This window comes from Achromobacter sp. D10 (assembly GCF_035282245.1).
GTDB lineage: Bacteria > Pseudomonadota > Gammaproteobacteria > Burkholderiales > Burkholderiaceae_B > Achromobacter > Achromobacter insolitus.
In genome coordinates this window covers 566,851-624,107 of sequence record NZ_JAYJLE010000002.1, presented here as the reverse complement: position 1 = coordinate 624,107, position 57,257 = coordinate 566,851, and the positions used below count along the sequence as shown (strand labels likewise).

50 protein-coding genes (2 of these 50 only partly in view) are annotated in these 57,257 nt (G+C 64.8%); 15 read left to right on the top strand and 35 right to left on the bottom strand.

The annotated features are described in order from the left end of the window. From VCS63_RS09705 to VCS63_RS09695, 3 genes are all read left to right on the top strand, one after another. On the top strand, positions 1 to 743 hold the 3' portion of the coding sequence (locus VCS63_RS09705; RefSeq protein WP_063642021.1) for a branched-chain amino acid aminotransferase. Its footprint begins 103 nt before the window's first position; the window shows 743 of its 846 coding nt (coding positions 104-846); its start codon lies beyond the left edge, outside the window; it ends in the stop codon at positions 741 to 743. Between the two features lie 74 nt (positions 744 to 817). After that, positions 818 to 2,962, top strand: coding sequence for a phosphocholine-specific phospholipase C (locus tag VCS63_RS09700; protein WP_149065038.1), 2,145 nt, complete (start codon positions 818 to 820; stop codon positions 2,960 to 2,962). Then, the gene (locus tag VCS63_RS09695; protein WP_164793287.1) at positions 2,959 to 3,357 is read left to right on the top strand and encodes an ASCH domain-containing protein; all 399 of its coding nucleotides are present in this window, start codon (positions 2,959 to 2,961) and stop codon (positions 3,355 to 3,357) included. The genes VCS63_RS09700 and VCS63_RS09695 overlap by 4 nt, the downstream gene beginning before the upstream one ends. 54 nt (positions 3,358 to 3,411) lie before the next feature. Here VCS63_RS09695 and VCS63_RS09690 read toward each other — a convergent pair whose 3' ends face one another. The 7 genes from VCS63_RS09690 to VCS63_RS09660 form a co-directional block, all read right to left on the bottom strand. Then, a complete protein-coding gene (locus tag VCS63_RS09690; RefSeq protein WP_042796812.1) occupies positions 3,412 to 4,164 on the bottom strand; it encodes an ABC transporter ATP-binding protein in 753 nt (250 codons plus the stop codon). Then, on the bottom strand, positions 4,164 to 5,999 hold the full coding sequence (locus VCS63_RS09685) for an ABC transporter permease subunit (protein ID WP_063642023.1): 1,836 nt from the start codon (positions 5,997 to 5,999) through the stop codon (positions 4,164 to 4,166). Before VCS63_RS09685 ends, VCS63_RS09690 begins: the two co-directional genes overlap by 1 nt. A gap of 5 nt (positions 6,000 to 6,004) precedes the next feature. Next, positions 6,005 to 7,042, bottom strand: a complete 1,038-nt coding sequence (locus VCS63_RS09680; RefSeq protein ID WP_042796811.1) for a branched-chain amino acid ABC transporter permease — start codon at positions 7,040 to 7,042, stop codon at positions 6,005 to 6,007. 151 nt (positions 7,043 to 7,193) lie between these two features. Then, positions 7,194 to 8,357 carry an ABC transporter substrate-binding protein gene (locus VCS63_RS09675; protein ID WP_323879470.1) on the bottom strand — a complete coding sequence of 388 codons (1,164 nt, stop codon included), beginning with the start codon at positions 8,355 to 8,357 and terminating at the stop codon, positions 7,194 to 7,196. A 242-nt stretch (positions 8,358 to 8,599) separates the two neighbouring features. Next, positions 8,600 to 9,157, bottom strand: coding sequence for a biotin transporter BioY (locus VCS63_RS09670; protein ID WP_042796809.1), 558 nt, complete (start codon positions 9,155 to 9,157; stop codon positions 8,600 to 8,602). Between the two features lie 40 nt (positions 9,158 to 9,197). After that, positions 9,198 to 9,794, bottom strand: a complete 597-nt coding sequence (locus VCS63_RS09665) for an energy-coupling factor transporter transmembrane component T family protein (protein WP_042796808.1) — start codon at positions 9,792 to 9,794, stop codon at positions 9,198 to 9,200. Further along, entirely contained in the window at positions 9,791 to 10,468 is a 678-nt protein-coding gene (locus tag VCS63_RS09660) for an energy-coupling factor ABC transporter ATP-binding protein (RefSeq protein ID WP_042796807.1), read from the bottom strand. The genes VCS63_RS09665 and VCS63_RS09660 overlap by 4 nt, the downstream gene beginning before the upstream one ends. 52 nt (positions 10,469 to 10,520) lie before the next feature. Here VCS63_RS09660 and msrB point away from each other — a divergent pair, with 52 nt between their 5' ends. From msrB to VCS63_RS09640, 4 genes are all read left to right on the top strand, one after another. Next, a complete protein-coding gene (gene msrB / locus VCS63_RS09655; RefSeq protein ID WP_149065040.1) occupies positions 10,521 to 10,919 on the top strand; it encodes a peptide-methionine (R)-S-oxide reductase MsrB in 399 nt (132 codons plus the stop codon). After that, positions 10,920 to 11,498 carry a septation protein A gene (locus VCS63_RS09650; protein ID WP_063959849.1) on the top strand — a complete coding sequence of 193 codons (579 nt, stop codon included), beginning with the start codon at positions 10,920 to 10,922 and terminating at the stop codon, positions 11,496 to 11,498. Positions 11,499 to 11,568: 70 nt separating this feature from the next. After that, a complete protein-coding gene (locus VCS63_RS09645; RefSeq protein WP_063642027.1) occupies positions 11,569 to 11,838 on the top strand; it encodes a BolA family protein in 270 nt (89 codons plus the stop codon). Between the two features lie 17 nt (positions 11,839 to 11,855). Beyond that, positions 11,856 to 12,632: a peptidylprolyl isomerase gene (locus VCS63_RS09640; protein WP_042796802.1), complete on the top strand. Its 777-nt coding sequence runs from the start codon at positions 11,856 to 11,858 to the stop codon at positions 12,630 to 12,632. A gap of 87 nt (positions 12,633 to 12,719) precedes the next feature. Here VCS63_RS09640 and VCS63_RS09635 read toward each other — a convergent pair whose 3' ends face one another. From VCS63_RS09635 to VCS63_RS09620, 4 genes are read right to left on the bottom strand one after another with little or no spacing between them, the layout of a single operon-like run. Next, positions 12,720 to 13,709, bottom strand: a complete 990-nt coding sequence (locus VCS63_RS09635) for an alpha/beta fold hydrolase (protein ID WP_323879465.1) — start codon at positions 13,707 to 13,709, stop codon at positions 12,720 to 12,722. Between the two features lie 9 nt (positions 13,710 to 13,718). Next, positions 13,719 to 14,561 (bottom strand): TauD/TfdA dioxygenase family protein, encoded by an 843-nt coding sequence (locus VCS63_RS09630; protein WP_063959851.1) that lies wholly within the window; start codon positions 14,559 to 14,561, stop codon positions 13,719 to 13,721. A 20-nt stretch (positions 14,562 to 14,581) separates the two neighbouring features. Beyond that, the gene (locus tag VCS63_RS09625; protein WP_076815835.1) at positions 14,582 to 15,730 is read right to left on the bottom strand and encodes a M24 family metallopeptidase; all 1,149 of its coding nucleotides are present in this window, start codon (positions 15,728 to 15,730) and stop codon (positions 14,582 to 14,584) included. Positions 15,731 to 15,751: 21 nt separating this feature from the next. Then, complete coding sequence (locus tag VCS63_RS09620) at positions 15,752 to 16,732, bottom strand: tripartite tricarboxylate transporter substrate binding protein (protein WP_082900529.1); 981 nt, start codon at positions 16,730 to 16,732, stop codon at positions 15,752 to 15,754. A gap of 150 nt (positions 16,733 to 16,882) precedes the next feature. Between VCS63_RS09620 and VCS63_RS09615 the strand changes: the two genes are divergently transcribed. After that, complete coding sequence (locus tag VCS63_RS09615; protein ID WP_082884696.1) at positions 16,883 to 17,677, top strand: IclR family transcriptional regulator domain-containing protein; 795 nt, start codon at positions 16,883 to 16,885, stop codon at positions 17,675 to 17,677. 23 nt (positions 17,678 to 17,700) lie between these two features. Here VCS63_RS09615 and ligA read toward each other — a convergent pair whose 3' ends face one another. Genes ligA through smc form a run of 3 tightly spaced genes read right to left on the bottom strand, consistent with a single transcriptional unit; the run spans position 17,701 to position 24,472 of the window. Continuing rightward, positions 17,701 to 19,809 carry an NAD-dependent DNA ligase LigA gene (gene ligA, locus VCS63_RS09610; RefSeq protein WP_076815837.1) on the bottom strand — a complete coding sequence of 703 codons (2,109 nt, stop codon included), beginning with the start codon at positions 19,807 to 19,809 and terminating at the stop codon, positions 17,701 to 17,703. Next, positions 19,810 to 20,892 (bottom strand): cell division protein ZipA C-terminal FtsZ-binding domain-containing protein, encoded by a 1,083-nt coding sequence (locus VCS63_RS09605; RefSeq protein ID WP_149065042.1) that lies wholly within the window; start codon positions 20,890 to 20,892, stop codon positions 19,810 to 19,812. A gap of 46 nt (positions 20,893 to 20,938) precedes the next feature. Then, positions 20,939 to 24,472 carry a chromosome segregation protein SMC gene (smc, locus tag VCS63_RS09600; RefSeq protein WP_076815839.1) on the bottom strand — a complete coding sequence of 1,178 codons (3,534 nt, stop codon included), beginning with the start codon at positions 24,470 to 24,472 and terminating at the stop codon, positions 20,939 to 20,941. A gap of 298 nt (positions 24,473 to 24,770) precedes the next feature. Here smc and lplT point away from each other — a divergent pair, with 298 nt between their 5' ends. Then, positions 24,771 to 26,084 carry a lysophospholipid transporter LplT gene (gene lplT, locus VCS63_RS09595; RefSeq protein WP_063642034.1) on the top strand — a complete coding sequence of 438 codons (1,314 nt, stop codon included), beginning with the start codon at positions 24,771 to 24,773 and terminating at the stop codon, positions 26,082 to 26,084. A gap of 79 nt (positions 26,085 to 26,163) precedes the next feature. Here lplT and VCS63_RS09590 read toward each other — a convergent pair whose 3' ends face one another. After that, the gene (locus VCS63_RS09590; protein ID WP_323879460.1) at positions 26,164 to 27,132 is read right to left on the bottom strand and encodes a uracil-DNA glycosylase; all 969 of its coding nucleotides are present in this window, start codon (positions 27,130 to 27,132) and stop codon (positions 26,164 to 26,166) included. Then, a complete protein-coding gene (gene tsaB, locus VCS63_RS09585) occupies positions 27,129 to 28,376 on the bottom strand; it encodes a tRNA (adenosine(37)-N6)-threonylcarbamoyltransferase complex dimerization subunit type 1 TsaB (RefSeq protein ID WP_323879457.1) in 1,248 nt (415 codons plus the stop codon). Before tsaB ends, VCS63_RS09590 begins: the two co-directional genes overlap by 4 nt. A 142-nt stretch (positions 28,377 to 28,518) precedes the next feature. On the opposite strand from tsaB, the gene ompR reads away from it, so the two are divergent. From ompR to VCS63_RS09565, 4 genes are all read left to right on the top strand, one after another. After that, positions 28,519 to 29,253, top strand: a complete 735-nt coding sequence (ompR, locus tag VCS63_RS09580) for a two-component system response regulator OmpR (RefSeq protein WP_013392162.1) — start codon at positions 28,519 to 28,521, stop codon at positions 29,251 to 29,253. A gap of 34 nt (positions 29,254 to 29,287) precedes the next feature. Then, the gene (locus tag VCS63_RS09575; protein ID WP_063642036.1) at positions 29,288 to 30,682 is read left to right on the top strand and encodes an ATP-binding protein; all 1,395 of its coding nucleotides are present in this window, start codon (positions 29,288 to 29,290) and stop codon (positions 30,680 to 30,682) included. Positions 30,683 to 30,739: 57 nt separating this feature from the next. After that, on the top strand, positions 30,740 to 31,288 hold the full coding sequence (locus tag VCS63_RS09570) for a peroxiredoxin (RefSeq protein ID WP_006389231.1): 549 nt from the start codon (positions 30,740 to 30,742) through the stop codon (positions 31,286 to 31,288). 74 nt (positions 31,289 to 31,362) lie between these two features. Beyond that, the gene (locus tag VCS63_RS09565; RefSeq protein WP_042796792.1) at positions 31,363 to 31,881 is read left to right on the top strand and encodes a carboxymuconolactone decarboxylase family protein; all 519 of its coding nucleotides are present in this window, start codon (positions 31,363 to 31,365) and stop codon (positions 31,879 to 31,881) included. Positions 31,882 to 31,954: 73 nt separating this feature from the next. On the opposite strand, the gene VCS63_RS09560 is transcribed toward VCS63_RS09565, so the two are convergent. The 3 genes from VCS63_RS09560 to ispD form a co-directional block, all read right to left on the bottom strand. Further along, entirely contained in the window at positions 31,955 to 34,021 is a 2,067-nt protein-coding gene (locus VCS63_RS09560) for a DUF4344 domain-containing metallopeptidase (RefSeq protein ID WP_076815844.1), read from the bottom strand. A 142-nt stretch (positions 34,022 to 34,163) separates the two neighbouring features. Then, entirely contained in the window at positions 34,164 to 34,655 is a 492-nt protein-coding gene (gene ispF, locus VCS63_RS09555) for a 2-C-methyl-D-erythritol 2,4-cyclodiphosphate synthase (protein ID WP_042796791.1), read from the bottom strand. After that, positions 34,652 to 35,335: a 2-C-methyl-D-erythritol 4-phosphate cytidylyltransferase gene (gene ispD / locus VCS63_RS09550; RefSeq protein ID WP_063959857.1), complete on the bottom strand. Its 684-nt coding sequence runs from the start codon at positions 35,333 to 35,335 to the stop codon at positions 34,652 to 34,654. Before ispD ends, ispF begins: the two co-directional genes overlap by 4 nt. A 29-nt stretch (positions 35,336 to 35,364) precedes the next feature. Here ispD and mfd point away from each other — a divergent pair, with 29 nt between their 5' ends. Together mfd and serB are read left to right on the top strand one after the other, a co-directional pair. Then, positions 35,365 to 38,847, top strand: coding sequence for a transcription-repair coupling factor (mfd, locus tag VCS63_RS09545; RefSeq protein WP_063642039.1), 3,483 nt, complete (start codon positions 35,365 to 35,367; stop codon positions 38,845 to 38,847). A gap of 23 nt (positions 38,848 to 38,870) precedes the next feature. Then, positions 38,871 to 39,728 (top strand): phosphoserine phosphatase SerB, encoded by an 858-nt coding sequence (gene serB, locus VCS63_RS09540; RefSeq protein WP_323879452.1) that lies wholly within the window; start codon positions 38,871 to 38,873, stop codon positions 39,726 to 39,728. Positions 39,729 to 39,804: 76 nt separating this feature from the next. On the opposite strand, the gene VCS63_RS09535 is transcribed toward serB, so the two are convergent. From VCS63_RS09535 to VCS63_RS09460, 16 genes are all read right to left on the bottom strand, one after another. Next, on the bottom strand, positions 39,805 to 42,081 hold the full coding sequence (locus tag VCS63_RS09535) for a TonB-dependent receptor (protein ID WP_063642040.1): 2,277 nt from the start codon (positions 42,079 to 42,081) through the stop codon (positions 39,805 to 39,807). Positions 42,082 to 42,414: 333 nt separating this feature from the next. After that, positions 42,415 to 42,744, bottom strand: a complete 330-nt coding sequence (locus VCS63_RS09530) for a DUF2818 family protein (RefSeq protein WP_042796787.1) — start codon at positions 42,742 to 42,744, stop codon at positions 42,415 to 42,417. 14 nt (positions 42,745 to 42,758) lie between these two features. After that, on the bottom strand, positions 42,759 to 44,243 hold the full coding sequence (nuoN, locus tag VCS63_RS09525; RefSeq protein WP_042796786.1) for an NADH-quinone oxidoreductase subunit NuoN: 1,485 nt from the start codon (positions 44,241 to 44,243) through the stop codon (positions 42,759 to 42,761). Between the two features lie 9 nt (positions 44,244 to 44,252). Continuing rightward, positions 44,253 to 45,755 carry an NADH-quinone oxidoreductase subunit M gene (locus VCS63_RS09520; RefSeq protein ID WP_042796785.1) on the bottom strand — a complete coding sequence of 501 codons (1,503 nt, stop codon included), beginning with the start codon at positions 45,753 to 45,755 and terminating at the stop codon, positions 44,253 to 44,255. After that, positions 45,752 to 47,773 carry an NADH-quinone oxidoreductase subunit L gene (gene nuoL, locus VCS63_RS09515; protein WP_323879449.1) on the bottom strand — a complete coding sequence of 674 codons (2,022 nt, stop codon included), beginning with the start codon at positions 47,771 to 47,773 and terminating at the stop codon, positions 45,752 to 45,754. The genes VCS63_RS09520 and nuoL overlap by 4 nt, the downstream gene beginning before the upstream one ends. A 17-nt stretch (positions 47,774 to 47,790) precedes the next feature. Beyond that, entirely contained in the window at positions 47,791 to 48,099 is a 309-nt protein-coding gene (nuoK, locus tag VCS63_RS09510) for an NADH-quinone oxidoreductase subunit NuoK (protein ID WP_006217969.1), read from the bottom strand. Further along, the gene (locus VCS63_RS09505) at positions 48,096 to 48,746 is read right to left on the bottom strand and encodes an NADH-quinone oxidoreductase subunit J (RefSeq protein ID WP_042796784.1); all 651 of its coding nucleotides are present in this window, start codon (positions 48,744 to 48,746) and stop codon (positions 48,096 to 48,098) included. The genes nuoK and VCS63_RS09505 overlap by 4 nt, the downstream gene beginning before the upstream one ends. 17 nt (positions 48,747 to 48,763) lie before the next feature. Continuing rightward, a complete protein-coding gene (nuoI, locus tag VCS63_RS09500) occupies positions 48,764 to 49,252 on the bottom strand; it encodes an NADH-quinone oxidoreductase subunit NuoI (protein WP_323879444.1) in 489 nt (162 codons plus the stop codon). A 21-nt stretch (positions 49,253 to 49,273) separates the two neighbouring features. Continuing rightward, complete coding sequence (gene nuoH / locus VCS63_RS09495; protein WP_042796782.1) at positions 49,274 to 50,347, bottom strand: NADH-quinone oxidoreductase subunit NuoH; 1,074 nt, start codon at positions 50,345 to 50,347, stop codon at positions 49,274 to 49,276. Next, complete coding sequence (gene nuoG / locus VCS63_RS09490) at positions 50,347 to 52,674, bottom strand: NADH-quinone oxidoreductase subunit NuoG (protein WP_104654043.1); 2,328 nt, start codon at positions 52,672 to 52,674, stop codon at positions 50,347 to 50,349. Before nuoG ends, nuoH begins: the two co-directional genes overlap by 1 nt. Before the next feature lie 15 nt (positions 52,675 to 52,689). Then, positions 52,690 to 54,057, bottom strand: coding sequence for an NADH-quinone oxidoreductase subunit NuoF (gene nuoF / locus VCS63_RS09485; RefSeq protein ID WP_042796779.1), 1,368 nt, complete (start codon positions 54,055 to 54,057; stop codon positions 52,690 to 52,692). Next, positions 54,054 to 54,548, bottom strand: a complete 495-nt coding sequence (gene nuoE, locus VCS63_RS09480) for an NADH-quinone oxidoreductase subunit NuoE (protein WP_042796778.1) — start codon at positions 54,546 to 54,548, stop codon at positions 54,054 to 54,056. Before nuoE ends, nuoF begins: the two co-directional genes overlap by 4 nt. A gap of 47 nt (positions 54,549 to 54,595) precedes the next feature. Next, a complete protein-coding gene (locus VCS63_RS09475; protein ID WP_063642045.1) occupies positions 54,596 to 55,852 on the bottom strand; it encodes an NADH-quinone oxidoreductase subunit D in 1,257 nt (418 codons plus the stop codon). A gap of 3 nt (positions 55,853 to 55,855) precedes the next feature. Then, positions 55,856 to 56,482, bottom strand: coding sequence for an NADH-quinone oxidoreductase subunit C (locus VCS63_RS09470; protein ID WP_042796777.1), 627 nt, complete (start codon positions 56,480 to 56,482; stop codon positions 55,856 to 55,858). A 75-nt stretch (positions 56,483 to 56,557) separates the two neighbouring features. After that, on the bottom strand, positions 56,558 to 57,034 hold the full coding sequence (locus VCS63_RS09465; RefSeq protein ID WP_006217960.1) for a NuoB/complex I 20 kDa subunit family protein: 477 nt from the start codon (positions 57,032 to 57,034) through the stop codon (positions 56,558 to 56,560). Between the two features lie 39 nt (positions 57,035 to 57,073). Continuing rightward, positions 57,074 to 57,257 carry the 3' portion of an NADH-quinone oxidoreductase subunit A gene (locus VCS63_RS09460; protein ID WP_006217959.1) on the bottom strand. The gene runs 176 nt beyond the window's last position, so the window shows 184 of its 360 coding nt (coding positions 177-360); its start codon lies off the right edge, out of view; it ends in the stop codon at positions 57,074 to 57,076.

Here is a 57,257-nt window from a genome sequence, read left to right as displayed (position 1 = left end):
GCGCGCGCGCCTTCCGCGGCCTGACGCCTGACCTGGATCTGCATTGCCAGCGCGTGGTGCGATCGGCCGAAAAAATGCTGATGAAGCCGCAGATTGGCTGGGAAGAAATCCAGAAGCTGTGCCTGCAGGCCGTGGCGAAATTCCCGCAGGGCAGCGAGCTCTACATCAAGCCCATGTTCTACTGCGCCGACGGCTTCCTGCTGCCGGACGCCGACAAGACCCAGTTCGTGCTGCACGTGTTCAAGGTGCCGATGCCCGGCGACCAGGGCTTCTCCGCCTGCTTCTCCAGCTATGCGCGCTCGTGGCCCAATATGGCGCCCACCGACGCCAAAGCGTCCTGCCTGTACCCGAACGGCCAGCGCGCCATCCGCGAAGCCGCCGAGAAGGGCTTCGACAACGCCATCATGCTGGACGGCGCCGGCAATATCGCCGAGTTCGCGACCAGCAACCTGTGGATCGCCAAGAATGGCGTGGTATCCACGCCGGCCGACAACGGCACTTTCCTGAACGGCATCACGCGCCGCCGCGTGCTCGCCCTGCTGAAGGCCGATGGCGTCGACGTCCAGGAACGCAGCCTGACCCGTGCCGACATCGAGGAAGCCGACGAAGTGTTCTCGTCGGGCAACTATGGCAAGGTGGTGCACGTAAACCGCGTCGAAGACCGCACGCTCGAATACGGCCCCATGGCACGTCGCGCACACAAGCTGTACATGGACTACGCGGAAAGCACCGGCGCCAAATAGGGTCCGCCGCCTCTTCAGCCCCAACCTCAACGCTGCCCGCCTCGTGCGGGCAGCGTCGTTTCTCAGGAATGCCTATGCAGACTCGACGCGATTTTCTCCGCAACAGCGCCGCCCTGGCCGGCGCCGGCAGCGCGCTGGCGCTGTTCCCCGCAGCGATACGGCGCGCCCTGGCCATTCCTGCCAACCACCGCACGGGCACGATCCGCGACGTTGAGCACATCGTGATCTTCATGCAGGAGAACCGCTCGTTCGACCACTACTTCGGCACGCTTGCCGGCGTACGCGGATTCGGCGACCGCTTTCCGATCCCGGTGCCTGACAGTCCCGATGCCCGCCACCGCAGCGTCTGGGCTCAGTACAACGACAAGCCGGATGACGGCCAGCCGCGCACGGTGCTGCCCTTTCACCTGGACACCCGCGAGGCCTTCGAGACCATGCGCGTGGCCAGCACGCCGCATACGTGGTCCAACGCCCAGGACGCCTGGGACGCCGGCCGCATGGGTAACTGGCCTGCCGCCAAGAAAAACCATTCGATGGCATATTTCACGGCGGAGGACATGCCCTTCCAGTACGCCATGGCGCGCGCCTTCACCGTCTGCGACGCCTATCACTGCTCGTTCACCGGCGGCACCAATACCAACCGGCTGTTCGTCTGGACGGGCACCAACGACGGGCTGGGACGCGGCAACGGACCGGCATTGGGCAATACCTACAACAAGCTCACCGGAGGCGACCCGGCGCGCGCCTACACCTGGACGACCTACCCCGAGCGCCTGGAGGCAGCCGGCGTCAGCTGGCGCATCTACCAGAACATGGCGGACAACTATTCCCTGAATCCCACGGCCGGGTTCAAAGCCTACCGCGATGCCTATCATGGCGTGCCGGGTTCGGCTGCCGCGCTGAAGGACAAGGCCCTGACCACGCGCGACCTGGACCTGCTGCGCCAGGACGTGCTGGACGGCACGCTGCCGCAGGTGTCGTGGATCTGTGCGACCAAGGCTGGCTCGGAGCATCCCAGCCCGTCCAGCCCGGCCCAGGGCGCCGACTACACCGCCCGGGTACTGGACGCGCTCACAGCCGACCCCGAGGTCTGGAGCAAGACCGTCCTGCTGCTGATGTTCGACGAGAACGACGGTTTCTTCGACCACATGCCGCCGCCCGCACCGCCCTCGCGCGATGCCTCGGGCGCGTTGGCCGGAGCCTCGACGGTGGACACGCGCGGCGAATATCACGAGATCGTCGCGGGCGCGGAAAAGGACGATACCCTGGCGCATCTGCACGGCGTATACGGTTTGGGTCCGCGCGTGCCTATGTATGTGCTGTCGCCCTGGACCAAGGGCGGCTGGGTCAACTCGCAGGTGTTCGACCACACTTCCGTGCTGCGCTTCGTCGAACAGCGATTCGGAGTGGCCGAGCCCAATATCTCACCATGGCGCCGCGCCGTCTGTGGCGACCTGACATCGATCTTCGACTTTTCCGCGCCGGACGGCGCAGGCTTGCCCAGCGGCTTGCCGGCCACGGCGGGACGCGCCGGACTGGCCTCTGCGTTGCCGGGCACGATCACGCCGCCCGCGCCGAGACAGCCCGCGCTGGCGCGGCAATCCGCCGGCACGCGCCCGTCACGCCCCCTGCCCTATGCGCTGCAAGTGCACGCCCGCGTGGATGACGGCGGCGTCGCGCTGCGTTTCGAAAACATCGGTACAGCCGGCGCAGTATTCCATGTGTATGACCGGCTGCATCTGGCGCAAGGCCCGCGCCGCTACACCGTCGAAGCTGGCACGCAGTTGGAAGGAACATGGCATACCGCGTCCGACGACGGCCGCTACGATCTGTGGATATTGGGCCCCAATGGATTCCACCGCCATTGCACAGGCCGCGCCGGCACGCCACCGTTGGAAGTCACGGCCGCCTACCAGGGACCGGGTGCATCCCTGCAACTCACGGTACGAAATCCCGCTCCGCAAGCCCGTTCGTTCCAAGTCCAGGCCAATGCTTATGGCTATCCTCAAGCAAGCGACACCAAGCTCGGGCCCTGCGAGAGCGTCAGCTTGTCCTGGGACATGACGCGCAGCGGGGGCTGGTACGACGTGACGGTTCTCGACGGCGGCGACCCGGCCTACACTCGCCGTCTGGCCGGACGCATCGAGACCGGCGCACCCTCCACCTCAGACCCCGCGATGGGGCAAGAGCTGATACTGCAATGGGCACCCCTGGCATGAAACCACCCGCACCCTATGAAAACGCCGTAACGTTCCAGTTCGGCGACTCGCCCGAGCTGGCCGACGAATTGCTGGCGCTGGTGCTGGCCGGCACGAAGACGGCCACCTGCGGTGCGTTGCGCGACTTCAATGCGCAAGAACCCGTGCCCGAGGCCGGTCGGCGCGACGTCGTGCTGGACGGACGGGGCCGCCCGGCCTGCGTCATCGAAACGCTCAGCGTGCTGATCCAGCGCTTTGACCAAGTGGACGAAGCGTTCGCGGTCGCCGAGGGTGAAGGTCCCTACGAGGCCTGGCGCGATGGACACATCGCGTATTTCGAACGCAACGGCGGGTATGCGCCGGACATGATGCTTGTATGCGAGCGCTTCCGCGTGGTGGAAGTCTTCGAAAGATAAAAAAGGACGCCTCGCGGCGTCCCTTTCTCTTTCCGCGAACAGCGGTAAAACGGCTCAGCCTTCCTCGCCGCCCTTACCCAGTCCCAGATAGCTTTCAATGACCTTGGGGTCGCCAGCCAGCTCGCGCGCCGGGCCGTGCAGGATGACCTCTCCGGTCTCCAGCACGTAGCCGTAGTCGGCCACTTGCAAGGCCGCGCGCGCGTTCTGTTCGACCAGCAGGATCGCCACGCCGGTTTCGCGCAAGCGCGCGATGATGTGGAAGATCTCGCGCACGATGCGCGGCGCCAGGCCCAGGCTGGGCTCGTCCAGCATCAGCAGGTTGGGCTTGGCCATCAGCGCGCGGCCGACTGCCAGCATCTGGCGTTCGCCGCCCGACAGGGTGCCCGCCTGTTGGGCGCGGCGCTCGCGCAGCCGCGGGAACAGATCGAATACCTCGTTGAGCGTGTCGCGCCAGCCGCTTTCGCGGGCGCGGTAGCGGCGGAAACCGCCCAGCAGCAGGTTGTCCTCCACCGACATGGTGCCGAACAGTTCGCGGCGCTCAGGTACCAGCGACATGCCGGCCGCGACGCGGCGTTCGACCTGCCAGCCCGACACGTCGGTACCGGCGTACTGCACGGTGCCGGCCGCGTGGCCTGTCTGCGGCAGCGAACCCATCATGGCGTTCAGCATGGTGGACTTGCCGGCGCCGTTGGCGCCGATCACCGTGACGATACTGCCGGCGGGCACGGTGAGCGAAGCGCCCACCAGCGCACCCACCTTGCCATAGCGGGCGGACAGGTTGCTGACTTCGAGTACGGGAGAGCTCATTACACGCCTCCTGCCGACACGGGTTTGGCCTGATCCGCTTCGGGCAGGTCGTCATCGATGCCGCCCAGGTAGGCTTCCAGCACCGCAGGGTTCTTTTGCACGTCGGCCGGCACGCCTTCCGCCAGCTTGGTGCCGAAATCCATCACCACGAGGTGGTTGGTCAGACGCATCACAAAATCCATATCGTGTTCGACGAGCAGAATGCTCATGCCCTCTGCGCGCAACTGCTCCAGCACGCGCGCCAGGTCCTGCTTTTCCTTGTAGCGCAAGCCGGCGGCGGGTTCGTCCAGCAGCAGCAGCACCGGATCGGCGGCCAGGGCGCGCGCGATTTCCAGGATGCGTTGCTGGCCCAGAGCCAGGTTGCCGGCCTGCTCGTACAGGTATTCACCGAGGCCGACGCGCTTGATCTGCTCGGCGGCTTCGTGCAGCAACTGCGCTTCACGAGCGCGGTCGGAATGCATCGCTCCCGCCAGCACGCCGACATCCGAGCGCAGGTGCGCGCCCAGCGCCACGTTCTCCAGCACGGTCATGCCGGGCAGCAATTGCACGTGCTGGAAGGTGCGGCCCACGCCCAGCTTGGCGATGTCCCGCGCCGATCGGCTGTCGATGCGCTGGCCCATGAAGGTGACCTTGCCGCGCGTCACCGGCAGCACGCCGCTGATCAGGTTGAAGGTCGTGCTCTTGCCGGCGCCGTTGGGGCCGATCAGGCCCATGATTTCGCCAGATGCCACTTTGAAGGAGATGTCGTTGACAGCGACCAGGCCGCCGAATTCCTTACGGATGGCATCGACTTCAAGCACGACCTGGCCGGCTTGCGGGCGAGCGCGCGTCGGCAGCGCCGGCGCGGGCGCGGGCGGCGCGAGATTCCGGCGCGAACCGTCGGCCCCGGTGATGCTGCTCCACCAGCCCGCCAGGATCGGCCACAGGCCGTTACGGGCGTATTGCAGCATCAGGATCAGCAGCACGCCGAAGACGATCATTTCGAAGTTGGCGTTGGTATCCAGCAGTTTGGGCAAGAGGTTCTGCAACTGGTCCTTGAGCACCAGGATCACGCTGGAGCCCAGCAAGGCGCCCCAGACGTAGCCCGCGCCGCCGACCACCGCCATGAACAGGTACTCGATGCCGTAGTTGATGCCGAACGGGCTGGGGCTGACGGCACGCTGCATGTGCGCGTAGAGCCAGCCGGACACGCAAGCCAGCAACGCCGCCCAGACGAAGATCACGACCTTGTAGGCAGCCGTGTTCACGCCCATGGACTCCGCCATGCCGGCGCCGCTCTTGAGCGCGCGGATGGCACGGCCCGGACGCGAGTTCAACAGGTTGCGGGTCGCCCACAGCGCCAGCAGCACGAACACCCAGATCAGGTAATAGATGTGGCGGCCGCTGGCCAGCGACACACCGAAGATGCTGATGGGCTCGATGCCGGCAATGCCGTCATGCTTGCCCAGCCAATCGATGTTGCCGAACAGGAAGTACAGCGACAGCCCCCAGGCGATGGTGCCCAGCGGCAGGTAGTGGCCCGACAGGCGCAGGGTGATCGCGCCCAGCAGATAGGCCACGATGGCCGTCAGAATCAGCCCGGCGGGCAGTGCCAACCAGGGCGAAACGTCGTACTGCGTGGTCAGGTAGGCGGTGGTATAGGCGCCCAGGCCCACGAACGCCGCCTGGCCGAACGAGGTCAGGCCGCCCACGCCGGTCAACAGCACGAGGCCCAGCACCACCAGGCTGGCCAGCCCGATATAGTTGAGTTGCGTCACCCAGAATTCGGGCGTGACCGGCAACAGAGGCAGGCCCGCCAGGACGACGATGAAGACGGCAAGCAGAATGCGGTTCATGACGTTTATTCCTCTTCGTCCACGTGATGGGTGCTGAACGAACGCCAGACCAGAACCGGGATAATCAAGGTAAAGACAATCACTTCCTTGTAGGCGCTGGCCCAGAAGGACGAGAAGGATTCCAGCACACCCACCAGCAGCGAGCCCGCGGCGGCCACGGGGTAGCTGGCCAGGCCGCCGATGATGGCGCCGACGAAGCCCTTCAGGCCGATCAGGAAGCCGGTGTCGTAGTACACGGTGGTGATGGGCGCGATCAGCATGCCGGACATGGCGCCGATGGCCACGGCCAGCGTGAAGGTCAGGCTGCCGGACATGGTGGTGCTGATGCCGACCAGGCGGGCGCCGCGGCGATTGACCGCCGTGGCACGCAGCGCGCGGCCATACAACGTCTTGCCGAAGAACAGCCACAGGCCGATGATCAGGATGGCGCAGGTCGCCACCACGAACAGGCTTTGCGCGGACCAGGTCATGAAGCCCAGGTCGACCTGCCCGCTGACGAAGGCGGGAGTGCGCCAGCCTTCAGCGCCGAAGAACACCAGGGCCAGGCCGGTAAGCGCGAAGTGCACTGCCACGGAAACGATCAGCAGCACCAGCACGGTGGCCTCGGCCAGCGGCTGGTAGACGATGCGGTAGACCATCGGACCCATGGGGATCACCAGCAGCAGCGTCAGCAGCATGTTCAGCCACAGCGAATTGCCGGGCGCGGTGTAGGTCACGGTCAGCCAGAGCAGCGCCAGCGGCAGGACCACGCACGTGGCGAAGGCCTTGGGCAGCGCGGCGGCGCTACGGGTACGCAACGCGCGCAGCAGCTCAAGCGCCAGGCAGACGACGCCCAGCAGCGGCAGAAGATAGGCGGTGCCCGGCACTTTGCCGTCCACCAGCATAGCCAGGGTCAGGGCGCCGAACGCCACGAACTCGCCCTGGGGAATGAAAATGACGCGCGTAACGGCAAAAACCAGCACCAAAGCCATGCCCAGGAGGGCATAGATGGCGCCGTTGACGACACCGTCTTGCAGCAGGATCAGCGCAATTGAGGAATCCATCTAACAACCTTATTTATTCTGGTGTTCCGGCCGCACCCGGGACACTGATACGACACACCGGCCGGAAAGGCCGGTGCGAAGCATTGCTGGGGTGCCGCGCGGCGGGCGCCGCCGCGCTTCGTTCACCCTTGGATCGGGCGATCCTGGAGGATTACAGGCCGGGTTGGTAGACCCACTTGCCGCCTTCCACCTTGACGATGACGCGCGAGCGCTCGTCAAAGCCGGCGTGGTCCGTCGGCGACATGTTGAACACGCCTTGCGAGGCAGCCAGATCCTTCACGCCTTCCAGGGCGTCGCGCATGGCGGCGCGGAATTCCGGCGTGCCGGGCTTGGCGCCCGACTTCAGCGCCACGGGCAGCGCGGCCACGACCAGCTGGCCGGCGTCCCACATGTGGCCGCCGAACGTGTTGGTGGAACCGGCGCCATTGGCCTTCTCGTACGCTTCCACGTAGGCCAGGGCCGACTTCTTGACCGGGTTGCTGTCCGGCAGCTGGGCCGCGACCAGCAGCGGGCCTGCAGGCAGCAGCATGCCGTCGCAGTCCTTGCCGCACACGCGCAGCACGTCGTTGTTGGCGGCGCCGTGCGTCTGGTAGATGGTGCCGCCGTAGTTGCGGGCCTTCAGTTCCTTCTGCGGCAGGGCCGAGGGCGTGCCTGCGCCGGCGATCAGGATGGCGTCGGGCTTGGCGCCGACCAGCTTAAGCACCTGGCCCGTCACGCTGGTATCGGTGCGGCTGTATTTCTCGATGGCGACGATCTCGATGCCCTTGGCCTTGGCGGCCTTCTGCATCACGTCCAGCCAGCCGTCGCCGTAGGCGTCGGCAAAGCCGATGAAGCCCAGCGTCTTGACCTTGGACTTGGCCATGGCGTCAGCCAGGGCGCCGGCCATCAGGGCGTCGTTTTGGGGGGTCTTGAAGACCCAGCGGCGCTTTTCGTCCACGGGCTCGACGATCTTGGCGCTGGCGGCCACGCTGATCATGGGCACCTTGGCTTCGGCGGCCACGTCGACCATGGCGAGCGAGCCCGGCGTGACCGAGGTGCCGATCAGCACGTCGACCTTGTCGTCGGAGGCCAGCTTGCGCGAGTTCTTGACGGCTTGCGTCGTATCGGTAGCGTCGTCCAGGACGATCCAGTCGATCTTCTGGCCTGCCACTTCCTTGGGCAGCAGTGCCACGGTATTGCGCTCGGGGATACCCAGCGACGCGGCGGGGCCGGTGCTGGACACGGTCACGCCAACCTTGACCTGGGCGTTCGCCAGTAGCGGCAGGGCCAGGGCAATGGCGGCAGCCGCCGCGGACAAGCCGAAGTGCTTGCGCATATTTTTGTCTCCTGTGGTGGCTCTGGAGCGCCTCGGTCGAGGCAGGGCGAGCCTAGTTAAAGTTATACAGAAAAAAATATTATAGGGTTAAAACAGTATCAGATGACGATGCGCAACTCCGGTAATTCCCTGATGTGCTACGAAAAACGCGTTTCAGCAAATGCATTCGTTAATGGCGAACTTGTACTAGAAAAGCTTGGCGGACGTCAGTTGGGGGATTCCCTGGGGCGCCACCGCGCGTCTCAGCGCCCCAACATGGGCCACACACGCTCTACCCGCGACGCCACCCATGCGGCAACCAGTGCCTTGGCCAGGTCGCCCGGCAGGAACACGGCCACCGCCAGCGCCGCCTTCGTAAAGCCCATCTTGGTCACGGCAGCCAGCCAGGGCACGCCGCAGGCGTAGACCACGGCGATGCCGCCTACCACGCAAGCCGCCACGTAGCCGGCGAACCTGGCCGCCCCGCCCGTGGCGCGGCCGGCAAGGCGCCGCGCCAGCCAGCCGGTCACAAAAGCGCCCGCCACCAGGCCCACGAGAAAACCACCGGTCGGCCCGAAGAAAGCGCCCAACCCTCCCCGGCCGCCCGGCAGCACGGGCAGCCCTACTGCCGCCAGCGCTAAATAAAGCAGGCACGCCAGCGCGCCGCGCACAGGGCCCAGCATCGCCCCCGCCAGCATGGCGCCCAGTGTCTGCAGCGTGACCGGCACCGGGATGGCGGGCAGCGGAATCGGTGGAATCAGGCTCAGGACGACGATCAGCGCCGCGAACAGCGCAATCAGCACGGTATTACTGGATTTCACGGTTTTCCCCTTTGGGAGATGGAACAGGGCGCGCGGCCCCTCAATGGCTGCGCGCGTCTATCGCTTCGGACACTTCCTGCGCCCTTTTCAGCGTTAACACGATCAAAGGCACGATCAGCGCAACGGGATTGGCGCCCAGTCCACGGGCCGCCTGCGCCTCGCGGATTTCCTGGAAATTGCGCCAGATTTCGGGCACGAAGCGCAGCGCCAGCGCCAGGGCCAGCGCAACTTTGCCGGCATCCACCAGCCGCATGCGTTCTAGCGGCATCAGCGCCTTTTCGCAAACGGCGATCAGGTCGGACGTGCGGGTGGCCAACGTGACGGCCAGGGCCAGGCCCACCATCGCCCCCACGCGCAGCAGGACCGCCAGCGCCTCCATCCCCCCCTGGAACCAGGCGGTGAAGAGGCCGACGGCCAACAGCACCCAGATCAATCCCTTGATCTGCCGCCAGACCGCGGCCGCGGTCACGCCCGTGGTCCCGACCAGCACGGCAGCGGCCAGAAAAGCCAGCGCCAGCCAGCGCGGATCGCGCAGCAGGAACAGGCCCGCGCCCGCCGCCATCAACGCCAGCAGTTTCAGCCAGGCCGGCAAGCGGTGCAGGACACTATTGCCCGCGACGTAGAGCGGTTCCATCATGCGCAGTGCTCCCGGTACCAGCGCAGGGCGGCAGCCGGCTGGTCGTCGGCCGCGATGCCGCCGTCGCGCACCACCACCACCCGGTCGAAATCCTCCAGCAGTTCCAGATCGTGGCTGACGACGATGGCGTCATGAGGAAGGCCCGCGATGGCATCGCGCACGCGATTGCGGTTGCGCAGGTCCAGCTGGGTGGTGGGTTCATCGAATACGATCAGCGCCGGTTCCATTACCAGCACCGCCGCCAACGCAACCAGCTGGCGTTCGCCGCCGGAGAGCGTGTGGCTGGTCCGGTCCGCCAGGTGGCCCACGCCCAGGTGGCCGAGTTGGGCATCGATACGGGCTTCGCGCTGCTGGCGGTCCGGGGCCAGGTGCTTCAGGCCGAACGCCAGGTCCTCGCGGACGATAGGAAAGACGATCTGGTTCTCGGGATTCTGGAATACGAAACCGACCTGCCGGCGCACGGCCTTCAAGTCGTGCCGGGTATCCAGGCCGCCCACCCGCACGCTGCCGGCGGAAGGCAGGACCAATCCGTTGATCAGGCGCGCGAGGGTGCTCTTGCCCGCGCCGTTGGGGCCGACGATGCCGATGCGGCGTTCGGCCAGCGTCAGGCTCACCCCATTCAGCACTTGCGCCTGGGGCGTGGAAACAACCGCCTGGTCAAACTCGATTAACATGGGGCGGGATTATGCCCGAACCATTTCGGGCATCGGGACTCCAAGAGCTCATATGGACAAAGTACGAAAATCCGACGCCGAATGGCGTGCCCAGCTTTCCCCCGAAGAATACGTCGTCACCCGTGAAAAGGGTACCGAACGGGCGTTCACCGGGCGTTACTGGAATACGTTCTCGCCTGGCATCTACCGCTGCGTGGGCTGTGGCACCGCGCTGTTCGCTTCCGACACCAAATTCGATGCCGGCTGCGGCTGGCCCAGCTACTTCCAGCCGCTGGACCCGGAACTGGTGCGCGAGGAGCGCGACACCAGCCACGGCATGGTCCGCACCGAAGTCCTATGCAACGTCTGCGACTCGCACCTGGGACACGTCTTTCCCGACGGCCCCGAGCCCACCGGACTGCGCTACTGCATCAATTCCCTGTCGATGACGTTTGAACCCATAGAAGACTGAATGAAGAAGTTCCTGTTCGACCTGTTTCCGCTGTTCCTTTTCTTCATTGCGTATCGGTACACGGACATTTTCATCGCTACGGGCGTCGCCATGGCGGCGGCCGTGCTGCAGATCGTCTGGTTGAAGGCCACGGGCCGCGCCACCGAGGCCATGCACTGGATCAACCTCACCGTCATCCTGGTCTTCGGCGGCGCCACGATCTGGCTGCATAGCGACGTCTTCATCAAATGGAAGCCCACGGTGCTGTATTGGCTGTTCGGCGGCGCCCTGGTCTTTGCACGCCTGTTCTTCGGCCGCAACCTGATCCGCCGCCTGATGGAAAAGCAGATCCAGTTGCCCGATGCCGCCTGGGAACGCCTGAACCTGGTCTGGGCCGGATTCTTCCTGATCGCGGGCGCGCTCAACCTGTACGTGGCATTTTCCGGCCACTTCACCGAATCGCAGTGGGTCAGCTTCAAGGCCTTCGGCCTGATGGGCCTGATGGTCGTCTTCGTGATCGGCCAGTCGATCTGGCTGGGCAAGCACATCCAGACGGAGGAACAGGCCCCCTCCTCCGATACGCCGCCCCGCCAACCCTGACGCCCCCTCACTTCCAGACCGGCGCGCCCGCCTCCCGGGCCCCGCGCGCCGGAACTAACCCATACCCCCCATGTCAGACACCACCGACCGCATGTCCCTGATCCGGGAGCGTCTAGCCGCCCTGGAACCCGTCAGCCTGGAGATCCTGGACGACTCGCATTTGCATGCCGGCCACGAAGGCAGTAAAAACGGCGCCGGCCACTATCGCGTGATCATCGTAGCGCCTTGCTTTGCGGGGCTCTCCGCCGTTGCGCGGCATAGGCTGGTGTATCATCATTTGCAAGATTTGATCCCTTATCCGATTCATGCGCTTGCGCTAGATGCCCAGGCTCCCAAATAGAAAGTAAAAGGATATTCATGAAACGCATCGTCATGCTGGCTGCGGCCTGCGTCATCGCCGTGCCGGCTTTTGCCCAGAACGTGGCTACCGTCAACGGCAAGGCCATCTCGCAAAAGAGCCTGGATCAATTCGTCAAGCTGTTGGTCAGCCAGGGCGCCACCGATTCGCCGCAGCTGCGCGAACAGGTCAAGCAGGAAATGATCAACCGCCAGATCTTCGTGCAAGCCGCCGAATCCAGCGGCATCGCCAAGCAGGCCGACGTCCAGACCGAAGTCGAGCTGGCCCGCCAAGGCATCCTGGTCCGCGCCCTGATGGCCGACTACCTGGCCAAGCATCCGGTGTCGGACGCCAAGGTCACGGCCGAATACGAAAAGATCAAGAAGGAACAGGCCGGCAAGATGGAATACAAGGTCCGCCACATCCTCGTCGAAGACGAGAAGACGGCAAACGACCTGCTGGCCCAGATCAAGAGCAACAAGAGCAAGTTCAACGACCTGGCCAAGAAGAACTCCAAGGACCCCGGCAGCGCCGAAAAGGGTGGCGATCTGGGTTGGGCTCCCCCGACCAACTACGTCCAGCCGTTCGCGCAGGCCGTGACGCAGCTGAAGAAGGGCGAATTGGTCGACAAGCCGGTGCAAACCCAGTTCGGCTGGCACATCATCATGGTTGACGACACCCGTCCGGTGGAATTCCCGCCGCTCGACCAGGTGCGTCCGCAGTTGGAAGAAATGCTGCGCCAGCAAACCCTGGCCGACTACCAGAAGGAACTGCGCGAAAAGGCCAAGATCCAGTAAGCCTTGCCGCAAGAATGAAAATTGCCCGCTCATGCGGGCAATTTTTTTGCGCCTGTGTTGACCATTCCCAATAGGCGTGGCTCCAACCTAGGCCAGCGCCTGCTTCAGATGGGGTTCCCACAACCGCCCTTCCAGCAGCGGCGACAGATGGCCATAGCGCCCGTCCACGCTGACTTGGACGACGTTAGCGGGATATGGGGCCTGGGCCCGGGCGTCTGGATCATCCGGCGCAAACAGCTCATCCGACACGCAGCGCAGCCACCGCACGGGCGTGGCTGTCTCCAACAATGCTGCCCGGGCGTCGTAGCGGCAGGCGGACGTCCTGAGCGCCGCCATGGACCACGGCGAAAAGCGCCCCGCCCAGGCTTGCGCCTCGGCCTGCAAGCGCGATTCCGCATCGGGCTCGCGGGCGTCCGCCAACCATCGCGCGTAGCCATAGCGCCGCAAGGTCGCACACCGCAACTCGACCCATTCTCGCCTCGCATCCGCATCGCCCGCGTCCAGGGCGGCAGCGATCCGGCGCAGGCGCTGCGCATCCGCCATGCTGCCACCGCCACGCGGCGCCGAGGCCAGCACCACCGCCCGCCCGATCGGCAACGGCGCGGCCACCGCCCACTGGAAGGCCTGATAACCGCCATAGGAATAGCCCAACACCGCGTCCAGCCGCTTGACGCCGATGGCGCGCAGCCATTCCCCCTGAAGGCGCACCCCATCGGCAATCGACACGTCGGGAAATGTGCTGGCGGCCGCGCCCATCGGCGCGCTGCTGCCAAAACAGGAACCCAGCGCGTTGGGCGCCAGCACGCAAGTATCGCGTGTGTCCAGCGCCGCCCCGGGCCCCAGCCAAGGGCTCGCCCACCCGGCGTCGGGATAGGCCTCTCCCTCGTCCGCCTTCAGCGCCTGCTGGCTGCCGGATATGCCGTGCAGCAGCAGGACCACGGCGCGCGCTCGGTCCGGCGCCGGACCATAGCAGGACCACGCCAGCCGCGCCGGCGCGAGCCGCTTGCCGCTTTCCAGCGGCAGGGCGTCGAATTGCATCACGCCTGCGGCGTGATCCGAAGACGGGCTGGCGGACACCGGACCCTCCTAGATGGGACGTTCGCCCATGACCGTCGTGCGATAGATCGTACGCCGCATGCTGGCTGGCAGTTCGCGCGTGGTCGCCTTGTGCATCACGCAGCGGTTGTCCCACATGACCACGTCGCCCGGCTCCCATTGCAGCGCGTATTGGTACTTCTGCTGCGTGCAATGCGCGAACAGGCGTTCCAGCAGTTCCTGGCTGTCCGCCTCGCCCCAGCCGGACACCTCGGCCGTCATGCCGGGATGGACGTACAGCGCCTTGCGGCCTGTTTCAGGGTGCGTGCGCACAATGGGGTGCTCCACGTCCGGCGTGCCGGCCAACTGGCTCGCGTCCATCTTTACCTGGGTGCCCTCCTCGGCGCGGGTATTCTTGCGCCGGTAGCGGTGCACTGCCCGCAAGCCTGCCAACTGGGCTTGAATGCCGCCGTCCAGTTCCTCGTATGCCCGGTACATGTTGACGAACAAGGTATTGCCGCCTTCCGGCGGGATCAATTGGGCATTGAGGATAGTGGCCTTGGCCGGGCATTCGCGGAAGGCGAAGTCCGAATGCCAGTACGAACCGCCGTCGGCGATGCCTGCCGGCACGCCGTTCTTTACCTCGTTGGACAGCACGAATATCTCGGGATATTCAGGATGGTTGTACTGGGCCAGCACATGGATATCCAGCTCGCCCAGGCGGCGGCTGAAACGCAGTTGGCCCTCGGGCGACAGGCGCTGGTTCTTGAAGACCAGCAGTTGGTGGCGCAGGAACAGCTGGTTCACGTCCTCGAACGCGGTGTCGTCGAGAGTTTCCAGGTCCACGCCATGCACTGCCGCGCCGATCAGCGGGCTCAAGGGAATCGCTTTCATGATCAGACTCCTGCCAAGGTTCAGGGAAGGCGATGCACGCGGGCCTCGGTACGCACCAGGGGCTCTGCGCCATGCTCTCCGATCAACACCGGGTATTCCAACCGCATGCCGCCCACGCCCGGGCGGTACAGGTGCGTGCCCAGCGCCACCACCATGCCCGGGGTGACGATGTCGCGGCTGCGCAGATTGATAAACGGCCGGGTCCGCGCGCAGGTGCCCAGGCCATGGCCGAACAGCGGCAGCCCGAACTCGCTCAAGCCATGTTTTTCGAACACGGCGATGCCGCGGCTGGCGCACTCCGCAATCGGGCGGCCGGGTGTAAGGGACGCAAGCATGGTCTGCACGGTGTCTTCCCAGCAATCGATCAGCTTGCTCTGGACGGAGTCCGGCTTGCCCAGGAAGACAGGCAACGCGGTATCCGCCATATATAGGTCCAGCAAGGGATGCAGGTCCAGGATCACGAATTCGTTCGGCCGGATGGCGCGGTCCGTCGCCTGCTGGGTAACGCCGCGCAGGAATCCCGTGCGTTCGCCGGCGCCCACTTCGGTGCCCCCGGTCACAGCCCAGGACCAGGTGCTGCCCCGCTGCCGGATCGCGCGCTCGATTTCCCCGGCGATTTCGTTCTCGGTCGCGCCCGCCCGCACTGCATTCATGCCCTGCTCGAAGCCGTAATCCGAGACTTCCGCGGCGTGGCGCAGGCGCTCTATCTCGGCCCCGTCCTTGATCAGCATGACATCGTCGATAACGTCCACGCCGTTTTCGAAGCGGATGTCGGGCAAGTGGCTGGACAGGTCGAAGTATTCGGCGGCGGTGAGCATGCCCGGCGCCACCTGCGCGGCGCCCGGATGCGACAGGTCCAGCGCGACCTTGCCCCGCGTCAGGCCATGGTGTTCCAGGCGCTGGCGTATCAATTGCGGAAAGTCCGAGAATTCGAACTCGTACATTTCCATCTCGTGGCCTTCCGCCCGCACCCGCGAGGCGTCCATGGCCCAGTAGATGAACTCGCAGCGCCCGTCCGCCGTGACCAGCACGGCGCCGCGCCACGGCATGAACGCCCCGCTCAGGTAATGCAGCGCGCCCTGGCGAGTGCCAAGATAGGCGTCAAACCCGAGTTCGCGCGCGTGCTGGGCAACGCGCTTGCGGCGCGCCTGAAAATCGATGGACTGCATGTATCGCTCCTATTTGGGGATTCAGGAAACCGACGCGCCGGAGGCCTTGACCACGGGGGCCCATTTCTCGGTTTCGTCGGCGGTAAAGCGGGCGAAGTCGTCGGGCTTGCTGGCCACCGGGTCGGCAGCCTGCGAGACCAGTTGTTCCCGCACTCGGGGATCGGCCAACGCCCGGGCGATTTCCTGCTGCAGGCGATCGACGATGGGGCGCGGGGTGCCGGCAGGCGCGAACACGCCGATCCATGACGTCATGGCATATCCGGGCACGGTTTCGGCCACGGTGGGGATGTCGGGCGCCGCGGGAGAACGCTTCGGACCGGTCACGGCGATGGCGCGCAGCTTGCCGGCCTTGATCAGCGGCTGCGCGATGACCAGGCTGTCGAACGCCAGGTCGGCCTGGCCGCCGATCACGTCCGTCAGCGCGGGCAGGCTGCCCTTGTAGGGGATGTGCTGCATCTGCACGCCCGCCATCTCGTTGAACAGCTCACCGGACATGTGCATGGACGTGCCGCTGCCGCCCGAAGCGCGGTTGAGCTTGCCCGGGTTGGCACGGGCGTAGGCGATCAAATCCGCCACCGAATAGATCGGGAGCTTGGGATTGACCACCACGACCAACGGATACGACACCACCTGCGTCACCGCCGTGAAGTCTTTCAGCGGCTGGAACGGCATGGACTTGTACAACGTCTGGTTGATGGCGTTGGTGCCGATGGTGCCCATGAGAATGGTGTAGCCGTCAGGCGCCGACTTCGCCACCGCGTCCGCACCGATATTGCCGCCCGCCCCAGGCTTGGCCTCGACGATGACGGATACGCCCATGCTCTGCGTCATGCGCTCGGCCAGCAGCCGCGTGACGATTTCGGTGGGTCCCCCAGCCGCTGCCGGCACCACGAAACGGATGGGTTTGCTGGGATAGGCCTCGGCCGCGCCGGCGGCGGAACTGGCCGCCATCCCCGCCGCCAGGGCGCATGCGCCCAAGGCGCGCATTAGTCTCCTGCACATGGCATGTCTCCATATATGCGGGGCGTACCGGGCGGGGTGCCCTGGCCGACCCATCTAATTAACGAACAATTGTTCGCTAATTGGCATTTTATGAAGATTGCGGCGGATGTCAAACTACAATCGAGCCTTCAACGACAAGACCGCCGATACATGGACACGACATTGCCGGAACCCAAAGAAAGAAAAGAGGAGTTTCTCGACAGCCTGGCCAACGGCCTGCAATTGCTGCAGATCTATGCCACGGGCGTGGCGAGCGTGACGGTGCAGGAAGCGGCCGAGCAACTGGACGTCACGCGCGCGGCGTCGCGGCGCATACTGTTGACGCTGGAAAAGCTGGGCTATGTGCGGCAGGACGGCAGGAATTTTTCGCCTACGCCCAAGGTCATGGATCTGGGGTATGCCTATTTCGCTTCGCTGAGCCTGCCCAAGCTGACCCGCGCGACCATGCGCGAAGTCGCGCAGACCGTCGGAGAAACCTGCTCATTGGGCGTGCTGGACAGGCAACACGTCGTGTTCCTGGCGCGCGAAGAAGGCCCCAAGCTGCTCAAGCTGGACCTGTCGGTGGGCAGCCGCCTGCCCGCCTACGCCCACTCGCTGGGCCGCACGCTGCTGTCGACGCTGGACGACGAGGCGCTCGATGCCTATCTGGAAAGCGCCGACCTGAAGCGGCTGACGCCCTACACCACGGTGTCGCGCAGCGCCTTGCGCAAGCTGATCCGGCAGGTGCGCCAGGACGGCTACTGCATTTCGGTCAGTGAATTGGTGGACGGATTCGCGGGCGTGGCAGTGCCGCTGTACAACCATGAAGGCCGCGCGGTGGCAGGCCTGAGCGTCAGCATGGTGCTCGGATCCCGCCAGCCCGACGAATTGAAGCGGCAGCATTTGCCGGCCTTGCAGCGCGCAGCCGCTGCCATCCTCGACATGATGCCTCGCAGCACCATCTGACCGGCTCTACAGGCCGGGCGGCCTCAACCGCCCTGCTCGCCCAGCAGGGCCTTCAGCCCGTCCTCGTCCAGCACGGCCACGCCCAGTTCCTGGGCCTTGGTCAGTTTGCTGCCGGAATCCTCGCCAGCAACCAGATAGGCCGTTTTCTTGGACACCGAACCGCTGACCTTGCCGCCCGCCGCCTGGATGCGCATGGAGGCCTCTTCGCGCGTCCAGTTGGGCAGCGTACCGGTCAACACAAAGGTCTTGCCGGCCAGGGTCGTGCCTTGCGGCGCCGCCTCGGCTACCGGGTTCACTCCTTGCGCTTTCAGTTGTTCGATGACGTCGCGGTTGTGCTGCTCGGCAAAGAAGCGGCGGATCGACGCCGCCACAACCGGCCCGACATCGGGCACCGAGGACAGGGCGTCCTCATCGGCGTCCATGATGGCCTCGATGCTGCCGAAATGGCGAGCCACGTCTCGCGCCGTGGTTTCGCCCACGTGGCGGATGCCCAGCGCGAACAGCAACCGGCTCAGCGCCGGCGCGCGCGCCTTGTCGATGGCCGCCACCAGATTGTCGGCCGACTTCTGGCCCATGCGGTCCAGGCCCACCAGCTCCAGCGGGCGCAAGCTGTAAAGATCCGCCAAGGTCTTGACCCGGCCGCTGTCGACCAACTGATCGACCAGCTTCTCACCCAGGCCTTCGATGTCCAGCGCCTTGCGGCTGGCGGCGTGCCACAGCGTCTGCTTGCGCTGCGCGCCGCAGAACAGGCCGCCCGTGCAGCGCGCGATGGTTTCGTCTTCCAGGCGTTCGATGGCGGAACCGCAGACCGGACAGGCCGTGGGCATGACGAATTCGCGGGCATCGTCCGGCCGCTTGTCGAGCACGGGCGCCAGCACCTCGGGGATCACGTCGCCCGCGCGGCGCACGATGACCGTGTCGCCGATGCGCACATCCTTGCGGCGGATTTCGTCCTCGTTATGCAGGGTGGCGTTGGTAACGGTAACTCCGCCCACGAACACCGGCTTCAGGCGCGCAACAGGCGTAATGGCGCCAGTGCGGCCCACCTGCACTTCGATGTCGAGCAAGGTGGTGGTGGCTTCTTCGGCGGCGAACTTATGCGCCAGCGCAAAGCGCGGCGCGCGCGCCACGAAACCCAGCACCTTCTGAGCCGGGAGCGAATCCACTTTGTAGACCACGCCGTCGATGTCGTAGGGCAGCTCGGCCCGCAACTGTCCGACCTTGGCGTAAAAGGCCATCAGGCCCTCGGCGCCGCTGGCGCGGTGATTGTGCTTCACGTTCACCGGCAGCCCCAGCGAAGCGAGCCAGTCCAGCATCGCGCCATGGGATTTTTCGGGCAACTGCGACGCCTGGGCCGCGCCCGCCGATGCCTCGGCGAACAAGCCGCCCTGCGTGCCCGCCAAACCCTGGACCTCGCCCCAACCATAGGCAAAAAAGCGCAACGGCCGCTTGGCGGTGATGCGCGGATCCAGCTGGCGCAGGCTGCCAGCCGCCGCATTGCGCGGATTGACGAAGACTTTCTCGTCGCGCTTGGCCTGGGCCTGATTCAGTTTTTCAAAGTCGGCGCGGTTCATGAGCACTTCGCCGCGGACTTCCAGCACCTGCGGAAATGAGCCCTTGAGCTGCAGCGGAATCGCTTTGATCGTGCGGATGTTCGAGGTGACGTCCTCGCCCGTCTGGCCATCGCCGCGCGTGGCGGCCTGCACCAGGCGGCCGTTCTCGTAGCGCAGGCTGATCGCCAGCCCATCCAGCTTGAGCTCGCAGAAGTAATCGGCTTCCTGGGCCGGCCCCAGCAGGCCCGCGCCGCGCAGCGTGTCGGTCACGCGGCGGTCGAAAGCCAGCACGTCCTCTTCGTCGAAGGCATTGCCCAGGGAGAGCATGGGCACCACATGGCGCACGCTGCCAAAGGCGGAGACAGGCGCCGCGCCCACGCGCTGCGTGGGGGACTCCGGCGTCACCAGTTCAGGATGCTCGGCCTCCAGGGCCTGCAGTTCCCGCATCAGCCCGTCGTACTCGGCGTCCGATATCGACGGATCGTCGTAGACGTAGTAGCGGACGTTGTGCTGTTCAATCTCGGCGCGCAGGCGCGCCGCGGCTTGCGCCGGGTTTTCACCGCCAGACGCGCCGCTCATTTAGGCAAACACCCTTTGGGCGCGCTCGCTGCCGGCGGGCAGACCCGCTTGTTCAAGCTGGCCGAACAACACCTGCAGACGCTCGTCGATGACCGTTTCCGACCCATCGGCCAGCGGCTTGCCCTGGTCGTCGACCAGGTCCGCGCGCAGGCGGGCGGCCAGGTCGCGGCCCACGTCGACCATGCGGCCGAAGGCGCGGCTGTCCGCCGGGCTGCAGGGAACGTCCAGCAACAGGTACAGGCGTTCGATTCCGCCCATGCCGGCATCGAACGCCGCGCCATCGGCGCGCGCCAGCGTGAAGCGGGCCACGCCGTTTTCCGCCGGCCAGGCCAGGCGGCTGCCGTCGGCGACGAAGCCGAGGTCGCGAGCCACGGCCAGAACTTCGGCGGCCGGCTGGGCCGTGCCCAGCAGCAGGGTCAGGCCAACCTGGGTATCCAGGGCAGCGCAGGTATCGTCCAGGCGGGCGCCTTGCTCAAGCACGGCTTGCTGGTCCGGACCTTCGATGGTGGCATCGAAACGCTCGGCCATGTCCTGGGCGCGGGCCCAGGCCTGCGACCATTCGATGGCGGTCAATGGGCCGCTGCGGTTGGCCAGCAGCACAGCCAGTTGCATGGAGGCATAGGACTCGCCGGCATGGACGCGCGCGCGATGGCGGCGCTGGTCGGTTTCGGCGAACACGCGCATGGGCTTGCGGCCCACGTGGCGCAGGCTTTGCATGTAGGGCAGCAGGTCGGCACCGCGCACCGCTTCAGCGAAGTTGATCTCGATGACCACCTCGCAGGCGGGATCGGGCTCTTCGGTATCGTCGGCATCGCTACCGGGGTCAACCGGCACCGGCTGGCCGGGCTGCGCGCGAGGCGCATCGCCTCCCATGCCGGGTTCGCGGCGCGCTGCCGCGCCCGTTGCCGATGCCGCGCCGGCGGCCGCCCCGGCTCCCGCCCCCAAGAGCGGATCCTGTTCGGTGGATGGGAAATGGGTCTGCATCTTGCGACGGACACGTCGGTCCTGCCACCAGTTGAATCCCAGCACCAGCAGTATCAGCAATACGCCCAGGGCTATCAGCCCGATCTGCAAATCACTCATGTATAAATCCCGCGCCGAAACCCCGACGCCCTTCTGAATATTGGGTTTATGCCGCTTCGGAGGCCATCATCTGGACGGCCGAGTCTATGTCTACCGCAACGATACGCGAAACCCCTTGCTCTTGCATGGTTACACCGATCAGTTGCTTGGCCATCTGCATCGCGATCTTGTTGTGCGAGATGAAGAGGAACTGGGTCTGCTCGCTCATGTTGGCGACCAGGTTCGCGTAGCGCTCCGTGTTGGCGTCGTCCAGCGGCGCGTCCACCTCGTCCAGCAGGCAGAACGGCGCGGGGTTGAGCTTGAACAGCGCAAACACCAGCGCGGTGGCGGTCAGGGCCTTTTCGCCGCCGGACAGCAGGTGGATGGTGCTGTTGCGCTTGCCCGGAGGCTGGGCCATGACCTGGACCCCGGCGTCGAGGATTTCCTCGCCCGTCATGGTCAGCTTGGCCTCGCCGCCGCCAAACAGCTTGGGGAAAAGCTCGCCAAAATGGCCGTTGACGACGTTGAAGGTCTCTTGCAGCAGTTCTCGGGTCTCGCGGTCGATCTTGCGGATGGCGTCCTCGAGAGTCTCGATGGCGGTCATCAGGTCCTGATGCTGAGAATCCAGGAAGCCCTTGCGCTCGCGCGAGGTGTTCAGTTCGTCCAGCGCCGCCAGGTTGACCGAGCCCAGGGCTTCGATCTGGCGCGAAATACGGCTGACTTCCGACTGCAGCCAGCTTGCGCGGCGCCATTCGTCGGGCTGGTTGGCCAGATCCTGGGCCAGCGCCTCGCGGTCGACCTCGCGCGCGTTCAGTTGTTCGGTGAACTGTTCTTCGGCCAGGCGGGCGGCCTGCTCCTGTAGTTGCAGTTCCATGATGCGGGCGCGCCGCGGCTCCAGCGTCTGCTCCTGCTGCAGACGGTCTTCGTCCGCGCCGCGCAGCAAAGCCGCCAGGTTTTCGAGTTCCTGGCGCGCACGCGACAGGGCTTCCTCGCGCTCGGCGCGCACTTCCAGCGCGTCCTGCAGGCCCGCCTGGGATGCCGAGGCGTCCAGTTCGGCCAAGTCCACCAGCAGCTGTTCCAGCTCGACGCTGCCACGCTGGCTCTGGTCGGCAGCCAGTTGCTGGTTGCGTTGCAGGTCGGTAATGCGGACCTGGATGCCGCGTTCGGCGAATTCGGCTTCCTGGGCGGCGCGTTCCAGTTCGCGCAGGCCGGCGCGGGCGGCTTCGGCCTGGGCCGCCAGGGTTTCACCGTCGATTTCGGCGTCGGCGAACCGGGATTGGTGTTCGGCCAGCTCTTCGTCCAGGGCCTCGAAGCGGGCTTCGGCTTCCTCGCGGGTGGCGCGCAGGTCTTCTTCCTGGACCTTGATCTCTTCCAGGTCCTGGCGCAGGCGGGAGGCGCGTTCGCCGGACTGCTCGGCCTGCTGCTGCAGGCGCGAATGTTCAAGCTGGATGTCGTGCACCCGGCGGGTGACCTCGGCCACGCGCTGGCGGGCTGGCGCGATGGCCTGGGACACTTGCTGCCAGGCGGCTTCGGCGCGGGCGACCGCGGCGCGCGCCTGGTCGGCGATCAGTTGCTGCGCCTTGATCTCGCGCTGCAGGTTCTCGATTTCCTGCTGGCGGGCCAGCAGCCCGGCCTGTTCGGAATCCGGCGCGTAGAAGCGCACGCTATGGGCATCGACCAGGTGGCCGGCCTTGACCACGCAGGCGCCGCCAGCGGGCAGGCTGGCGCGCATGGCCAGGGCCTGGGTCACGTCGGTAGCCGTGTAGATGCCGCCCAGCCATTCGTTGAGCAGCGTGCGCAGGTCGGGATCGGTAATGCGCAGCAGGCTGGCCAGCGACGTCAGACCGGCCGGCGCGGCCGGCGTGGGCGCCGCCACCGGCAACTGGTAGAAGGCCAACCGGGCGGGCGGCGCGTCCTCGGCGAAGGCGCGGGCCCAATCCAGGTTGCGCACTTCCATGGAGGCCATGCGCTCGCGCAGGGCGGCCTCGAGGGCGGTTTCCCAGCCGGGCTCAATGTGCAATTTCTGCCACAGGCGCGACAGCCCGGCCAGCTCATGCTTGGCCAGCCAAGGCTCCAGCGCGCCCTGCTTCTGCACGTCTTCCTGCAACTTCACCAGCGCCGAAAGACGGGCCTCCAGGCGAGCCAGATTCTGCACCTCGGTCTGGGCGGCCGCCTGCGCGCGGCTGCGCTCGGCATCCGCTTCCGGCACGCGGCCTTCCAGGGTGGCCAGTTCCTCCTGGGCTTCCTCGAGCTGGTCCTCGCCGGCGACGCGGTCGCCGGCCAGTTGTTCCAGCCGCACCGGATCCGGACTGTGGAGTTCGCGCAATTCCTGCTGCAGACGCTCGCGGCGCTGCTCCAGGGCCTGCATCTGGCGGTCCGCGTCGCGCTGCGACTGCGCCACCAGGGCGAGGTTCTGTTCAACCCGCGCCAGTGCGGCGCGCATCTCGTCGCGCCCGGAGGCGGCTTCGCGCACGCGCTGTTCCACGGCCGGCAGCGCGGCCTGGGCGTCCTCGGCCTTGGCACGCGCCTCTTCCGTGCGGGCGGCGCCGGCAGCGAGGTCTTCCTCGGCCTGCGCGATCTGTTCGGTGCAATGTTCGCGTTGGGCAGTCCACTCGCCGATCTGCTGCTGCAGCTGATCCCGGCGCGCCTGCAGGCGGTTGCGGGAATCGACGACATGGCGGATTTCGGCTTCCAGGCGGCTGACCTGGGCATTGGCCTCGTACAGCGCGCCTTGGGCGGCATGGACGGCGTCGCTGGCGGCGTAGTGGGCCTGGCGCCGGGACTCCAGCGCGGCCTCGCCCGCCCGCAAGCCGGCAATGGCGGCTTCCAGTTCGTTCTGGGCCTGCGCCATCTCCTGGGCTTTCTTGGCGCGCTCTTCACGCGCCCCGGTTTCCTTCAGGAACCACAGCGCATGCTGCTTCTTTTCGCCGTCCGCCTGGAGTTCGCGGTAGCGCGTGGCCACTTCGGCCTGTGCTTCCAGTTTTTCGAGCTGGCTGTTGAGCTCGCGCAGGATGTCTTCGACGCGGGTCAGGTTCTCGCGCGTGTCGGACAGGCGGTTTTCGGTCTCGCGGCGCCGTTCCTTGTAGCGGGACACGCCGGCCGCCTCTTCCAGGAACACCCGCAACTCTTCCGGGCGCGCCTCGATCAGGCGGTTGATCATGCCCTGGCCGATGATGGCGTAGCCGCGGGCGCCGAGGCCGGTGCCCAGGAAGATGTCGTGAATGTCGCGGCGGCGGACCTGCTGGTTATTGACGAAATAGCTGCTAGTGCCGTCGCGGGTCAGCACGCGGCGCACCGCGATTTCCGCGTACGTGCTCCATTGGCCGGCCGCGCGGCCTTCGCTGTTGTCGAACACCATCTCCACCGAAGCCCGCGCCGCAGGCTTGCGGTTGCCGGAACCGTTGAAAATGACGTCCTGCATGGACTCGCCGCGCAGTTCCGAGGCCTTGGCCTCGCCCAGCACCCAGCGCACGGCGTCGATGATGTTCGATTTCCCGCAGCCATTGGGACCCACCACGCCCACCAGTTGGCTGGGCACGGGAATCACGGTGGGATCGACAAAGGACTTGAAGCCGGCGAGTTTTAGCTGAGTAAGACGCACAATACGATGACGACGGGGTGGGTTGAACGAAAGGCGTTAACGGACCTGCCGCACAGATTGCAAACCGGCCCCTGTAGGGCCGGCGCACAGATGGGTCGTATGATACCGCAGGCAGTCTGTCCCCAAACGTCAGCAAGGGTCAAGGCGCGTTGTCCCTAAGGCTTGCCGGCGGTCAATCCACGGGCAAACGCTCAATGGCTGCCACCGGGGCTCCGGCTATACTCCCTGACACTTTTTTGCACGACACATAAATTTTCACGCGGACTGGCCGGGGCCAGGCCAAAGAACGGGGACATTCTTGAAACGTGGTTTCTATCTGGTCATGGCCGCGCAGGCCTTCTCGTCATTGGCGGACAATGCGCTGTTCATCGCAGCCATCGCCTTGATACAGGAACTGCATGGGCCGGACTGGCTGGCACCCATGATGAAGTGGTCGTTCGCGCTGGCTTACGTCGTCCTGGCCGCCTTTGTCGGCGCGCTGGCGGACTCTTTCCCCAAGGGCCGCGTGATGTTCTCCACCAACGCCCTGAAGGTCGCCGGATGCATGCTGATGTTCTCGTATGCCAGCATCGGCGTCGCGCCCCAATACCAGACCTACCTGGTCTGTGCGGCCTATGGCATCGTCGGCATCGGCGCCGCGGCCTATTCTCCCGCCAAGTACGGCATCGTCACGGAAATGCTGCCCCCGGCCATGCTGGTCAAGGGCAATAGCTGGATCGAAGGCCTGACGGTCTTCTCCATCATCCTGGGCACGGTCCTGGGCGGCCTGCTGATTTCCTCCTCCGTTTCCACCGCCCTGCTCAGCCATTCCTTCATCGGCAAGCTGGTCCACACCCCGGCCGAGGCCGCGATCCTGGTCATCTCGTTCGTGTACCTGCTGGCGGCGCTGTGCAACCTGATGATTCCGCACACCCACGTGCGCTACCCGCCGCAGCAGAAGAATCCCGTCCGGCTCGTGCGCACGTTCTGGGGCTATGTCCGCGTGCTCTGGAAGGACAAGCTGGGCCAGATCTCGCTGGCCGTCACCACGCTGTTCTGGGGCGCCGGCGCCACCCTGCAGCTGATCGTCATCGAATGGGGCCGCAGCCACCTCGGATACCAGCTGGATAAAGCCTCGATGCTGATGGGCGTGGCCGCGCTGGGCACGGTGGTCGGATCCATCCTGGCTGGCCGCATTCCGCTGCGGCGCGCACTGGCCGTCCTGCCGGTCGGCGCCGCCATGGGTCTGGTCGTGCTCCTGATGCCGCTGGTCTACTCGCCCTGGAGCGTCTACCTGCTGCTGCTGATCACGGGCGGCCTGGCCGGTTTCTTCGTGGTGCCGATGAACGCGCTGCTGCAACACCGCGGCCACGTGCTGCTGTCGGCGGGCCACTCCATCGCCGTGCAGAACTTCAACGAACAGCTCAACATCCTGTTGATGGTGGCCATGTATACCGTGCTGCTGTGGCTGCAGTTGCCCATCAACATCATCATTGTGATTTTCGGCACCGTGGTCGCCGTGCTGATGGTGGTCTTCATGCGCTGGAGCAAGCGCAATCTGCAGGCCAACCCCGAATTGCACGATCAGATCGGCCAGGAAGGCCACGGCCGCGCACTGGACTCCTCGCACTAGACGCAAGCAGGTTCAGAACGAAAAAAACCGGGCGATGGCCCGGTTTTTTATTTGGTCCGCAGATCCAGCGGCGCCGACCTCAGCCCAACCGCGCAACCGCCAGCCGCAAGTCTTGCCACGCGCGCGCCTTCTCGCTCGGACTGCGCAGCAGATAAGCGGGGTGGTAGCTCACAACCACCGGAATCTCCAGACCCTCGTCGGTCTTCAGCTGGTGGATGCGGCCCCGCAGGCTGCCTATGGTGGCGTCGGTGCCCAGCAGCGTCTGTGCCGCAAAACGCCCCAGCACCAGGATCCGCTCAGGCTTGAGCAGCGCGATCTGGCGCATCAGGTAGGGGCTGCACGCCGCAATTTCCTCAGGCTTGGGGTTGCGGTTGCCAGGCGGACGGCATTTGATGACATTGGTGATGAACACATCGCGTTCGCGGCTCATGGACACCGAGGACAGCATCGCGTCCAGCAACTGGCCTGAACGGCCGACGAAAGGCTGCCCTTGCCGGTCTTCCTGCTCGCCAGGAGCCTCGCCCACCACCAGCCAGCGGGTCGGCTGGCCGCCATGGCCGAACACCGCGTTGCGGCGGCCCTTGCACAAGCCACAGGCCTCGCAGGCGAGGACCTGGTCATGCATTTCTTCCAGCGTGGCGTTGCGGATCGCTTCGGCCACAGGGACCGGCGGCGGTGGCGGCGCCTCGGCCTCAACCTTCGGGACCGGACGCGGCGGCGGGCCGCTGCGGTTCAGGATCGACGCCGGTATGCCGGGACGTCCTGGTACGGCTTCCGCGGGAGCCGAGGCGTCGGGAGCCTGCGCCTGGTGGGTCGGCGTGCCGACCTGGGGGGACCGCGGCGCAGGCGGCGCCTCGGCTGCGGGCGTTTGCACCGAAGGCGGCAAAACCTCCTTGGAAACAAGAACTTGCGGCTCCGCGGCAGGCCGGTTGACGGCCGGCGCCGGACGCAGCCACAGCCGCTCCATGCCGATCTCGCGCAGCCAGATGCGCTGTAGCGGATTGACGCGAGGCGCGGCCGACGGCGGCGCTGCAGTGGGCTGGCTCATGCCGCCCCTCCACCCGCCGCGAAATGCTTCTGCATGACCAGCGCATCTTCCCTGCCGCCTTTCTCGGCCGGGTAATAGCCCCGGCGCATGCCGATCTGCAGATATCCGTGCCGCTTATAGAAACTGATGGCCGGGGCGTTGGACGGGCGCACTTCCAGCAGTACGCCCTCCAGGCCCCGTTCGCGCGCCTGCTGTTCACACCAATCGAGCAACACGCCGCCCAGGCCCTGGCGGTGCAACGGCTTCGCCACGGCGATCACGAGCAGGTGCGCCACGTCGGGCGCGAACATCAGCACGCAGAATCCCGCCACTTTGCCTTCCCGCCGCAGCACCCAGGCACCATAACCCGCTGCCAGGGCGTCGGCGAAATTGCCGCGGGTCCAGGGAAACGCCTGCACGTGCGCTTCCAGCGCCACGACCTCTTCCAGATCGGCGTCGGTCATCGGTTGAGGCACGGAAGCGGCCAGCGAGGACTGGGCTTTCGGATTGCCGCCCTCGCCGCGCATGCGCTCGGCCGTCGTGAACGCCACCTTGTCGCGCACGTACAGCGGCGCGGCCAGCTCCGGCGCCAGGGCCTCGCCCCGCATCCAGCCCTGGCGTCCCAAGCGCGCGACGCTGGCCGCTTCGGGCCGCTGCGCGCCGGCGGCTCGCCGCCAGGGAGACTGCATCTCCGACGCGTAGGCATCCCAGGCATCGCCGGCCAGCAGCAGGTCCAGCGGCCGGCCCGCGCGGGCCGACCATCCAGGTAGATGATGGGCGGTCCAGGGCACCACTTCAGCTGCAGCAATCAGTAGCGGCGCCTGCAGGACTTCCCAGGAAATTTCACTATCCGAAACGTCCGCCTGGCGGTAGACGGCCAGATAGACTTCATTCATGCGGGCATCCAGCGCCACCACGATCGCGTCCGTAGGCGTGGCATCCACCTGTGCGGCGACCGCCTGATGAGAGACAATGGGAAGTACCGGGATGCCCAGGCCCAAGCCCATGCCTTGAGCCACGCCGCAAGCCACCCGCAGGCCGGTAAAGCCGCCCGGCCCCTGGCCGAACGCCACCGCATGCAAGGCGGAAGGCGCAAGTCCGGAGGCCGCCAGCAGCTCGTTGGCCATGGGCAAGAGCCGTTCCGCGTGCTCCTGGGAGCCTTCATGTTCCCTGACACTGACCTCCAGGCGGCCATCGGCCGCCCGCAGCAGGGCCACGCCGCAACGGGACGAAGAAGTTTCCAAAGCCAGCAGGTTTAGTTCCATAGGTGCAGATTGTACGAAATACCGCGACTCCGCCCCCGGTTATCAGGGGGATGTCAGGGGGATTTCAACCATGGATCGCAATGTGTAATATCTTGTGAACGCCCACTAGCCGCTGGTTCTTGCCACTGTTACATTTCCGGCCATGAATACGCAAAACACCACCCCCACCCGAAAAATCCTCGTCGTCGACGATGATCCGCGCTTGCGCGATTTGCTGCGTCGGTACTTATCCGAACAGGGATTCAACGTTTTCGTTGCCGAAGACGCCAAAGAGATGGGCAAACTCTGGCAACGCGAGCATTTCGACCTGCTCGTGCTGGATCTGATGCTGCCCGGGGAAGATGGCCTGTCCATCTGTCGCCGGCTGCGCGGTGGTCACGACAACACGCCCATCATCATGCTGACGGCCAAGGCGGAAGAAATCGACCGCATCGTCGGCCTGGAAATGGGCGCGGACGATTACCTGTCCAAACCGTTCAATCCTCGCGAACTGCTGGCTCGGATCAACGCGATCCTGCGCCGCCGCGGCACCGAGGAACATCCCGGCGCCCCCAGCCAGGAAAACGAATCCATCGCCTTCGGCCCCTACACGCTGAACCTGTCCACCCGCACGCTCACGCGCAATGGCGAACAAGTGCCCATCACCACCGGCGAATTCTCGGTGCTGAAGGTGTTTGCCCGCCACCCGAAGATCCCGCTGTCGCGCGACAAGCTCATGGAACTGGCGCGCGGCCGCGAATACGAAGCCTTCGATCGCAGCCTGGACGTGCAGATCTCGCGCCTGCGCAAGTTGATCGAACCCAATCCGTCCAAGCCCGTATTCATCCAGACCGTCTGGGGTCTCGGATACGTGTTCGTGCCGGACGGTGGTAGCTGATCGACTCGCCCGCCCCGGGCAGGAGCGCAGCCTCGTGCCCCGCTTGCGCAGAACCTTCAGGAACCTGACATCACGTTTGCGGCTCGGCTTGTTCGGCCGCACGTTCCTGTTGCTCGCCGCGCTGATGCTCGTCAGCCTGGGCGCGTGGCTACAAGTTTTCTTCAGCATGGAGCTGGGACCGCGCGCCAATCAAATGGCGCAGCGGGTGATCACGGCCGTCAATATCACGCGCACCGCGCTGATCTACTCCCATAACGACGAACGCAGCAAGCTCCTGCTGGACCTGGCCACCAACGAAGGCATCCAGGTCTATCCGCGCGAAGTCACCGACTTCGCCGAGGCCCTTCCCGACGACGACTACTGGCAACGCGTCGCCCAGCACATCCGCACGCGCTTCGGCCCGGAGACGCAGATCGCCTGGGGCGTGAACCAGGTGCCCGGCTTCTGGGTCAGTTTCCAGATAGAAAAAGACCTTTACTGGCTGGTGTTCGAGCGCGAGCAGATCGGCCTGACCGGTGGGATCGAATGGCTGGGCTGGGGCGCCACGGCGCTGTTGCTATCTCTGGTGGGCGCCGCGGTCAGCGTGGGCTTCGTCAACCGGCCGCTATCGCGCCTGGCCAGGGCTGCCCAGGTGCTGTCGCGCGGTGAAACCCCCGCTGCCCTGCCCGAGCAAGGCCCCCTGGAAATACGCGACCTGAACGCTTCGTTCAACCGCATGGCCAAGGACCTGCGACAGGCCGAGGCCGACCGCGAGTTGATGCTGGCCGGGATCTCGCACGACCTGCGCACGCCGCTTGCCCGCATGCGCCTGGAAATCGAGCTCAGCGGGGTATCTGAGGACGCGCGCCAGGCCATCGACGAGGACCTGGGCCAGATCGACCACAGTATCGGCCAATTGATGGAGTACGCGCGCCCGGCCGGCACGCTGCCTCAACTGGCCACGGATATTTCCGCGGTGCTGGCCGAACTCTACGAACGCGAACGCAGCCATACGGCGTCCGTGGGCGGAGAGCTGGAGGCCACTCTGGAGCCGGGCCTGCGCGCCCGCATCACGGCGCTGGACCTCAAGCGCATCGTCAGCAACCTGATCGAGAACGCCCGGCGTTATGGCCGCTCCAGCGATGGTATGGCGCATCTCGTCATGACATTGCAAGCTGAAGGCTCCATGATCGTGATCGAGGTCTCGGACCGTGGTCCCGGCATCGCCCCCGAGGACGTGGATCGCCTCTTGCGGCCTTTCTCGCGCGGCGAGGCGGCACGCACCGGCGTCAGCGGCGCCGGCCTGGGACTGGCCATCGTGGAGCGCCTGCTCAAGCACGTCGGCGGCTCGCTGCGCATGCTGCCCCGTGAAGGCGGCGGCCTGACCGCAAGGATAGAGTTGCCCAAAGCGAAGTTTAGGAATTATCAATTAGACAACGAAAATCCATAGCGTAGAATTTATGGTTTGAGGCACAGGCCTTAATTCCACCAACAACTGGGAGTAAACATGAAAACTGTTGGCGACAAACTCGAGCCCTTCAAGGTCACCGGCGTCAAGCCCGGCTTCAACCAACACGAAGAAAATGGCGTGTCGGCGTTTGAAGACATCACCGAAAGCTCGTTCCCCGGCAAGTGGAAGGTCATCTACTTCTACCCGAAAGACTTCACGTTTGTTTGCCCGACCGAAATCGTCGGCTTCAACAAGCTGGCCAAGGATTTCGAAGACCGCGACGCCGTCCTGCTGGGCGGTTCGAGCGACAACGAATTCGTCAAGCTGGCATGGCGTCGTGAGCACCCGGACCTGAACAAGCTGGGTCACTACCAATTCGGCGACACCACCGGCGCCCTGATCGACCAACTGGGCGTGCGTGAAAAGGGCGCTGGCGTTGCCCTGCGCGCCACGTTCATCGTCGATCCGGACAACACGATCCAGCACGTTTCGGTGAACAACCTGAACGTCGGCCGTAACCCGGAAGAAGTTCTGCGTCTGCTCGACGGCCTGCAAACCGACGAGCTGTGCCCGTGCAACCGTACGGTTGGCGGCGCCACGCTGTAATTTCCAGCCCGGCCCGGGACCCGCTGGCGGGTCCTGCGCTGGGCTTTAACTGCGCTAGATTATAGGTAAAAACTATGGAATTTCTTACGACCATTAAGGAACAGCTGCCGGATTGGGCCAAGGACATCCGCCTGAATCTGGACGCCGTGATCGCCCGCTCGACGCTGGCTCCTGAAGATGCCGTGGGCGCCGCCCTGTCCGCCGCCTACGCCGCGCGCAGCCCGGTGCTGGTCGAAGCCTTCAAGAGCGGCCTGTCGGAAGGCGACGCCAACGCCGCGCTGACGGCCTCGGCCCTCATGGGCATGAACAACACCTGGTATCCGTACGTGGAAATGACGGGCGATGCCCAATTGAAGAGCCTGCCGGCCCAATTGCGCATGAACGCCTACGCCACTCACGGCGGCGTGGAAAAGAAGCGCTTCGAGCTGTTTGCCCTGGTGGCCTCCATCATCGGCAAGTGCCATTTCTGCGTGGCTTCGCACTACGAAAACCTGAAGAACGACGGCCTGTCGACCGAGCAGTTGCGTGATGCCGGCCGCATCGCTGCCGTGGTCAACGCCGCAGCCCTGGCGCTGGCCGCCCAAGGCAAGTAAGGCGCAAGGCAAAAAGAAACCCGCCTGCATTGCGCAGGCGGGTTTTTCTATTGCCGGGCGATGCTGCGATGGCTCACTTCTTCGGCATGGTCGAGGTCGTGGGCAGGCCATTGGCGGCCCAGGCCTCCACGCCGCCGCGGTACCAGTACACAGTCCATCCCAGGGTGCCTGCGCGCAGCGCCGCGTTGTAGGCCGAACGATCATTCATGCTGGCGCCCAGGAATACGACGGGCGCGTCCCGCTTGCCGCCGTTCTGCTTCAGCAGCCAGGCATCGAGTTCGGTTTGCAGATGGTCGGTCACGCTGCCGTCCGAGCCCGCATCGGCCAGCGGATAGGCGATTGGCACCGTATCGCGCAAACCGCTCGTATCAACGATCAGAAGATTCTTGTCGTTCTGGATCATCCCGATCAGGTCGCCGGTCGTGATCACCTTGGCGCGGTAGATCTTATTTGGCGTCGGCCCCTTGTACGGCGAGGTGAACAGCATGGTCGTGGCGGGCACGCCGAAGTCCTTCAGCTCGTCGATGGCGCTGGGAGGCATGCCTTGCCCAGGCGCCGGTTGCTGCCGCGGCGCCGCCGGCGCTGCGCCTCCCTGCTCGGCAACCTCGCCCCCCACGGTCCCCATCTCGATATCCGAGATCATTACCGCGATGTTCTCGATCAGCTCGTAGCACATCGTGATGGAACCCTCGCGCGGGGCGTACCAGGCATTCAGCTGGCCACAGTCCTTGAACACCACGTTCACCGGACGGGGCAACACATAGGTCTGCCCCAGCAGCTTGATGTTGTTCGTGATCGCATCCGAAAGATTGTTCGCGAACAAGTTGCCGATCTTGCGCTTGGACGGCTGGAAAACCACGTTCACCGGCGCACCGGGCGCATTCGCCGGCTGCAGACCCTCGGGCGTCCAGGTGCCCACGCGAGTATGCGGCGCCAGGATCTTGCGCCAGGCGCGGTTCTGCTTGTTGAATTCGTCCGCGCAGCGCGCGCGGGTCCGGTCTTCCAGGCCGACGTGCTTGGCGATGGACTCGAACACGCCAGGGTTGCCGCCATACATGACGCAAAGCATGTTGCGGAACCGCTTCAGGTCGCCAGTGTGTTCATCCTGCCACGCCGAGGAAGTGTCCGCCCCCCTGCGCTCGGCCAGCTTGCCGCTGTAATACCACTGCAAGGCGGCGTACTTCGCCGCATCCTGCGCCATGATGTTCACTTCCTTGTTGTCCGACGGATACATGGTCGGCTCGACGATCTGCAACGCGGAGTAGATATCGACGGCATCCTCTTCCGCTCCCGTCGAGGGCAGCTCCAGCTCGCCGATCAGGGCGTGCCCGAACTCGTGCATGAAGATGCTGCGCATGATGCCGATATACACCGACACGATACGCATGGTGTCGCCGCCAAAGCGCGGATACGGCCCCGCTCCGGGCAAGGCAGCACCGCCGTTGCCGGCCCCTTGCGCGGCAGTGGGCGCCTGCGCCTGGGGCTTCTGCGCCGCCCCCGAGCCGCCGCGAGTCGGCAGGGTGCCGGCCGCCGGCGCCGCCTCGGACTGGCCGGTCATGGTGATCTTGAAGTCGGCGACGCCGAAAGTGCCCACATCGTAGGCCATGATGCCGAGTTCGGAGCCCGTCGCGGGCTCGTTGCTGACGTCGCCGATCTGCTTGCCATTCACAATGAAGCGGGCCGCGCCGGGCAACTCGACCACGCGGATCCGGTCGGAACCGTCCAGCTTCGCCACATTGGGCAGCGAGGCGATGTCCCGGCGGTTCTGCCCCTGCAGACAGAACAACAGCGTGTTCTTGTCGGCAGTCAATTCAAGCAGGCACAGGCTCTTGTTGGCGCGGTTGCTCAGGGCAATGCCGATGGACGCTTTGGGATTCGGGGATTTGACGACCACATTGACGTCGGTCACGCGGCCCGAGTCAGGCGCCGGGCCGACATTCATGTACAGGGTCTGTTCGCTGTCGGCCTTCGAGGCGTTATGCAGAGTGAACCATCCGTCCTGCACGCCGGCGGTCCAACCCTCCTGCATCTGCTGCTTGACCACGCCGGCTAGCGGACCTAGCTGCTGTTCATACTGCGCGTGCGCGGGTGAACTCAATGCGCCGAAGACGGCAACCAGGGCGATGCCACGTAAATGCATCCGAATGTCTCTGTAGTCGAAATGAAGTAGCGCAGAATATGCCAGATCAATTCGACTCGCTTATTCATTTGTTAAAGATGTATCCAAACTAAATGAATAGCGAAAAAATGCATTCGGACGCTGGCTAAAACCCCTAGCGCGGCTAGCTCGCCACGCGCGACAGCAGCGCCACCACCGTGGCCGCGATACCCTCTTTGCGCCCCAGGTAGCCCAGGCCCTCGTTGGTCTTGGCCTTGATGTTGACTTCGGTCTCGGCCAGCCCCGTGTCGGCGGCAATGTTCTTCACCATGGCCGGCGCATGCGGACCGATCTTGGGCGCCTGCGCATGCAGCGTGGCGTCGATATTCACCGGTTCCCAGCCCGCCGCGCGCACGCGTGCCATGGCCTCGCGCAGCAGCACGCGGCTGTCGGCGCCCTTGAAGGCCGGATCGGTATCCGGAAAGTGACGCCCGATATCGCCCAGGCCGGCGGCCCCAAGCAGCGCGTCGGTAATCGCGTGCAGCAGGACGTCCGCATCCGAATGCCCCAGCAGGCCATGCGTGTGGGGAATCGTCACGCCGCCGATGATCAGCGGGCGGCCCTCGACCAGCGCATGCACGTCAAAGCCCTGGCCGACGCGGAAAGGAATACTCATAACCATTTTTCCATCAGTTCGAAATCATCCGGCCATGTCACCTTGAAATTGCGCATGGCACCGGGCACGAGCAGCGGCGCATAGCCCGCCGCCTCGATGGCCGAGGCCTCGTCGGTGACCGCCACGCCGCTCACGGAAGCCTCCGTCAGCGCGTCACGCAGCACGCCAGCCCGGAACATCTGCGGAGTCTGCGCCAGCCACAGGCCATTGCGGTCCAACGTGCGCTCCACGCGCTCATGGCCTGCCTTGACCGTATCCGCCACCGGCAATGCCAACAGCCCCCCGACGGGGTCGCCGAGACAGGCGTCGATCAGGCGTCCGAGTGCGGCGGCCGGCAGCCCGGGACGCGCGGCATCGTGCACCAGCACCCAGGTATCGTCGGCCACGCCGCTATCGGCCAGCGCGCCAGCCACGGTATCGGCGCGCGTCGCGCCTCCGCAGGCCCGCCATACCGTGCGGGGCAGGCCCGCCAGCGCGGCGTCCACCCAGCCATCGCCAGGGGTCACGGCGACGCGCACCTGCGAGATGCGCTCGTCGGCCAGCAGTGCGCATACCGCGTGGCGCAGCATGGGCTGTCCGGACAACGGACGATATTGCTTGGGCACGGTTTCGTGCCCGGGCCGGCTGGCGCGAGCCCCTACGCCCGCTGCGGGCACGATTGCAATGAGGGAGGCAGACATGGTGCGGTGATTTTATAATCTTCCGCTTGATGCCTGCTTCCAGCCTGATGCCCGCCCCCTCTACCTCCGCCACAGCCGCGCCTCCCGTTCCCGCGACGGCCCCCACCCTGTCCGCCCTGAAGGCCGGTACGCGCTATGCTCAGCCGCGCCCTCCGGGTTCCGGCGACGCCTGGCTGCTGGCTGACCTGGCGCGGCAGGCCTCCGCGCCGCTGGTCATCCTGACCGCCGAGCCCGTCGAGGCCCAGCGCCTGGCCGAGGAAATCCAGCTGTTCGCGCCGGACCTGCGCGTGCGCCAGCTGCCCGACTGGGAAACGCTGCCCTACGACGCGTTTTCGCCGCACCAGGATCTGATCTCGGAGCGCCTGCACACCCTGCATTCGCTGATGACGAAGTCGGTGGACGTGCTGACGGTGCCGGTCACGACCGCACTGTACCGCCTGGCGCCTCCCTCCTTCCTCGCGGCCTACACGTTTTCGTTCAAGCAAAAGGACAAGCTCAACGAAGCGGCGCTGCGCGCCCAGCTGACGCTGGCGAACTACAACCACGTCACGCAGGTGACGGCGCCCGGGGAATTCTGCCTGCGCGGCGGCTTGATCGACCTGTTTCCCATGGGCTCGGTGGTGCCGTACCGCCTGGACCTGTTCGACGACGAGATCGAGACCATCCGCAGTTTCGACGTGGATACGCAGCGCAGCCTGTATCCGGTGCGCGAGGTGCAACTGCTGCCCGGTCGCGAATTCCCCATGGACGAGGACGCGCGCAACCGATTCCGCGCGCGCTTTCGCGAAGTGTTCGAGGGCGACCCGTCGCGCGCGCTGCCTTACAAGGACATCGGCAATGGCATTCCGTTTGCAGGCGTCGAGTACTACCTGCCGCTCTTCTTCGAGGAAACGGCAACGCTGTTCGACTACCTGACGGAAGGCACGGTCACCGTCACGGTGGGTGACATCGACGACGCGATCCAGCGCTTCAACCAGGACACTTCCAGCCGCTACGGCTTCCTCAAGAGCGACCGCGAGCGGCCGGTGCTCCCGCCGTCCGAACTGTTCCTGGACAACGAGGCGCTCTACGCCCGGCTGAAAGAATTCCGCCGGCTGTCACTTGCCGCCGGCCAACCGCATCCGGACTTTCGTGCCGCGCCCGACGTCAGCGTGGCCAGGCGCTCCGAGGACCCGATCGCCAAGCTGCGAACGCTGGTGCAGTCTGGCCAGACGCGCGTGCTGCTGTGCGCCGACTCCGCCGGCCGGCGCGAGACCCTGGTGCAGATGCTGAATGAGTTCGGCGTCACCCCCGACGCGCAACCGGACACCATTGAAGCCTTCCTGGCGTCGGACGCCCATTTCGGCATCGTCGCCGCGCCGCTTTCCACCGGCTTCGGGCTGCCCCAGGCCAACCTGGCCTTCCTGACCGAAAACGACCTGTATCCTGGCCTGGCGACCACCGGCCGGCGCGGCAAGCGCGACCAGGAACGCGCCAGCAACGTCGAAGCCATGGTGCGCGACCTGTCCGAGCTGCGCGCGGGCGACCCGGTCGTGCATGCGCAGCACGGGATTGGCCGCTACCACGGCCTGGTCAACATGGACATGGGCGAGGGAGGAATGGAATTCCTCCATCTCGAATATGCCAATGGCAGCACGCTGTACGTACCCGTGTCGCAGTTGCACGTGATCGCCCGCTACAGCGGCGCCGATCCGGAGGCCGCGCCCCTGCACCAGCTGGGTTCCGGGCAGTGGGACAAGGCGCGCCGCAAGGCGGCCCGCCAGGTCCGCGACACCGCCGCCGAACTGCTGGCCTTGTATGCCCAGCGCGCCGCGCGCGAAGGCTACGCCTTCAATCTGCCGCTCAACGACTACCAGGCTTTCGCAGAAGGCTTCGGCTTCGAGGAAACGGCCGACCAGGCCGCCGCCATCGAAGCCGTCATCGCCGACATGACTTCCGGGCGGCCCATGGACCGCCTGGTCTGCGGCGACGTCGGCTTCGGCAAGACCGAAGTGGCACTGCGCGCCGCATTCCTGGCCGTGGCCAACGGCAAGCAGGTCGCCCTGCTCTGCCCCACCACGCTGCTGGCCGAGCAACATGCGCAGACCTTTTCGGACCGCTTTGCCGACTGGCCCGTCAAAGTGGTGGAGCTGTCCCGCTTCCGCTCCGCCAAAGAGGTCTCCGCCGCCATCGAAGGCATCAACGATGGCCGAGTGGACATCGTCATCGGCACCCACAAGATCCTGTCCAAGGATGTGAAGTTCAAGCGCCTGGGCCTGGTCATCATCGACGAGGAACACCGTTTCGGCGTACGCCAGAAGGAAGCACTGAAGGCGCTGCGCGCCGAGGTCGACGTGCTGACCCTGACCGCCACGCCCATTCCCCGCACGCTGGGCATGTCGCTGGAAGGCATCCGCGACTTCTCCGTCATCGCCACGGCGCCGCAAAAGCGCCTGGCCATCAAGACCTTCGTGCGGCGCGAGGACGGCAGCACCCTGCGCGAAGCGCTGCTGCGCGAGCTCAAGCGCGGCGGCCAGTGCTATTTCCTGCACAACGAGGTCGAGACCATCCACAACCGCCGAGCCCGCCTGGAAGAGCTGGTGCCCGAGGCCCGCATCGCGGTCGCGCACGGCCAGATGCCCGAGCGCGAGCTGGAACAGGTAATGAAGGGGTTCTACCAGCAGCGCTACAACGTGCTGCTGTGCACCACCATTATCGAGACCGGCATCGACGTGCCCAGCGCCAACACCATCGTTATCCACCGGGCGGACCGCTTCGGGCTGGCCCAGTTGCACCAGCTGCGCGGCCGCGTCGGACGGTCCCACCACCAAGCCTACGCGTACTTGCTGACCCCAGGCGAAGACGCCATCACCAATAACGCAAAAAAGCGCCTGGAAGCGATCCAGGCCATGGAAGAGCTCGGTTCCGGTTTTTACCTGGCCATGCACGACCTGGAGATCCGGGGCACGGGCGAAGTGCTCGGTGATTCGCAATCCGGCAATATCCAGGAGGTAGGCTTCTCGATGTACAACGAGATGCTCAACGAGGCGGTCCGCGCGCTGCGCGCCGGCGAAGAACCGGATCTGGACGCGCCTTTCAACCTGGCCTGCGAAGTCAACCTGCACGCTCCGGCGCTGTTGCCATCCGACTATTGCGCCGATGTCCACGCCCGCCTGGGCATCTATAAGCGCCTGGCGCATGCCGCGGATGAAGACGACCTGATCCAGATCCAGGAAGAACTGATCGACCGCTTCGGCAAACTGCCCGAAGCCGCCCAGACGCTGCTTGGAACTCACCGGCTGCGTCTTGCCGCCCAGCCCCTGGGCATCGTCAAGATCGACGCCAGTGAGACCCAGGCGCTGCTGCAATTCGGCCCCAAGACCTCGGTCGACCCCGCCAAGATCATCGAACTCGTACAGCGCCAGCGCCACATCAAACTGGCGGGACAGGATAAATTGCGGGTTGAGATCAAGGCCGCGCAAATCCCGGCCCGCGCCGACGCCGTGCGCGCCGTGCTGCGCGCCCTGAAGTAATTGCCCAACCCATGCAGATTTCCATGACTACCCATCACCTCGTTGTCCAATCCCCCGGCCTGACCGTGGAACATGCGGAACAGCTGGCGGCGCTTGCCCAGGCGCAAGGCGTCGCGCGCATCAGCGCCACCGCCGCCCGCCTGCTCGACGTGCAGCACGACGACGCCACTCGCGCCGACGTCGTGGGCTGGGCCGAGCGCCATGGCGTCGACACTGCCTTCCTGCCCGCGGGCACGAAGCTGTCCGCATGCAAAGTGCTGGCCATGGACATGGACTCCACGCTGATCAACATCGAATGCATCGACGAGATCGCGGGCATGGCAGGCCTGAAGGACAAGGTCTCCGAAATTACCGAGGCCGCCATGCGCGGCGAAATCAAGGATTTCTCGGAAAGCCTGCGCCGTCGGGTTGCCCTGCTAGAAGGCGTGCCCGCCTCTGCGCTGGAGCGGGTCTACGAGGAAAAGCTGCGCCTGAATCCCGGCGCCGAGCGCCTGATCTCCACGGCCCAGACAGCCGGCATAAAGGTACTGCTGGTCTCAGGCGGCTTTACCTTTTTCACGGAGCGCCTGCGGCAGCGCCTGAACCTGGATAGCGCCCACGCCAATACCCTGGAAGTCGCCAACGGCGTGCTGACCGGCAAGGTCCTGGGCGACATCCTGGATGCCGACGCCAAGGAGGCCCACCTGCGCGAGTTCGCCCGCCAGCATGGCGCGTCCCGCGAACAGATCATCGCCATGGGCGACGGCGCCAACGACCTCAAGATGCTCGGCATCGCGGGCTTCCCCGTGGCATACCACGCCAAGCCGATGGTGCGGCAACAGACGCGCTACGCGCTCAACGTGTCGGGACTGGACGGGGTGCTGAACTGGTTCGAAAGCTGACCACAACGCGCCGGGATCCCCGCGTTCCGACATAAAAAAAGCCACCTCTCGGTGGCTTTTTCATTGCTTCGATGGATCAGTACCGCACGCGCAGCGAAAGCAGCGCCGCCCGGCCGGTACCCAGCGCCGCATAGTGCGCCGCGTAGGCCTTGGTGTAGTACGTTTCGTCGAAAATGTTCAGCACGTTCAGCTGGGCCGACATATGCTCGTTGAATTCGTAGGCCGCCATGGCATCGAAGCGCCAGTACGAAGGCACCCAGCGAGCCTTGGGCGTGCCGTCGGCGTTCTTCGTGGAGTCCGAGTTGCCGTACACCTTGTCGACGTAGTAAGCGCCGCCGCCGACCGTCAACTTGGGCAGCACCTTGTAGGTCGTCCACAGGCTGAAGGCATTGCGGGGCGTATTGGGCAGGTCCTGGCCCACGGCGCCGCTGTTGTAGGCGCCCTTGGTCATTTCGCTGTCCATGAAGGTGTAGCCGCCGAACACGTTCCACTTGGGCGTAATGCTGCCCGAGAAGCCCAGTTCGAAGCCACGCACCTTGGCTTCGCCAACCTGCGCGGTCTCGGTGGCCGACACGGCGACGCTGGTGTTCTTGCGGATGTCCTGGAAGGCGGCCGCGGACAGGGTCAGGCGGTCATCGAATACTTGCCACTTCGTGCCCAGTTCCACCGTGCGGCTCTTTTCCGGCTCGAGCGACTGGTTCGTCACCGACACTGCGTCGCTGATCGCGCTTGCAGCGATGGCCGACGGGGTGGACGAGGTGCCGTAGGTGGCGTAGATGGTGCCATTGGGCACCGGCTTATACGCAACGCCGACCTGGTAGTTGAAGAGGTTGTCCTCGCGGCTGGTGCTGTAGAACGCCGGGGTGCTGGCCGGGTCGTTACGACCCTTCGCGATATTGCTGCCGCTGGTACGGTAGTTGTCCCAGCGCAGCCCAAGGCTGGCCTGCCATTGCTCGTTGAACTTGATCGTGTCGAAGCCGTACAGGGCGACCGTATCCGTGTTGTAGCGAGCCGGGTTGCCGTTGCGTTGCAAATGGCCAGGGTAATAGGTGCCCGGGTCCGGATCCCACAACGAGGCGCAGAGGGCCGGATTGGCGTAGGTATTCCTGCCGTTCGCCGTGCCCGTCACGCAGCCGCTGGTACCGGCGGGTACGCCCGACTCGGTGTAGCCATCCTTGTCCTGCTTGATGTTGCTGTACTCGAAGCCCAGGTCAAACGAATGATTCAGGCTGCCCGTATCGAATTCACCGGTCAGGTTGGTCTGGTTGGCAAAGCTCTTGGTGACGTAATAGCCCGACTTGAGCGCCCGGTACACCAGGCCGTTCGGAATGTTGCCCTTGCTGTCGTCCGGGTTGGTCGCCGCGAAATCGGTCGTACCGCGGCCGTAGCGCGTCACGTTGCGCAATTGCAGCTTGTCGGAGAAGTCGTGCTGGAAGTCCACGGTCGCGACGTCGTCGCGCGTCTTCATGAAGTCGCGGCCCTTCAGCCCGTAGAAGCTCTTGCGGCTAACGCCCATGGTCTCCGTCACCGGCTGACCCGTCTTCGGGTCATACGGGATGGAGTAATCCGGCATGCTGTCGTCTTGGTAATGGTAATAGCTCAACGTAATGCGGGTCGGCGTGCCCACGCCCAGCGTCAGCGACGGCGCCACGCCCCAGCGCTCGAAGTTCACCGCGTCGTCGCGGCCCGGGGTATCGCCCTTGTTGCCCATGACGTTCAGGCGAAACGCCGCCTTGTCGGCCAGGCGCCAGTTGCTGTCGATCGTTGCGCGGTAATTGCTGTCAGTGCCGATCTGCGCCGTGGCTTCCGTGAAATCGGCGGCCTTGGGCGTTTTGCTGACCATGTTGATGCTGCCGCCCGCACCGCCGCGGCCCGAGTAGACGGAATCCGGTCCCTTGATGATTTCAACCTGCTCCAGGTTGAACGTGTCGCGCACCTGCGTGCTGGAATCGCGGATGCCGTCCAGGAAAATGCTGTTGGCGGAGTTCTGGCCACGAATGATGGGCAGGTCGCCGCCCGGGCGGCCGCCTTCGCCCGCGCCGAACGTAATACCGGGAGAGTTGCGCAGCACATCCTGGAGAGTCGAGGCAGCCTGGTCCTGGATGACCTGCTTGGGCACCACCTGTACGGTGCGCGGGGTGTCCAGCAATGGCGCCGTGAACTTCGGCGACTGCGCCGTGGAGGTCTGGTAGGAAGACCCCTCACCCTCCACTCGCACGGGCGCAAGTTGCGTTACGCCAGAATCCGCGGATTGCGCGGCGGCGTAAGGGCTGATGAACAGCGCAGGTGCCGCGATGGCGGCGGCCAGGGAGGTAGTGAGCGTATTCAGCGAATACGTATCTTGGGGCTTCAAACCAGCTTCTCCGAATGTGAATAGCAACGATTCTTGTTTTTTTAACGTTTGCGATTCTGAACGCTGAGGCTGAATGAAACCTGAATGAAAGACTTAAACGTATCCAAAAGATGAAAAAACAACACCGTAGGCGGGTTTCCCCCAGGTATTGCGGAACCCTCTTCCGCTGAAAGCCAGCGGCTCTAGAACTCGAGGGGTGCCTCTCCGTTAAAAATGTCCGCAAACCACCGAGAAACGCCGCTGGAGGGGCTTGCGCGCCTCAGCCGGCCAACTCATGCGTACGCAAAAAAAAACGCCCCACAGGGCGTTTTTCGGAAATGGAGCCGCTTGCTTTCAGGCACGCAGGCGGGGATGCCGCTTGAACAGATAACGGTACACGAACCCCGGATAAGCCAGGACCAGGTACAGGCTCAGCGTGATGGCGTAGAACTCCCAGGTCTGGGAAAACCGGTTGCCCAGCGCGGACTCGAAAGCGAAGCCCAGCGCGCCGACGATCGCATAAAACACCAGCACTTCGACCAGGCGCATCCAGAACGGCTTGACCGCCGCCACCCCGCCCTGTTTCCACGGCATGACGGCGAATACCCGCTCCGTCAGGAACGGAAGATTCGCGCTGACCAAGGCCAGCGCGATCAGCAGCCATACCGCCAGAGTCTGGTTCATGGCCCCGTTTCCGCTTACAGGCTCAGCGAGCTGCGGATGGCCTGCACGCACAAGGCCATCAAGCCGCCGGGCAGGATCCCCAGGATCAGGATCAGCGCGCCGTTGACCGACAGCACACCGCGTTGGCCGCAGGTGGCGACCATCGGCGCCGCATCGGCGGCCGGCTCGTCGAAGTACACAACCTTTACTACGCGCAGGTAGTAGAAGGCGCCGATCAGGGAGAACAGCACGGCGATCACGGCCAGGGTCACGTGACCGGCGCTTACCAGCGCCTGCAGCACGGCCAGCTTGGCGTAGAAGCCCACCAGCGGCGGAATGCCAGCCAGCGAGAACATCAGCAGCAGGACAATGGCGGCATGCCACGGGCTGCGGCGGTTCAGGCCCTTCAGGTCATCGATGTGCTCGCATTCGAACCCTTGGCGCGACAGCAGCAAAACAATGCCGAAGCTGGCCAGCGTGGTCAGCACATAGGTCAGCATGTAGAACAGCGAGGCGCCATAGGCGGCCGACGACAGTTCCGGCTTGCCCGCGACCGAACCGGACATCAGGCCCAGCAGCACGAAGCCCATGTGCGAAATGGTCGAGTAGGCCAGCATGCGCTTGAAGTTGGTCTGCGCGATGGCGGTCAGGTTACCGATGGCCAGCGACAGCACCGCCAGGATCATCAGCATCGGCTGCCAGTCGGCGGCCAGGCCATGCAGGCCGTCCACCAGCAGGCGCAGCGTGATCGCGAAAGCGGCCAGCTTGGGCGCGCCGCCCAGGATCAGCGTGACGGCGGTCGGCGAACCTTGGTAGACGTCCGGCACCCACATGTGGAACGGCACCGCGCCCAGCTTGAACGCCAGACCCGACACCAGGAACACGATGCCGAATACCAGGGCGAGCTTCTCGGCCTTGCCCGCGGCGATGACCTTGGACACTTCGGCCAGATCCAGGTGGCCAGTGGCGCCGTAGATCATCGACATGCCATACAGCAGGAAGCCCGAGGCCAGCGCGCCAAGCACGAAATACTTCATGGCGGCTTCGGTGGCGACGACGTTGTCGCGACGCAGCGCGATCAGCGCGTACAGCGCCAGCGACATCAGCTCCAGGCCCAGGTAGATGGAGATCAGGTTCCCGGAGGAGATCATGACCATCTGGCCCAGCAGGGCGAACAACGTCAGGACGTAGAGTTCACCGCCTCGCATCATGTCGCGCACTTGCGCGTAGACGCGGCCGTAGACCAGGGTGGCGGCCACGGCGATGTAGGAAGCGATCTTCAGCAGATGCGACAGTTCGTCGGTAACGTACAGGCCGTTGAAGGTCGAGCCTACGACGCCATTCTTCCATTGCAGGGCCGACACCACGGTCAGCACGCCCAATGCCAGCATGGTCAGCAGGAACGTCGGCTTGCGCTCGGGGTGATTGCTGACCGCGTCGACGAGCAGGATAGCCAGGCCGAAAACCAGCAGGAGGATTTCCGGTGTCGCCAGGGCGAAATCGATTTGGGATTGCATCATTGTCTTGTCTTACAGTTTCGAGACGGCAACGTGTTGCAGCAGGGCCTCCACCGACACGTGCATCACGTCGGTAAAGGGCTTGGGATAGATCCCCATGTACAACACGGCGATCGCCATCACGCCAAGAATCACGAATTCGCGGCGGTTGATATCGGTCAGCTCGCGCACGTGATCATTGGCGACGTCGCCCAGGACCACGCGCTTGACCATCCACAGCGAATACGAAGCGCCCAGGATCAGGGCGGTCGCCGCCAGCAGGCCGATCCAGAAGTTGTGCTCGACCGCGCCCATGATCACCATGAATTCGCCAACGAAACCGCTGGTGGCCGGCAGGCCGCTGTTGGCCATCGAGAACAGGATGAAGAAGGTAGCGAAGCGGGGCATGACATTGACCACGCCGCCGTAGTCGGCGATACGGCGCGAGTGCATGCGGTCATAGAGCACGCCAATACACATGAACATGGCGCCCGACACGAAGCCGTGGGAAATCATCTGCACGATGGCGCCTTCGACGCCGGCCGTGTTGAAGATGAAGAAACCCAGCGTCACGAAGCCCATGTGGGCAACCGACGAATAAGCCACCAGCTTCTTCATGTCGTCCTGGACGATCGCAACCAGGCCGATGTAGATCACCGCGATCAGCGACAGCGTGATCATCAGGCCGGCCAGGCTGTGCGAGGCGTCCGGAGCGATAGGCAGCGAGAAGCGCAGGAAACCATAGGCGCCCAGCTTCAGCATGATCGCGGCCAGCACGATGGAGCCGCCCGTGGGGGCTTCGACGTGGGCGTCGGGCAACCACGTGTGGACCGGCCACATCGGCACCTTGACGGCAAAGGCCGCCAGCAAGGCCACGAAGATCAGGATCTGCGGAGTGTAGCCCAGCTTGGTCTGCTGCCAGGTCAGGATGTCGAACGAACCGCCCGAGACGTTCCAGAGGTACACGAACGCGACCAGCGTCAGGAGCGAGCCCATCAGCGTGTACAGGAAGAACTTGAACGCGGCGTAGACGCGGTTCGGGCCGCCCCAGACACCGATGATGATGTACATCGGGATCAGCGTGGCTTCGAAGAACACGTAGAACAGCATGCCGTCCAACGCGCAGAACACGCCCACCATCAGACCCGAGAGGATCAGGAAGGCAGCCATGTACTGGGCGACACGGCTGGTGATGACTTCCCAGCCGGCCAGCACCACGATGATGGTGATGAAGGCCGTCAGGAGCACGAACCACATCGAGATGCCGTCGATGCCGAGGTGGTAGTTGACGTTGAAGGCTTCGATCCAGGAAGCCTTTTCCACGAACTGCATGGCGGCCGTGGAGGAGTCAAAGCCCGTGTACAGCGGGATCGTGACGAGGAAACCGGCGATTGCGCCGACGAGCGACAGGCCGCGCGTCAGGCCGGGACGGTCGTCACGGCCCACCGCCAGCACCAGCAGGCCGAATACGATCGGGACAAAGATCGCAAGCGTGAGCCAGGGGAAAGTGTTGGATGCCATCTCGCTTGCCATCATTGGGGAATCAGCACAAAGAAAGTCACCAGCGCCATGATGCCGATGATCATCGCGAACGCGTAGTGATAGATGAAGCCGGACTGCAGGTGGCGGCTGATCGCTGCCACCCAGCCCACCACACGGGCGCTGCCGTTGATCAGCAGGCCGTCGATGATGCCGCGGTCACCGGTCTGCCACAGGCCACGGCCCAGGCAACGCATGCCGCGAGCGATGATCTGCTCGTTGATCCAATCCACGTAGTACTTGTTTTCGAGCACCTTGTTGATGCCCGACAGGCTGGACTGGATCTTGGCCGGCACCTTGGGGTTGATCAGGTAGCAGTACCAGGCGATGACCGCGCCAGCGACGACCAGCCAGAACGGAACCGTCTGGAAGGCATGCAGGCCGAAGGCCACCCAGCCGTGCCACTCTTCATGCAGCTCGTGCATGGCAGGATGCTGCGGCAGGACCTTGATGACGCCGTCGAAGAACTTGCCGAACAGCATCGGGTCGACCACCCAGGCGCCAATCAGCACCGAAGGGATCGCCAGCAGCACCAGCGGCAGCGTGACCACCCAGGGCGACTCATGCGGCTTGCCGCCATGATGGCCGTGGTCGTCGTGACCATGGTCATCGTGGCCATGGCCATGGCCGTGGTCGCTGGTGTCGAAGCGTTCCTTGCCGTGGAAGACCAGGAAGTACACGCGGAACGAGTACAGCGAGGTCACGAACACGCCGATCAGGGTGGCGTAGTACGCGAAGGTCGCGCCCCAGACGTTTGCGGCGCCGGCGGCCTCGATGATGTGTTCCTTCGAGTAGAAGCCCGAGAAGAACGGCGTGCCGACCAGGGCCAGCGTGCCCAGCAGGAAGGTGATCCAGGTGATGGGCATGTACTTGCGCAGGCCGCCCATGTTGCGGATGTCCTGGTCGTGGTGCATGCCGATGATGACCGAACCCGCGCCCAGGAACAGCAGCGCCTTGAAGAACGCGTGGGTCATCAGGTGGAAGATCGCGACCGAGTAGGCCGAAGCGCCCAGCGCAACCGTCATGTAGCCCAGCTGCGACAGCGTGGAGTACGCGACCACGCGCTTGATGTCGTTCTGGATGATGCCCAGGATGCCCAGGAACAGCGCGCCGATAGCGCCGATCACGATGATGAAGGACAGCGCGGTGTTCGACAGTTCGAACAGCGGCGAGAAGCGCGCGACCATGAAGATGCCGGCCGTCACCATGGTGGCGGCGTGGATCAGCGCGGAGATCGGGGTCGGGCCTTCCATCGAGTCAGGCAGCCAGGCGTGCAGCGGAACCTGGGCCGATTTGCCCATGGCGCCGATGAACAGGCAGATGCAGGCGACCGTCAGCAGCATCCAGTCGGAACCGGGCAGCGTCAGGGTGGCCAGCTTGTCGGCCTGGGCGAAGACTTCGCCGTAGTGCATCGTGCCGGCGTAAGCGAACAGCAGGCCGATACCCAGCACGAAACCGAAGTCGCCAACACGGTTGATCAGGAACGCCTTCATGTTGGCGAAGATCGCCGTGGGACGCGTGTACCAGAAACCGATCAGCAGGTAGGACACGAGGCCCACCGCTTCCCAGCCGAAGAACAGCTGCACCATGTTGTTCGACATCACCAGCATCAGCATGGAGAACGTGAACAGCGAGATGTACGAGAAGAAGCGCTGGTAGCCGGGATCATCCGCCATGTAGCCGATGGTGTAGATGTGCACCATCAGCGACACCGAGGTCACCACGACCATCATCATGGCCGACAGCGGATCGATCAGGAAGCCGATTTCCAGCTTGGTCTGGCCGATCAGGCTCCAGGTGTAGACCGCGCCGTCAAAACGCAGGCCATTGAGCACGTCGTTCAGCACCACCACCGAACCGATGGTGGAGATGAGCACGCCCAGGATGGTGATCATGTGCGAAGCACGGCGGCCGATGGGACGGCCCAGGAACCCGGTGCCGAAGAGGCCCGCGAGAATTGCCCCCGCCAGCGGAGCCAGCGCGATGAGCAAGTAGAGATTGGGTGAGCTAGACATTTTCTTCCAATACCCCGTCAGCCCTTCAGGCGATCGAGTTCGTCAACGTTGATCGTGTTCAGGTTGCGGAACAGCAGCACCAGGATGGCCAGGCCGATCGCCGCTTCGGCAGCGGCCACGGTCAGGATGAAGAACACGAACACCTGGCCGGCGGTGTCGCCGAACCAGCTGGAGAACGCCACGAAGTTCATGTTGACGGCCAGGAGCACCAGCTCGATGGACATCAGGAGAATGATCAGGTTGCGGCGGTTCAGGAAGATGCCGAAGATCCCGATGGCGAACAGGATCGCCCCGAGGATCAGGTAGTGGGCCAGCGTCAGCGTCATTTTTGTTCTCCTTGGGGCGCGGCGGCGGTCGGAGCGCCGTTCTGCGCCTGGGCACGCTCGCTCTGGGCGGGCATGCTCACCATGCGGTAACGGTCCTTCGAGCGCACGCGGACGGCGGCCACCGGGTCGTTGTACTTCACGTCGCGGCGGCGGCGCAGGGTCAGCGCGATGGCGGCAACCATGCCCACCAGCAGCAGCGCGGCGCCCACTTCAATCGCGTAGATGTACTGGGTGTACATGGCCTCGCCCAGCGCGCGGGCGTTGTTGTAGTCGCCGGCGACGGGGGCTTGCGGGCCAGCGCCGTACCAGGTCGAACCCAGCACGAAGGCCATCTCCAGCACCATGACCAGGCCAATCACCAGGCCCAGCGGCAGGTAGGTCTTCAGGCCCTGGCGCAAGGCATCCATGCGGATGTCGAGCATCATCACGACGAAGAGGAAGAGCACCATCACGGCGCCCACGTATACCAGCACTAGCAGCAGCGCAAGGAACTCGGCGCCAAGCAGCATCCAGAGCATGGCTGCGTTGACGAACGCCAGGATCAGGTGCAGGACTGCGGTAACCGGGCTGCGCGCGGTGATCACGCGGAACGCCGCGATCACCAGCACCGCGGCCAGTATGTAAAACAGGACAGTGGTAAAAGTCATGGATCAGGTCCTGGGCTTCAACGGTAGGGAGCGTCTTCGGCCCGGCGACGGGCGATTTCGGCTTCGTAGCGGTCGCCCACGGCGAGCAGCATGTCTTTGGTGAAATACAGGTCGCCGCGCTTTTCACCGTGGTATTCGTGGATGTGCGTTTCCACGATGGAGTCCACGGGGCAGCTTTCCTCACAGAAGCCGCAGAAAATGCACTTGGTCAGGTCGATGTCGTAGCGCGTGGTCCGGCGGGTGCCGTCGTCACGCTGGTCCGACTCGATCGTGATCGCCAGCGCGGGACACACGGCTTCGCACAGCTTGCACGCGATGCAACGCTCTTCCCCGTTGGGGTAGCGGCGCAGCGCGTGCAGGCCGCGGAAACGCGGCGACGCAGGCGTCTTTTCCTGGGGGTAGCGCAAGGTGACCTTGCGCTTGAAGAAATACTTGCCCGTCAGGCGCATGCCCTTGAGCAACTCGGTCAGCATCAGGCTGCCGAAGAAATCCTTGATCGCTTCCATATCCTGCCTCTGCCTGGCGGCTTAGCGCCAAATGTTCCAGGGCGTCTGCATCCAGATCGCCACCACGACCAGCCAAACGCCGGTCAGCGGGATGAAGATTTTCCAACCCAAGCGCATGATCTGGTCATAGCGGTAACGCGGGAACGACGCGCGGAACCACACGAACAACGAGACCACGACGAACGTCTTGAGACCCAGCCAGATCCAACCCGGAATCCAGGTCAGCGGCGCGATGTCGATCGGGGAAGCCCAGCCGCCCAGGAACATGATCGAGGCCATGCAGGACAACAGGATCATGTTGGCGTATTCGCCCAGGAAGAACAGCGCGAACGCCATGCCCGAGTATTCGACCATGTGGCCGGCCACGATTTCCGATTCGCCTTCGACCACGTCGAACGGGTGGCGGTTGGTTTCGGCCACGGCCGAAATCACGTAGATGACGAACAACGGCAAGAGCGGCAGCCAGTTCCAGGAGAGGAACGTCAGGCCCTTGTCGGCGAACCAGCCGCGATTCTGCACGTGCACGATCTCGGACATGTTCAGGCTGCCCGACACCAGCAGCACCGTCACCAGAACGAAGCCGATGGCCAGTTCGTACGACAGCATCTGCGCCGAAGCGCGCAACGCGCCCAGGAAGGCGTACTTGGAGTTGGACGCCCAGCCCGCGACGATCACGCCGTACACGCCCACGGACGTGATGGCCATGATGTACAGCAGGCCGGCGTTGACGTTGGCCAGGACCACGTCGGGACCGAACGGCACCACCGCCCAGGCCGCCAGGGCCGGCATCAGCGTGACCACCGGGGCCACGATGAACAGGACCTTGTTGGCCTGCGTCGGAACCACCACTTCCTTGGTCAACAGCTTGAACACGTCGGCAAACGGCTGCAGCAGCCCCTTGAAACCTACGCGGTTCGGACCCATGCGCACGTGCATGGCGCCGATCATCTTGCGTTCCCAGTACGTAAGGTAAGCCACGCACAGGATGATGGGCACGGCGATGATCACAATCTTGATGAGGGTCCAGAGGACCATCCAGACCGTCGGGCCCAGCAATGCCGTACCCTGGCTCTCAAGAACATTAAGCCATTCCATCAGGCACGCTCCACGCTGATTTGACCGAATGCGCCACCCAGGGCCGCGGTGTTTTCAAAGGCTGCGGAGATGCGCACGGCGCGGTCGGCCACGGCATCGTCCTGCACGGTTTCGAGTTCGACGGCGCCCTGCCCGCTCGACACGCGCACCTTGACCCCGGCCGTCAGGCCCAGGCTGGTGAGCGTGCGGCCGTTCATGGCGGCAGCCGGCTTCTTGGAGGCCGGGGCCGCTTGCAGCGGCTCCGAACGGCGAACCATGGCGTCGGTGCGGTAGATCGGCACGTCGGCGACACGCTCCAGGCCGCTGGCGACCTGACCCAGGCCCAGCGGAGCCTTGATCTCGTTGGACAGGCGGCCTTCGATGCCGCCAGCCAGCACGGCGTCGCGCACGGACTCGGAGGTTTCATCGTCAAAGCCGGCCAGGTGCAGGACGTTGCCCAGCACGCGCAGGACCTTCCAGCCCGGACGGGTCTGGCCAAACGGCGTGACCGTGCCCTTGAAGCTCTGGGGCAGGCCTTGCGCGTTGACGAAAGTGCCCGAGGTTTCGGTGAACGGCGACACCGGCAGCATGACGTCCGCCCACTCGGCCGCGGCCGAACGGTAAGGCGTCAAGGCCACGGCGAACTGCGCGCCGCGCAGCGCGGCGATGGCTTGCTGGCCGTTGTCGGCATCCAGGAGCGGCTCGGCGTGCAGGACCACGTAGGCCTTCAGCGGCTCGGCCAGCATGGCGGCGGCATTCTTGCCGCCCTTGCCCGGGATGGCGCCAGCCAGGTAACCGCCAACGGTGTTGCCGCCGGAGGTCAGGAAACCGAACTTGCCACCGGCCAATTCAGCTACGGCGCGGCCGTTGGCGGCCAGCGTCGAGGCCTGGGCGCTGGCCACGGCCAGGTTGCCCATCAGCACGGCAGTATTGGCGCCGGAAGCCAGGCTGGCGGCGATGAGCTTGGCGTTTTCGCCGGGGACGACCGAGGAGAACTCGGCCGGGACGGCCTGTTCCTTGGCCTGGGCCAGGGCGACGGCCACTTCGGCCAGCGCGCGCGCCAGCTCGGACGGGGCCACGGTAATGCGGGCGGCCACGGGCATCAGCGGATCGTCGGCAGCGCTGTCGACCATCAGGATCTGGGTGCCGCGCTTGGCGGCCTGGCGCAGGCGCTGCGCCATCAGCGGATGGTCCTTGCGCAGGAAAGAACCCACGACCAGGACGCGGTCCAGGTTGTCGAGCTCGGCGATAGGCATGCCCAGCCAGGGCGCGCCCGTCAGGGCGGCGTCAAAGGCCGGATCCGTCTGGCGCAGGCGGAAATCGATGTTCTCGGAACCCAGCGAGCGGACCAGGCGGCCCAGCAGCGCGTATTCCTCGGTGGTGGCGTATTCGGACGCCAGCGCGCCGATCTGGCCGGCGCCGAAGCTGTCGCGCACGCGGGACAGGCCCTGGGCGACAGCGGCCAGCGCATCGCTCCAGGAGGCTTCCTGCCACTTGCCATCGGTGCCCTTGATCATCGGAGCCGACAGGCGGTCTTCGCTGTTCAGGCCTTCGTACGAGAAGCGGTCGCGGTCGCTGATCCAGCATTCGTTGACGGCCTCGTCTTCGAACGGAACCACGCGCATGACGCGGTCGCCCTTGACCTGCACCACCAGGTTGGCGCCCAGGCTGTCGTGCGGGCTGACCGAACGGCGGCGAGCCAGTTCCCAGGTACGCGCGCTGTAGCGGAAGGGCTTGGAGGTCAGCGCGCCCACCGGACAGATGTCGATCATGTTGCCCGACAATTCGGACTCGATCGAGCGGCCGACGAAGGTCGTGATCTCGGAGTGCTCGCCACGGCCCAGCATGCCCAGTTCCATGACGCCGGCGATTTCCTGGCCGAAGCGCACGCAGCGGGTGCAGTGGATGCAGCGGCTCATTTCCTCGGCGGAAACCAGCGGACCCAGGTCCTTGTGGAACACCACGCGCTTTTCTTCCTGGTAACGCGAGGAAGAACCGCCGTAGCCCACGGCCAGATCCTGCAGCTGGCATTCGCCGCCCTGATCGCAGATCGGGCAGTCGAGCGGGTGATTGATGAGCAAGAATTCCATCACCGACTTCTGAGCGGCGCGGGCCTTCTCGGAGCAGGTGTGGACGACCATGCCGTTGGTCACGGGCGTGGCGCAGGCGGGCAGCGCCTTGGGCGCCTTTTCCACTTCAACCAGGCACATGCGGCAATTGGCCGCGATGGACAGTTTCTTGTGGTAGCAGAAATGCGGCACGTAAAGCCCGACTTTCTGGGCGGCATGCATCACCATGCTGCCTTCGGGCACTTCGACCTTGTTGCCGTCGACGGTTAGTTCAACCATTGCTGTTCCTGAGACCTACAGATATTGCGGGACCACACAAGACTTATGCTCGATGTGGTGCGCGAATTCGTCGCGAAAATGCTTGAGGAAGCCACGGACGGGCATGGCGGCGGCGTCACCCAGGGCGCAGATGGTGCGGCCCATGATGTTGCCTGCCACGTTGTCCAGCAAGTCCAGATCTTCCGGACGGCCGTGACCGTTTTCGATGCGATGCACCATGCGGTAGAGCCAGCCGGTGCCTTCGCGGCACGGCGTGCACTGGCCGCAGCTTTCCTCGAAATAGAAGTACGACAGGCGCAAGAGCGACTTCACCATGCAACGCGTTTCGTCCATGACGATCACGGCGCCCGAACCCAGCATCGAGCCGGCCTTGGCGATGGAGTCATAGTCCATCGTGCATTCCATGATGATGTCGGCCGGCAGCACCGGGGCGCTCGAACCGCCGGGGATCACGGCCTTCAGCTTCTTGCCGCCGCGCATGCCGCCCGCCAGCTCCAGGAGCTTCGAGAACGGCGTGCCCAGCGGGATCTCGTAGTTGCCGGGACGCTCGACGTCGCCGGTGATCGAGAACAGCTTGGTGCCGCCGTTGTTCGGCTTGCCGACTTCGAGGTAGGCCTGGCCGCCATTGCGGATGATCCAGGGCACCGCCGCGAACGTTTCGGTATTGTTGATGGTGGTGGGCTTGCCGTACAGGCCGAAGCTTGCCGGGAACGGCGGCTTGAAGCGCGGCTGGCCTTTCTTGCCTTCCAGCGATTCCAGCAGCGCGGTTTCCTCGCCGCAGATGTAGGCGCCATAGCCATGGAAGGCGTGCAGCTGGAAGCTGAAGTCCGAACCGAACAGCTTGTCACCCAGAAAGCCCGCGGCGCGCGCTTCTTCCAGCGCTTCTTCGAAACGCTCGTAGACTTCGAAGATTTCGCCGTGGATGTAGTTGTAGCCGACGCTGATGCCCATGGCATAGGCCGCGATCGCCATGCCTTCAATCACGATGTGCGGATTGAAACGCAGGATGTCGCGGTCCTTGAACGTACCGGGTTCGCCTTCGTCCGAGTTGCAGACGAGGTACTTCTGGCCCGGGAAGGCGCGCGGCATGAAGCTCCACTTCAGGCCGGTCGGGAAGCCCGCGCCGCCGCGGCCGCGCAGACCGGACGCCTTGACCTCGGCGATCACGTCTTCCGGCTTCATGCCGGTGGTCAGGATTTTCTTCAGGGCTTCGTAGCCGCCACGCTTGACGTAGTCGGCCAGGCGCCAGTTGGCGCCGTCGACGTCGGCCAAGATCTGCGGCTGGATGTGCCGGCCATGCAGGCACATCGAATTAGACAGGTCGTTCAGCGGGTTGGGGTCCAGCCCCTGCGCGAACTGCTTGTACAGGTCGGGCGCGTTCATGCCGACTCTCCTTGCACCTTGAGGGCGGCGACCAGCGCGTCCAGCTTCTCTTCGGTCATGCGCACGCACATATGCTTGTTGTTCACGATCAGCACCGGCGAATCGCCGCAGGCGCCCATGCACTCCCCTTCCACCAGCGTGAACTGGCCGTCAGGGGTGGTGCCGCGGTAATCGACACCCAGCTTGCGCTTAAGGTATTCGCCAGCACGTTCGCCGTCGCGCAATGCACAGGGCAGGTTCGTGCAGACGGCGATTTTGTTCTTGCCGACGGGCTTGACGTCGAACATGTTGTAGAAGGTGGCGACTTCCTGGACCGCGATGGGCGGAACGCCAATGTAGTTGGCCACATCTTCGATGATTTCGGTAGCCAACCAGCCCTTCTCTTCTTGCGCGATGGCAAGCGAGGCCATGATGGCGGACTGCCGCTGGTCGGCCGGGAACTTCGCGAGTTCTCGGTCGATTTTCTGGTAGGCCTGTTCGGAAAGCAGCATAGTTTGAATCCGGGTTATGCGGGCGTGCTCGTGACTGTCTGGACGGATCAGCGATCGATCTCGCCGAAAACGATGTCCTGCGTGCCAATGATGGTGACGGCGTCGGCGATCATGTGACCGCGCGACATTTCATCCAGCGATTGCAGGTGGACAAAGCCGGGGGCCCGAATCTTCAGGCGGTAAGGCTTGTTGGCACCGTCGGACACCGCGTAGATGCCGAACTCGCCCTTGGGGTGTTCCACCGAGGCGTACGCTTCACCGGGAGGCACGTGGAAACCTTCAGTGAAGAGCTTGAAGTGATGGATCAGCTCTTCCATGTTGGTCTTCATGGCGGTGCGCTTGGGCGGTGCGATCTTGTGGTTCTCGATCATGACCGGGCCCGGATTGTTGCGCAGCCATTCCACGCACTGGCGGATGATGCGGTTGCTTTCACGCATTTCGGCGATACGGACCAGGTAGCGGTCATAGCAGTCGCCGTTGACACCCACGGGGATGTCAAAATCGAGCAGATCGTAGACTTCGTAGGGCTGCATCTTGCGCAGGTCCCAGGCCACGCCCGAGCCGCGCAGCATCGGGCCGGTGAAGCCCAGCGCCTTGGCGCGTTCGGGATCGACCACGCCGATGCCCACCAGACGCTGTTTCCAGATGCGGTTGTCGGTCAGGAGGGTTTCGTACTCGTCGACACAACCCGGGAAGCGGTTGGTGAAGTCTTCGATGAAATCCAGGAGCGAACCCGAACGCGCGTCGTTCATCGCGCGCACTTCCTTGTCGCCGCGGTACTTGCTGGTGTCGCCGTATTGCGGCATCGAATCCGGCAGGTCGCGGTAGACGCCGCCCGGACGATAGTACGCCGCGTGCATGCGCGCGCCCGAGACCGCTTCGTAGCAGTCCATCAGGTCTTCGCGTTCACGGAAGGCATACAGGAACACCGCCATGGCGCCCACGTCCAGCGCGTGCGAACCCAGCGACATCAGGTGGTTCAACAGACGGGTGATCTCGTCGAACATCACGCGGATGTATTGCGCGCGCAGCGGGGCTTCGACGCCCAGCAGCTTCTCGATGGCCATGACGTAGGCGTGCTCGTTGCACATCATGGACACGTAGTCCAGGCGGTCCATGTAGGGCAGCGCCTGGATGTAGGTCTTGTGTTCGGCCAGCTTTTCGGTGGCACGGTGCAGCAGGCCGATGTGCGGATCGGCGCGCTGGATCACTTCGCCGTCAAGCTCGAGCACCAGGCGCAGCACGCCGTGCGCGGCCGGGTGCTGAGGGCCGAAGTTGAGCGTGTAGTTCTTGATTTCTGCCATGATTTAACGCCCCAAGCCGTAGGAGTCTTCGCGGACCACGCGCGGAGTGATCTCGCGCGGATCGATCGTGACCGGCTGGTAAATGACGCGCCGCTGTTCGGGGTCGTAGCGCATTTCGACGGTACCGGACAGCGGGAAGTCCTTGCGGAAGGGATGGCCGATGAAGCCATAGTCGGTGAGGATGCGGCGCAGGTCCGGGTGGCCTTCGAAGACGATGCCGTACAGGTCGAAGGCTTCGCGCTCGAACCAGCCCACGGCCGGCCAGCATTCCATCAGCGACGCAACCATGGGGAACTCGTCGTCCTCGGCCCAGGTGCGCACGCGCAGGCGCCAGTTGTTCTCGATGGAGAGCAGGTGCGCGACCACGGCGAAACGCGAGCGGTGGACCTTGGCGCTGGTTTCCTCGGGCAGCTGGCGCGTGCCGTTGCCCCAGGTCAGGTAGTCGACGCCACAGAGGTCGATACAGGTTTCAAAGCGCAGGCCGGCTTCGGTGCGCAGCTTGTTGCAGACGGAGAACCACTGTTGGGCGGGCACTTCGAGCGTCAGCTCGCCCAACGCCTCGGTCAGCGCGATATCCGCGCCGAGGGTGGTCTGCAAATTGTTTTTCAGGGTTTCGAGCCTGGTCATCATCTTGTACGCTTAGGTGAACCGATACGCTGGTTTCGCGGCGCCGGCCGCAGGAACTGCGGCCTGGCGAGGCGAAGCTCAGCGCGCAATCGTGTTGGTCAGACGGATCTTGTTCTGCATTTGCAGCAAGCCGTAGACCAGCGCCTCGGCCGTGGGCGGGCAGCCTGGCACGTAGACGTCTACCGGTACGATGCGATCGCAGCCACGGACCACCGAATACGAATAGTGGTAGTAACCGCCGCCGTTGGCACAGGAGCCCATGGAAACCACCCAACGCGGCTCGGGCATCTGGTCATAGACCTTGCGCAGCGCCGGGGCCATCTTGTTGCACAGCGTGCCGGCCACGATCATCAGATCGGACTGACGCGGGCTGGGCCGGAAGATGATGCCGAATTGGTCCAGGTCGTAGCGGGCCGCGCCCGCGTGCATCATTTCGACCGCGCAACAGGCCAGACCGAAGGTCATGGGCCACATGGAGCCGGTCTTCGCCCAGTTAAGGAACTTGTCGGCGCTGGTTGTGATGAACCCTTGCTTGAGAATGCCGTCTATAGCCATATTCGTCTCTGATAGCGTGCTGAAGAAAAACCCGGCGGGTTATTCCCAATCCAGCGCGCCCTTTTTCCATTCGTAGATGAAGCCGACCGTCAGCACGGCCAGGAAAACCATGACCGTCCAGAAACCGACGAGACCGACCGTACCTTGGGCAATAGCCCAAGGGAACAGAAACGCGATTTCTAGGTCGAAAAGAATGAACAGAATCGCCACAAGGTAGTAGCGC

Coding starts and splice junctions, on each gene's coding strand:
- VCS63_RS09700 (WP_149065038.1), top strand. CDS start 818: ATGCAGACTCGACGCGATTTTCTCCGCAACAGCGCCGCCCTGGCCGGC.
- VCS63_RS09695 (WP_164793287.1), top strand. CDS start 2,959: ATGAAACCACCCGCACCCTATGAAAACGCCGTAACGTTCCAGTTCGGC.
- VCS63_RS09690 (WP_042796812.1), bottom strand. CDS start 4,164: ATGAGCTCTCCCGTACTCGAAGTCAGCAACCTGTCCGCCCGCTATGGC.
- VCS63_RS09685 (WP_063642023.1), bottom strand. CDS start 5,999: ATGAACCGCATTCTGCTTGCCGTCTTCATCGTCGTCCTGGCGGGCCTG.
- VCS63_RS09680 (WP_042796811.1), bottom strand. CDS start 7,042: ATGGATTCCTCAATTGCGCTGATCCTGCTGCAAGACGGTGTCGTCAAC.
- VCS63_RS09675 (WP_323879470.1), bottom strand. CDS start 8,357: ATGCGCAAGCACTTCGGCTTGTCCGCGGCGGCTGCCGCCATTGCCCTG.
- VCS63_RS09665 (WP_042796808.1), bottom strand. CDS start 9,794: ATGATGGAACCGCTCTACGTCGCGGGCAATAGTGTCCTGCACCGCTTG.
- VCS63_RS09660 (WP_042796807.1), bottom strand. CDS start 10,468: ATGTTAATCGAGTTTGACCAGGCGGTTGTTTCCACGCCCCAGGCGCAA.
- msrB (WP_149065040.1), top strand. CDS start 10,521: ATGGACAAAGTACGAAAATCCGACGCCGAATGGCGTGCCCAGCTTTCC.
- VCS63_RS09650 (WP_063959849.1), top strand. CDS start 10,920: ATGAAGAAGTTCCTGTTCGACCTGTTTCCGCTGTTCCTTTTCTTCATT.
- VCS63_RS09645 (WP_063642027.1), top strand. CDS start 11,569: ATGTCAGACACCACCGACCGCATGTCCCTGATCCGGGAGCGTCTAGCC.
- VCS63_RS09640 (WP_042796802.1), top strand. CDS start 11,856: ATGAAACGCATCGTCATGCTGGCTGCGGCCTGCGTCATCGCCGTGCCG.
- VCS63_RS09630 (WP_063959851.1), bottom strand. CDS start 14,561: ATGAAAGCGATTCCCTTGAGCCCGCTGATCGGCGCGGCAGTGCATGGC.
- VCS63_RS09625 (WP_076815835.1), bottom strand. CDS start 15,730: ATGCAGTCCATCGATTTTCAGGCGCGCCGCAAGCGCGTTGCCCAGCAC.
- VCS63_RS09620 (WP_082900529.1), bottom strand. CDS start 16,732: ATGTGCAGGAGACTAATGCGCGCCTTGGGCGCATGCGCCCTGGCGGCG.
- VCS63_RS09615 (WP_082884696.1), top strand. CDS start 16,883: ATGGACACGACATTGCCGGAACCCAAAGAAAGAAAAGAGGAGTTTCTC.
- ligA (WP_076815837.1), bottom strand. CDS start 19,809: ATGAGCGGCGCGTCTGGCGGTGAAAACCCGGCGCAAGCCGCGGCGCGC.
- VCS63_RS09605 (WP_149065042.1), bottom strand. CDS start 20,892: ATGAGTGATTTGCAGATCGGGCTGATAGCCCTGGGCGTATTGCTGATA.
- VCS63_RS09590 (WP_323879460.1), bottom strand. CDS start 27,132: ATGAGCCAGCCCACTGCAGCGCCGCCGTCGGCCGCGCCTCGCGTCAAT.
- tsaB (WP_323879457.1), bottom strand. CDS start 28,376: ATGGAACTAAACCTGCTGGCTTTGGAAACTTCTTCGTCCCGTTGCGGC.
- ompR (WP_013392162.1), top strand. CDS start 28,519: ATGAATACGCAAAACACCACCCCCACCCGAAAAATCCTCGTCGTCGAC.
- VCS63_RS09570 (WP_006389231.1), top strand. CDS start 30,740: ATGAAAACTGTTGGCGACAAACTCGAGCCCTTCAAGGTCACCGGCGTC.
- VCS63_RS09565 (WP_042796792.1), top strand. CDS start 31,363: ATGGAATTTCTTACGACCATTAAGGAACAGCTGCCGGATTGGGCCAAG.
- VCS63_RS09560 (WP_076815844.1), bottom strand. CDS start 34,021: ATGCATTTACGTGGCATCGCCCTGGTTGCCGTCTTCGGCGCATTGAGT.
- ispF (WP_042796791.1), bottom strand. CDS start 34,655: ATGAGTATTCCTTTCCGCGTCGGCCAGGGCTTTGACGTGCATGCGCTG.
- ispD (WP_063959857.1), bottom strand. CDS start 35,335: ATGTCTGCCTCCCTCATTGCAATCGTGCCCGCAGCGGGCGTAGGGGCT.
- mfd (WP_063642039.1), top strand. CDS start 35,365: ATGCCTGCTTCCAGCCTGATGCCCGCCCCCTCTACCTCCGCCACAGCC.
- serB (WP_323879452.1), top strand. CDS start 38,871: ATGACTACCCATCACCTCGTTGTCCAATCCCCCGGCCTGACCGTGGAA.
- VCS63_RS09530 (WP_042796787.1), bottom strand. CDS start 42,744: ATGAACCAGACTCTGGCGGTATGGCTGCTGATCGCGCTGGCCTTGGTC.
- nuoN (WP_042796786.1), bottom strand. CDS start 44,243: ATGATGCAATCCCAAATCGATTTCGCCCTGGCGACACCGGAAATCCTC.
- VCS63_RS09520 (WP_042796785.1), bottom strand. CDS start 45,755: ATGATGGCAAGCGAGATGGCATCCAACACTTTCCCCTGGCTCACGCTT.
- nuoL (WP_323879449.1), bottom strand. CDS start 47,773: ATGTCTAGCTCACCCAATCTCTACTTGCTCATCGCGCTGGCTCCGCTG.
- nuoK (WP_006217969.1), bottom strand. CDS start 48,099: ATGACGCTGACGCTGGCCCACTACCTGATCCTCGGGGCGATCCTGTTC.
- VCS63_RS09505 (WP_042796784.1), bottom strand. CDS start 48,746: ATGACTTTTACCACTGTCCTGTTTTACATACTGGCCGCGGTGCTGGTG.
- nuoI (WP_323879444.1), bottom strand. CDS start 49,252: ATGGAAGCGATCAAGGATTTCTTCGGCAGCCTGATGCTGACCGAGTTG.
- nuoH (WP_042796782.1), bottom strand. CDS start 50,347: ATGGAATGGCTTAATGTTCTTGAGAGCCAGGGTACGGCATTGCTGGGC.
- nuoG (WP_104654043.1), bottom strand. CDS start 52,674: ATGGTTGAACTAACCGTCGACGGCAACAAGGTCGAAGTGCCCGAAGGC.
- nuoF (WP_042796779.1), bottom strand. CDS start 54,057: ATGAACGCGCCCGACCTGTACAAGCAGTTCGCGCAGGGGCTGGACCCC.
- nuoE (WP_042796778.1), bottom strand. CDS start 54,548: ATGCTGCTTTCCGAACAGGCCTACCAGAAAATCGACCGAGAACTCGCG.
- VCS63_RS09475 (WP_063642045.1), bottom strand. CDS start 55,852: ATGGCAGAAATCAAGAACTACACGCTCAACTTCGGCCCTCAGCACCCG.
- VCS63_RS09470 (WP_042796777.1), bottom strand. CDS start 56,482: ATGATGACCAGGCTCGAAACCCTGAAAAACAATTTGCAGACCACCCTC.
- VCS63_RS09465 (WP_006217960.1), bottom strand. CDS start 57,034: ATGGCTATAGACGGCATTCTCAAGCAAGGGTTCATCACAACCAGCGCC.